Annotated in this window: 39 protein-coding genes (2 of these 39 running past the window's edge); 18 read left to right on the top strand and 21 right to left on the bottom strand. The window is 34.9% G+C overall.

What is annotated here, in order from left to right:
* From EZ428_RS19960 to EZ428_RS19940, 5 genes are all read right to left on the bottom strand, one after another.
* Positions 1-406 carry the start of an alpha-L-fucosidase gene (locus tag EZ428_RS19960; protein ID WP_131554975.1) on the bottom strand. Its footprint begins 917 nt before the window's first position, so 406 of the gene's 1,323 nt are visible here — the first part of the coding sequence; it begins with the start codon at positions 404-406; its stop codon lies off the left edge, out of view.
* Positions 407-519: 113 nt separating this feature from the next.
* A complete protein-coding gene (locus EZ428_RS19955; protein WP_131554974.1) occupies positions 520-1,503 on the bottom strand; it encodes a DUF5007 domain-containing protein in 984 nt (327 codons plus the stop codon).
* Positions 1,504-1,518: 15 nt separating this feature from the next.
* Complete coding sequence (locus tag EZ428_RS19950; protein ID WP_165501840.1) at positions 1,519-2,232, bottom strand: fasciclin domain-containing protein; 714 nt, start codon at positions 2,230-2,232, stop codon at positions 1,519-1,521.
* 17 nt (positions 2,233-2,249) lie between these two features.
* Positions 2,250-3,698: a RagB/SusD family nutrient uptake outer membrane protein gene (locus EZ428_RS19945; protein WP_131554972.1), complete on the bottom strand. Its 1,449-nt coding sequence runs from the start codon at positions 3,696-3,698 to the stop codon at positions 2,250-2,252.
* Positions 3,699-3,708: 10 nt separating this feature from the next.
* Positions 3,709-6,924 carry a SusC/RagA family TonB-linked outer membrane protein gene (locus tag EZ428_RS19940; RefSeq protein WP_131554971.1) on the bottom strand — a complete coding sequence of 1,072 codons (3,216 nt, stop codon included), beginning with the start codon at positions 6,922-6,924 and terminating at the stop codon, positions 3,709-3,711.
* A 526-nt stretch (positions 6,925-7,450) separates the two neighbouring features.
* Between EZ428_RS19940 and EZ428_RS19935 the strand changes: the two genes are divergently transcribed.
* From EZ428_RS19935 to EZ428_RS19915, 5 genes are all read left to right on the top strand, one after another.
* Positions 7,451-8,143, top strand: a complete 693-nt coding sequence (locus tag EZ428_RS19935; RefSeq protein ID WP_131554970.1) for an NUDIX hydrolase — start codon at positions 7,451-7,453, stop codon at positions 8,141-8,143.
* Positions 8,144-8,214: 71 nt separating this feature from the next.
* Positions 8,215-9,036 carry a ribose-phosphate diphosphokinase gene (gene prs, locus EZ428_RS19930; protein ID WP_131554969.1) on the top strand — a complete coding sequence of 274 codons (822 nt, stop codon included), beginning with the start codon at positions 8,215-8,217 and terminating at the stop codon, positions 9,034-9,036.
* Positions 9,037-9,041: 5 nt separating this feature from the next.
* Positions 9,042-9,587 (top strand): NADAR family protein, encoded by a 546-nt coding sequence (locus EZ428_RS19925; protein ID WP_131554968.1) that lies wholly within the window; start codon positions 9,042-9,044, stop codon positions 9,585-9,587.
* Complete coding sequence (locus tag EZ428_RS19920; protein ID WP_131554967.1) at positions 9,584-10,102, top strand: O-acetyl-ADP-ribose deacetylase; 519 nt, start codon at positions 9,584-9,586, stop codon at positions 10,100-10,102. The genes EZ428_RS19925 and EZ428_RS19920 overlap by 4 nt, the downstream gene beginning before the upstream one ends.
* Positions 10,099-11,547 (top strand): nicotinate phosphoribosyltransferase, encoded by a 1,449-nt coding sequence (locus EZ428_RS19915; protein WP_131554966.1) that lies wholly within the window; start codon positions 10,099-10,101, stop codon positions 11,545-11,547. The genes EZ428_RS19920 and EZ428_RS19915 overlap by 4 nt, the downstream gene beginning before the upstream one ends.
* 2 nt (positions 11,548-11,549) lie before the next feature.
* Here the strand turns inward: EZ428_RS19915 and EZ428_RS19910 are convergent, their stop codons facing one another.
* Both EZ428_RS19910 and EZ428_RS19905 read right to left on the bottom strand, forming a co-directional pair.
* Entirely contained in the window at positions 11,550-12,803 is a 1,254-nt protein-coding gene (locus EZ428_RS19910; protein ID WP_225871108.1) for an alkaline phosphatase family protein, read from the bottom strand.
* 10 nt (positions 12,804-12,813) lie between these two features.
* Entirely contained in the window at positions 12,814-14,715 is a 1,902-nt protein-coding gene (locus EZ428_RS19905; RefSeq protein WP_131554964.1) for an alpha-amylase family glycosyl hydrolase, read from the bottom strand.
* Positions 14,716-14,872: 157 nt separating this feature from the next.
* Here EZ428_RS19905 and EZ428_RS19900 point away from each other — a divergent pair, with 157 nt between their 5' ends.
* The 3 genes from EZ428_RS19900 to EZ428_RS19890 all read left to right on the top strand — a co-directional run bounded on the left by EZ428_RS19900 (position 14,873) and on the right by EZ428_RS19890 (position 18,815).
* The gene (locus EZ428_RS19900) at positions 14,873-16,798 is read left to right on the top strand and encodes a sensor histidine kinase (protein ID WP_131554963.1); all 1,926 of its coding nucleotides are present in this window, start codon (positions 14,873-14,875) and stop codon (positions 16,796-16,798) included.
* Positions 16,799-16,868: 70 nt separating this feature from the next.
* Positions 16,869-17,504 (top strand): response regulator, encoded by a 636-nt coding sequence (locus EZ428_RS19895; RefSeq protein ID WP_131554962.1) that lies wholly within the window; start codon positions 16,869-16,871, stop codon positions 17,502-17,504.
* Positions 17,505-17,657: 153 nt separating this feature from the next.
* Positions 17,658-18,815 carry a fatty acid desaturase family protein gene (locus tag EZ428_RS19890; protein WP_131554961.1) on the top strand — a complete coding sequence of 386 codons (1,158 nt, stop codon included), beginning with the start codon at positions 17,658-17,660 and terminating at the stop codon, positions 18,813-18,815.
* 67 nt (positions 18,816-18,882) lie between these two features.
* Here EZ428_RS19890 and fabF read toward each other — a convergent pair whose 3' ends face one another.
* The 7 genes from fabF to EZ428_RS19855 form a co-directional block, all read right to left on the bottom strand.
* On the bottom strand, positions 18,883-20,133 hold the full coding sequence (gene fabF, locus EZ428_RS19885) for a beta-ketoacyl-ACP synthase II (protein WP_131555299.1): 1,251 nt from the start codon (positions 20,131-20,133) through the stop codon (positions 18,883-18,885).
* A 12-nt stretch (positions 20,134-20,145) separates the two neighbouring features.
* Positions 20,146-20,364: a DUF2798 domain-containing protein gene (locus EZ428_RS19880; protein WP_131554960.1), complete on the bottom strand. Its 219-nt coding sequence runs from the start codon at positions 20,362-20,364 to the stop codon at positions 20,146-20,148.
* 1 nt (position 20,365) lies between these two features.
* Positions 20,366-21,136: an SDR family oxidoreductase gene (locus EZ428_RS19875; protein ID WP_131554959.1), complete on the bottom strand. Its 771-nt coding sequence runs from the start codon at positions 21,134-21,136 to the stop codon at positions 20,366-20,368.
* A gap of 52 nt (positions 21,137-21,188) precedes the next feature.
* The gene (locus tag EZ428_RS19870; RefSeq protein ID WP_131554958.1) at positions 21,189-21,776 is read right to left on the bottom strand and encodes a TetR/AcrR family transcriptional regulator; all 588 of its coding nucleotides are present in this window, start codon (positions 21,774-21,776) and stop codon (positions 21,189-21,191) included.
* 233 nt (positions 21,777-22,009) lie between these two features.
* Positions 22,010-23,287 (bottom strand): efflux RND transporter periplasmic adaptor subunit, encoded by a 1,278-nt coding sequence (locus tag EZ428_RS19865; protein WP_131554957.1) that lies wholly within the window; start codon positions 23,285-23,287, stop codon positions 22,010-22,012.
* A gap of 9 nt (positions 23,288-23,296) precedes the next feature.
* Complete coding sequence (locus tag EZ428_RS19860) at positions 23,297-27,670, bottom strand: CusA/CzcA family heavy metal efflux RND transporter (RefSeq protein WP_131554956.1); 4,374 nt, start codon at positions 27,668-27,670, stop codon at positions 23,297-23,299.
* Between the two features lie 151 nt (positions 27,671-27,821).
* The gene (locus EZ428_RS19855) at positions 27,822-28,142 is read right to left on the bottom strand and encodes a DUF6660 family protein (RefSeq protein WP_131554955.1); all 321 of its coding nucleotides are present in this window, start codon (positions 28,140-28,142) and stop codon (positions 27,822-27,824) included.
* A gap of 475 nt (positions 28,143-28,617) precedes the next feature.
* On the opposite strand from EZ428_RS19855, the gene EZ428_RS19850 reads away from it, so the two are divergent.
* Together EZ428_RS19850 and EZ428_RS19845 are read left to right on the top strand one after the other, a co-directional pair.
* Positions 28,618-29,682: a sensor histidine kinase gene (locus tag EZ428_RS19850; protein ID WP_131554954.1), complete on the top strand. Its 1,065-nt coding sequence runs from the start codon at positions 28,618-28,620 to the stop codon at positions 29,680-29,682.
* Positions 29,683-29,687: 5 nt separating this feature from the next.
* A complete protein-coding gene (locus tag EZ428_RS19845; RefSeq protein ID WP_131554953.1) occupies positions 29,688-30,431 on the top strand; it encodes a LytR/AlgR family response regulator transcription factor in 744 nt (247 codons plus the stop codon).
* Positions 30,432-30,518: 87 nt separating this feature from the next.
* Here the strand turns inward: EZ428_RS19845 and EZ428_RS19840 are convergent, their stop codons facing one another.
* Entirely contained in the window at positions 30,519-31,166 is a 648-nt protein-coding gene (locus tag EZ428_RS19840; RefSeq protein WP_131554952.1) for a GDSL-type esterase/lipase family protein, read from the bottom strand.
* A gap of 133 nt (positions 31,167-31,299) precedes the next feature.
* Positions 31,300-34,503, bottom strand: a complete 3,204-nt coding sequence (locus EZ428_RS19835) for a caspase family protein (RefSeq protein ID WP_165501839.1) — start codon at positions 34,501-34,503, stop codon at positions 31,300-31,302.
* A gap of 515 nt (positions 34,504-35,018) precedes the next feature.
* Between EZ428_RS19835 and EZ428_RS19830 the strand changes: the two genes are divergently transcribed.
* From EZ428_RS19830 to EZ428_RS19820, 3 genes are read left to right on the top strand one after another with little or no spacing between them, the layout of a single operon-like run.
* On the top strand, positions 35,019-38,102 hold the full coding sequence (locus tag EZ428_RS19830) for a SusC/RagA family TonB-linked outer membrane protein (RefSeq protein WP_131554950.1): 3,084 nt from the start codon (positions 35,019-35,021) through the stop codon (positions 38,100-38,102).
* Positions 38,103-38,119: 17 nt separating this feature from the next.
* Positions 38,120-39,928 carry a RagB/SusD family nutrient uptake outer membrane protein gene (locus EZ428_RS19825; RefSeq protein ID WP_131554949.1) on the top strand — a complete coding sequence of 603 codons (1,809 nt, stop codon included), beginning with the start codon at positions 38,120-38,122 and terminating at the stop codon, positions 39,926-39,928.
* A 22-nt stretch (positions 39,929-39,950) separates the two neighbouring features.
* Complete coding sequence (locus tag EZ428_RS19820) at positions 39,951-41,606, top strand: endo-1,4-beta-xylanase (RefSeq protein WP_131554948.1); 1,656 nt, start codon at positions 39,951-39,953, stop codon at positions 41,604-41,606.
* A gap of 578 nt (positions 41,607-42,184) precedes the next feature.
* Here the strand turns inward: EZ428_RS19820 and EZ428_RS19815 are convergent.
* The 4 genes from EZ428_RS19815 to EZ428_RS19800 are packed head-to-tail and all read right to left on the bottom strand — an operon-like array spanning position 42,185 to position 49,738.
* On the bottom strand, positions 42,185-44,104 hold the full coding sequence (locus EZ428_RS19815) for a sialate O-acetylesterase (RefSeq protein ID WP_131554947.1): 1,920 nt from the start codon (positions 44,102-44,104) through the stop codon (positions 42,185-42,187).
* A gap of 9 nt (positions 44,105-44,113) precedes the next feature.
* Positions 44,114-45,730, bottom strand: a complete 1,617-nt coding sequence (locus EZ428_RS19810; RefSeq protein WP_131554946.1) for a GH35 family beta-galactosidase — start codon at positions 45,728-45,730, stop codon at positions 44,114-44,116.
* Positions 45,731-45,751: 21 nt separating this feature from the next.
* Positions 45,752-46,846, bottom strand: a complete 1,095-nt coding sequence (locus EZ428_RS19805) for a glycoside hydrolase family 43 protein (RefSeq protein WP_225871107.1) — start codon at positions 46,844-46,846, stop codon at positions 45,752-45,754.
* Positions 46,847-46,867: 21 nt separating this feature from the next.
* Entirely contained in the window at positions 46,868-49,738 is a 2,871-nt protein-coding gene (locus EZ428_RS19800; protein WP_131554945.1) for a glycosyl hydrolase 115 family protein, read from the bottom strand.
* Between the two features lie 184 nt (positions 49,739-49,922).
* On the opposite strand from EZ428_RS19800, the gene EZ428_RS19795 reads away from it, so the two are divergent.
* The 5 genes from EZ428_RS19795 to EZ428_RS19775 all read left to right on the top strand — a co-directional run bounded on the left by EZ428_RS19795 (position 49,923) and on the right by EZ428_RS19775 (position 57,125).
* On the top strand, positions 49,923-50,942 hold the full coding sequence (locus tag EZ428_RS19795) for a LacI family DNA-binding transcriptional regulator (protein WP_131554944.1): 1,020 nt from the start codon (positions 49,923-49,925) through the stop codon (positions 50,940-50,942).
* Between the two features lie 168 nt (positions 50,943-51,110).
* The gene (locus EZ428_RS19790; protein WP_131554943.1) at positions 51,111-52,595 is read left to right on the top strand and encodes a xylulokinase; all 1,485 of its coding nucleotides are present in this window, start codon (positions 51,111-51,113) and stop codon (positions 52,593-52,595) included.
* A 95-nt stretch (positions 52,596-52,690) separates the two neighbouring features.
* Positions 52,691-54,022 carry a xylose isomerase gene (xylA, locus tag EZ428_RS19785; protein WP_131554942.1) on the top strand — a complete coding sequence of 444 codons (1,332 nt, stop codon included), beginning with the start codon at positions 52,691-52,693 and terminating at the stop codon, positions 54,020-54,022.
* 136 nt (positions 54,023-54,158) lie between these two features.
* The gene (locus EZ428_RS19780) at positions 54,159-55,841 is read left to right on the top strand and encodes a sodium:solute symporter family transporter (protein WP_131554941.1); all 1,683 of its coding nucleotides are present in this window, start codon (positions 54,159-54,161) and stop codon (positions 55,839-55,841) included.
* 105 nt (positions 55,842-55,946) lie between these two features.
* The gene (locus tag EZ428_RS19775; RefSeq protein ID WP_131554940.1) at positions 55,947-57,125 is read left to right on the top strand and encodes an MFS transporter; all 1,179 of its coding nucleotides are present in this window, start codon (positions 55,947-55,949) and stop codon (positions 57,123-57,125) included.
* On the opposite strand, the gene EZ428_RS24140 is transcribed toward EZ428_RS19775, so the two are convergent.
* On the bottom strand, positions 57,122-57,671 hold the 3' portion of the coding sequence (locus EZ428_RS24140) for a sulfatase/phosphatase domain-containing protein (protein WP_205945777.1). 152 nt of this gene lie beyond the right edge of the window; 550 of the gene's 702 nt are visible here — the last part of the coding sequence; its start codon lies off the right edge, out of view; the stop codon is at positions 57,122-57,124. The two genes, EZ428_RS19775 and EZ428_RS24140, sit on opposite strands and share 4 nt — an antisense overlap.

The raw sequence follows: 57,671 nt of genomic DNA, 5'->3' as shown, positions 1-57,671 counted from the left end.
CATCAGCAAACATTTTAACAATATCTTTTTTGTATGGCGTATTCATGATATTAAAATCAGAATACTTAGTGTCCCACATGCTAAAACCATCATGATGGCGGGTAATTAAAGTGATATACTTCATACCTGCATTTTTAGCCATACTTACATACTGCGCTGCATCAAAAGCGGTAGGGTTAAAAAAATCTTTTAGTCTTGAATAATTATTAACCGTTATTTTACGCTGATTCATTACCCATTCTCCACTACCTGGAATACTAAATGGGCCCCAGTGAATAAATAGTCCAAATCGAGCATCATTAAACCATTTTCTAGACTCGAGATTAGACGCTGTTGGTGTATAAGACTGTGCGTTGACTAGAATAACAGAAATGAAGAGGAAGGTGGTGAAGAGTATTTTTTTCATTGTATGAATTTTAGGATGAAGTTTCTCAAATCACTATAAACTTAAAATTAACTTATTAAAATAACAAAAGCCTCCCGAATATCGGGAGGCTCTTTAATTAATATTTCAATTGGCTACCTATGAGACATGTCAGGGAATTTTAGATCGATGTTATAAATTCCATCCTGAAATGATTGAAAAACAAATCGCGGATTAGAAGACCATTGATCCAAACCTAAAGTAGGATTATCAAACTTTACGAATTGAGTTGGAATACGGTAGTAATAATTAAAACCATTACCAAGTGATACTAAAGGAAATGGAACTGTTCCGAAAGTAAATTCCATTCTATCATTAAACATAACAGTTTTAATAGCATAATCTTTCATGGTTTGTAGCGCACCAGTAGTTAATCCAGCTAAAGGGCGTGTTACAATTTCTCCAGCCAGTGGATTAAATGCTACACCATTTTTATCAAGCATTCTCAGTATAACTTTTAATTCTGTACTTGGTGTACGAACTATAGTTACTGTTGGCACTCCAATGTTTTGCGACTGGGCCTCATTGCCCACTCTTCTTAGCTGATTGTATGGCGTACCTGGTAATTCATAAGCAACAGAAGGAGTTACATTAAAGTTCCCGATTTTTGGATACACTTTTTTCCCTGCTGGATTAGAAATCTCTAAATCAAACGTATAATTACCTACGGGAATATTGCTACTCGTATAATTCGCCTGAACTTGCCCACTTGCATCATTAATATGGATTGGGTTAACTAATGAATCTTTCTGTTTTTTAGCAATTAAAGCTTCAGTAACGTCTGTAGTTGGATCATAAATCCCTGTCCAAACTTTTATTTTGTAAGTTTTAAAGAACATTTCATCAACTATTTTACCCGTAGCTTTATCGTAAAAGTGAACTACTTTTATTTTCATTGGTTGAGTAGAGCCATCAACATTTAATGCCGTACTATTTAAGGCACGACCTTGTGGTATGGTAACAGGGTCTTCTTCATATCTAATGCCGTCACTTAAAAACCCATCTGGGAGCTTTTTACAAGCTATAATTAAAACCATTAAACTTAATAGTCCTAATGCATAATATTTATATAATTTCATCTTATTAGGTTTAAATTAATTTCTTTTTTGCGAAAAATAAAGGATGTGCCCAGTTCTATCTGGCTTACCATTTTCTAACACGTGCAACATACCTGTGGTTGTTTCAATACCCGAAGTTTGTACCCTATTACGAACGCCATCAGCTGAGCTTATCTCTGACGCAACAATTGGCGGTGTAAGTGTTTTTTTCAAAAAGGTATAGTACATGATTTGAGGTTTATTAGCACTATTTGGGTTATAGCCTAAATTAACATCGTCTGTATATTCATAAGACACTACGCTTTTTACTGTTGCTTTAGCTGTTTGAAATAAAGTACCTTTATCATTTAAAGCACTAGCCTCTACTTTGCTAGGTATAATATAAACGTTAATTGAATCTGTAAAGTGAGACAAATCATATTTAATTAATGTGTCTATGGTGTATCTTTTTGCGGGATCCTTTCTTTGGGCTTCTAATGTTTTATTTAACAAATATGCCTTAATCGAATAATCCGTGGGCGCAAAAAAAGTAACTCCAGATTGATTTATTTTATCTTTTGTACCCGTTTTATCAACTATTAGGAGTAATGTATCAAACAATTGATCTTTATTGCTCTTCAAGTAATCGTAAGTAGTCATGTTTACTTTTGGATTGTGTAAGGTACCACCCACAAAATAATCATCGTGCTTACAGGAAGTTATAGCTAATGCCAATATAAAAAAGGCATATAATATTTTAATATTTTTCATTTCTTTAAATTTAATTGTTAAAAATGACCTTTCCACCATTCATTTTGGGTTAGTAAAGCATTTTGCTTGCCTAAAACTCGCATGTTTAATGGCCAATAATATCCTTTCTGAGCAATTCTTTGTGGAGAATAAGAATCTGGGTATAAACGTTGAAGTTGCTCCATTCTAATTAAATCAAAGGCATTATAACCTTCGCCAATCAATTCTCTTCTGCGTTCGTCTACCAGCTCATTAAATAAGTTTATACCAGAACCAGCGTAATCAATTAATCCAGCACGTTGCCTAACGAAATTTAAATCGGTTAAACATCCCGGTTCATTTCCATTTTTAAATCTGGCTTCTGCTCTCAATAAATAGATGTCTGCTAAACGTTCTAGCACCAAATTATTACTAACCACATAAGCTGTTTTATTATTGGGATCGTAATAATTTACATTGATATATTTAGTAAGCAACAGCGAACCATTGTTGGCTAATTGAACTACCTTATCCTTACGATCTTCCGAATCAACGAAAATATCATCAAAGGTATCGCCACCAAACCAAGTACTATTTACATTTCTATCTGTAATAAATGGAGCAGCTAAGAAAACATTAAAAAAGCTACCACTTGACTCATTTTTACTAATGGCATCATAAAGCATGTTCAACTCGAAAATACTTTCCTGACTATTTCCAGCCCAAATATCATTGTAGTCTGCAACATCCTCTAAATGGTATTTATTTGAGTTGATTACACTATCACAATAAAGTTGAGTTTTAGGGTAATCGTGTTTCCAAGCATATATGTTTGCCGTTAAGCCTAACACGCTACCCTTACTTGCATGTGTTTTAGGTTCTTCATAACCTAAAAGTGATGTTGCTTTGCTTAAATCGTTTAAACAAAATGCCAATGTTTTAGCTTCTTCGCTACGTGGCAAAGGCGGTATGTTTAGTGGGTCCTTAAAGGATTCTGTTGTTAAAATCACATCTCCCCAAACACGTTGAATGTAGAAATAAGTATAAGCTCTTATGTAACGGGCTTCTCCTTCTAGCTTATCTTTTTCTGCTTTACCACCACTAAATTTAGCATCAGGAATATTCTTTACATTTTCAATAATCAAATGGCATTGATTAATCACTTTGTAAAACCTACTCCAATCTTGAACGCTTCCTTCTAAATATGGAACGTAGTTGAAGTTAAATTTTCCATTACTGATAATACTTGTATAGTTCCAATAATCTCCACCTAAGGCAAAATTATTTGCTGCTAAATCTCCGAATATAAAAAAGCTTCTGTCTGCTTTTAATGCATCTCTTAATAAAGAATAGGCGCCTGAAACTGCTTTATTTACGTTAGCTCCATTTACCCAAAAAACCTGGTCATATGTAGCATTTTCTGGCTCTAAATTAATTGCCTTCTTACATCCAAAAGAAAATAAGAGCGTAAAAACTACAGCAATATGTATATATAAATTCCTTTTCATGATCTATAAATTAAAATGTGAACTCTAAACCAAATGTGTATTTTTTTGGTATTGGATATCCCCCACCAGTATACTCACCTTGTGGGGTAATTAGTTCTGCATCTGGCACTGTGGCAGATTGAAAACCATAAACATTATCCATTGTACCATAAATACGAGCACTTTTAATTTTCGCTTTAGTAAGCCATTTTGGATTTAGCGTATAACCGAAAGTGATGGTTTTGATTTTAAAGTAATCTCCTTTTTCATTCCATAAAGTACTAAAAGGCAAGAACTGATAATAACTTGGACCAAATGGACTCACAGCTGGAAAACCTGCAGAATAATTAGGGTCTTTTGCTCTACCAGGAGTCCAATAATTTACACCCGTTAAATCTGGCAAGCGTTGACCAGCAAAAGTTGTTAAGTTTCCAAAATTAAAAATGTTGGCAAATTGATTAGACTTGTAAGTATTGATGATATCTCTACCCAATGTAAAAGTTCCCAAAATACTAAGTGAAAAGTTTTTATAGGTAAACTCGTTATAGATACCACCAGTTACTTTTGGATTTGGATCTCCTGTACGACGTAAATCTCCGTCTGCAGCACCTTTATCTTCATCGCTCCAAACATCATAATCGCCATTTACATCTGCCCAAATTGGAGCACCGGGTTTTACCACATAATTTCCTTTAAAGTAAGTAATGTATTTACCAGTAAGTGGATTAACAGGTATTTGACCCGTATTGTTATATACTCCTTTATAGATCATTTGTGCCCAACCATACACCGGCCCTCCTACAGTGAAATATAATTGCTGATTATATCCACGACTATCAGCATAAAAGCTTTTATTGCCATTAGGCAAAGACGCTAAACGGTTCTTGTTAAAACTAAAGTTAACATTGGTTAACCATTGCAACTTGCTTGTTTGTGGTAAATTTCTAGTTTGTAGGGAGATATCAATACCTTCATTTAGTATTTTTAAAGGTACATTATAAGAAACTTGGCTATATCCTGTATACGAAGGGAATGGGAAAGAAAGTATTGGATTTTTTGTTTGTTTGCGATAAAAATCTACCGTTAAGTTAACCCTGTTTTTGAACATGTAAATATCTGCTCCAATATTAGCCTGATCAGATTTATTCCAAGTTAAGTTTGGTTGTGTTAATGGATTTGAAAACGATGGGAATGCCGTTATTACACCATCATAACTTTGAGTACCTACATCCCAGGTATTAAAAGGGGCATAAAAGTTATCAGGTAAAGTGCCAGATAAACCATAACTTCCTCTAATTTTAAATAAATCTAACCAGGTGATTTTTTTAAGAAATGCTTCTTCTGATGCGACCCACGCTAATGATGCAGCTGGGAAATAACCCCATTTTGTATCTTTTCCAAACCTTGATGAAGCATCTGCTCTGTAAGATGCATTTAAAATATATTTTGATTTATAATCATAAGAAAATTGAGCGGCAACAGATAATAAGTTTGCTTTCTCAAAATTTGAATAACCAGATAAATCTTGCTGAGGGATTCCTTGTACTACTTTGATATCATCAGTAGGCACATTATAACCTTGCACAAAAGTTTTACGGCGTTGGTCACTTTGAAAAGATTGAATACCCACTAAATTAAAACTGTGATCTTTGTTTATGATTTTAGAAAAAGTTAAAACATTTGCCAGGTAATAGCTAAAGTAACTTGACTTATCACTTGAAGCAAATGAAACTCCATTAGCGTCTAATTCTGCTGGCTGAAAGCGATCTCTATTATCAAAATTACCAGATAATGAACCTTGTAATGAATATTGTAACCCCTTAACAATATCTACATTAGTTTGACTGTAGATACTAAGCTGATCTGTTTGATTGACATCTTTTAATTTATCATACTGACCATAATAAAAATCGTAATCCTGAGGTGTTAATTTAACAAAAGACGATGGCATTGAAGTTGCACTAACTGGAACCACTTCATCTCTACCTCTTCCCAAACCTCTTTTTCTAGCCGACCTTGACGCTGCCAAAATTATATTCGTATTAACGGCTGGAGATAATTTAAAATCAAAGTTACTCCTGAAGGAATATCTTTGGAATCCTGTATTTCTAACTATACCATCTTCATCATAATAATTTAATGATAGTCGGTAATTTAATAAATCGTTACCAGCAGATACGTTAACATCATAGTTACTTATTCTGCCAGACTTATAAAATAGATCTTGCCAATCTGTTGCATTATTAAAAGAGGTATTTAAACTGTCAGATAAAATTTGAGGGATGTTAGCCATCTGATCATAAGTTCCATAGGCTCTCATCAAATCTAATTTCTGCTGACGTTCTTGAGCACCAGCATAAGTGGTTTGCAATTCTGGCCTTTCTGTTACTCCAGTATAATACGATAACCTAACAACTGGCTTACCTGTTGCTCCTCTTTTGGTCTTAATTACAATTACTCCATTTGCACCTCTTGAGCCCCAAATAGCGGTAGCTGCAGCATCTTTTTGCACTACAATACTTTCTATATCGTTTGTATTTATACCCGCTAAATAATTAGAGCCTGTTGCCGACGAACCTTCTAAATCTGTAACCGATAATGGAATACCATCAATGATAAATAATGGTGTACTTAAAGTTCTTGCCAAATCTAAATTATCAGCATTTAAATCTCCTGAGATTGTAGAGTTCCCTCTTACAGTAAATGTGTTTCTAACGCCTGGCTCTCCGGAAAAGTTTTGAATGTTGATACCAGATACACGACCTTGCAATAGACCCTCAAAACTAGGAGCCGGTAAATTTTGAATTTGTGCAGCATCAATTACCTGAATTGCTCCTGTTGCCTTACGTAAACTTTGCTTTTGATATCCTACCACTACAACTTCATCTAGCTTTGATAAGTTATCATTTAAAATTACGTTCAGAACGGTGTTGTTACCGACAGTAACTTCTTTCTTTTCATATCCAATCATAGAAAATACAAGTACATCTGTAGGTTCTACGGAAATACTGAAGCTACCATCAGAAGCAGTAACTGTGCCTTGTGCCGTTTTGCCTTTTACCGATATGCTAACGCCGGGCAATGGCCCTTGTTTGTCCTTAACAGTACCACGTACTATTACGGGAGTTTTGGTGTTTTTGCTTGTTTGCTGTACTTTTGGAAAAGTATTTGCCAAGCCATTTATGCCTTGCGACAATAAAATCAACAAACATAACACACCTTTAAAAAGTGTAAAATTACATTTCATAAACAGTTTTTTTAATTAACGTTTGGTTAGTTGTGCCATCGTATTTCTACTACGGCAACCTAATCTATTAACAATAGCAGTAGTTAAAAAACACAAACGTTTGCGGAGATTAAAAGATAGGCATGGTTATTTAATTGCCTCTAAGCTTAGAAAGCCATATAACAGCGATATTTATCTTGAATTCAAATTATTAGCGTTAGCATAACGTAAACTTATGTAACAAACTCAACGCAAACGTTTGTTAGCCTAATGACATTGATTTAATGAGGGAATAAGAGCATTTGGAGGAAGGTCTTCTAAGTATATAAAGCCAATGCTTTACATAGCCAAATAAATAGCAGAAATTTATTTCAAAACCGGACTCAACACCTTCTCCTTGCCATCAATTTTTTGAGTATAAGTTAAGCCTAAAATTTTAAACAACCAATATCTATTAGCTCAAAATTGCTTGATTAATAAATCATCGTCGAATTAGATTTACCTATTGTAAATTATTATTTTTGCGTAAACTTTACGCATATTAAAAATGGAACTAGAACAAAATATAAAGATAGCTGTTGATGCTATAGTTTTTGGTTATAGCGAGAATAGTTTAAATGTGTTATTAATAAAGCAAAAATACGGCGTATTAAAAAACCAGTGGGCTTTAGTTGGTGGCTTTATTAAAGATAATGAAACGATAATAAATGCAGTAAATAGAGAGCTTAAAGAAGAAACAGGGATTAAAGTAAACTATCTTGAACAACTTTATACTTTTGGGGATGATTTAGATAGAGACCCAAGGTTTAGGGTAATTTCAGTAGCTTACTTTGCTTTAGTAAACTCTACAAAACTTATTTTAAAAGCTGATAGCGATGCAGAAGATGCTAAGTGGTTCTCCTTCGCAGAACTTCCCAAACTAGCTTTTGACCATGACATTATTCTAAAAACTGCCCACCAAAGGCTTCAAAATAAATTAACCTATCAACCAATTGGATTTGACTTGCTACCCAAGGAGTTTCTCTTTTCTGAATTAGAAAACCTTTATTGCACTATACTTGACAAAGAAATAGATAGGAGAAACTTTAGAAAAAAGATTTTAAGTTTTGGGATTGTAGAAGAAACTGAAAAATTTGGGAATAAAAAAAATGGAAGACCAGCTAAATTATTTAAATTTAACAAACTGAAATACAATAAATTAACAAAAGAAGGTTTCCTATTTGATATTAATTTTGCGTAATTTTTACGCAAAAATTTGGAGATTAAAATTATCCTTATAACTTTGTGTAAATATTACGCAAATAAAAGATTATGATACTTAATCTAGACCCAAATTTCAAACCTTTAAAAGGTGAAGAAATACGCTTTAAAAGCTTTACCTTTTCTGGGGGTGAACCACATATTAAAATATCGACAGACTTCAGTTTAGATGAAAAAGTCTCTATTACTCATCGATTAAATTCATTTAATGATTTAGGATTGCTTTGCCTAGCTGTAGATGCCTTGCAAAGAATGGGAGCCATAATTTCTGATTTATACATCCCATATTTCCCTTCCTCACGCCAAGATAGGGTTATGATTGCAGGAGAACCGTTATCAGTAAAAGTTTATGCTGATATCATCAATCATTTAAACTTTAAAAAAGTTATCATTTTTGATGCGCACTCTGAAGTTACACCAGCACTCTTAAACAACGGCGAGGTAATTACAAACCATCAATTTATAAAACATGTTGTCGATAAAATTAATGGTGACATTTTATTGATTTCACCAGATGGTGGAGCTTTAAAAAAAATATATAAAGTTTCGGAATATTTAGGAGGTGTTGGAGTAGTTGAGTGTAGCAAAAGCAGAGATGTTAAAACAGGAAAATTATCTGGATTTAAAGTGTATGCTGATGATTTACAGGGAAAGGATTGTTTAATTGTTGATGACATTTGTGATGGTGGCGGAACATTTATTGGCTTGGCTGAAGAACTTAAAAATAAAAATGCTGGAAAATTGTACTTAGCTGTAAGCCACGGCATTTTTAGTAAGGGCTTTTCAGAACTTGGCAATTGCTTCGAACAAATTTTTACGACTAATTCTGTTAAAGATATTATCAATGAAAAATTAACCACATTCAAATTGTAGAAACCATGAACTATAATCTTGAAAAATTTATACAGGAAAATAAAGCTCAGAAATTTCTTTTTTTCTGGGGAGATGGAAATCCAACAACTAGTAGGATTACCAAAACTTGTTTAAGTCAATGGTACCTGAGTCCTTTTACAGTTGACGAAATTACCTATCAAACCGCAGAACATTGGATGATGGCTAAAAAAGCAAGTTTATTTAACGATGAAGATACTTTAGCAAAAATCTTAAAAGCAAAATCCCCTGCAGAAGCTAAAAAATTAGGCAGAGAAGTAAAAAACTATAGTGATGAGCTTTGGTTGAGAAATCGTTATCAGATTGTAAAACAAGGCAATTATTATAAGTTTATTCAGCATCCTAAATTAAAAGAATTTTTACAACAAACACAAAAAAGAGTATTGGTTGAAGCAAGCCCCAATGATACAATTTGGGGAATTGGCTTGACCCATGACCATCCAAATGCCACAATTCCTGAAAAATGGAATGGACTTAACCTTTTGGGCTTTGCATTAATGGAAGTAAGAGATGAATTAATCAAAACGAAATGATTATAGAAGTAATTAAAACAGATATTACTGAATTTGAATTAGACGCTATAGTTAATGCGGCTAATACTTCTTTGCTCGGTGGTGGAGGTGTTGATGGCGCAATCCATAGAAAAGGAGGCAAGAAAATATTAGAAGAATGCATTACCATTCGTAATAGACAAGGTGGCTGTAAAGTTGGTGAAGCCGTCATTACAACTGCGGGGAATCTTCCTTGTAAATTTGTAATTCATACCGTTGGGCCAGTTTGGAATGGCGAAAATCCTAAAACTAATACCCTCTTGGCAAATTGTTATCAAAATAGTTTAGAAATAGCTTTTAACTATAATATTGAAACGATTGCATTCCCAAATATCAGTACTGGAATTTATCACTTCCCTAAATTAAAGGCTGCTGAAATAGCATTGAAAACGATTAAAAATTTTAAAAATATAGAATCATTTAAAAGAATCATACTTGTGTGTTTTGATGAAGAAAATCTAACAATATATAACAATCTTATAAAACAAAATATATGAACCCACTATTATTAACAGACGGTTATAAAGTTGACCATCGCAGACAATATCCAGAAGGAACAACTTTAGTATATTCTAACTGGACACCCAGAAAAAGCAGAATAGAAAATATTGAGGAGGTAGTATTTTTTGGCTTACAGTATTTCATAAAAAAATATATTCTAGAAGATTTTGATAACTACTTTTTTAAACAACCTAAAGAAAAAGTAATTAAAGAATATAATAGACGAATAAATAATTACTTAGGAGAAAACCAAGTTGGTACAGCGCACATAGAAGCACTACATGACCTAGGCTATATACCAATGGTTTTTAAAGCGCTACCAGAAGGGATTTCAGTTCCAATGAGGGTGCCTATGTTTACAATGTATAATACCAAAGCAGAGTTCTTTTGGCTTACCAACTATTTTGAAACATTGCTATCTGCCGTAATTTGGATGCCATGTACTTCTGCAACTATTGCTAAACAATATAGAAAAGTACTTGATAAATTTGCTATTGAAACTTCTTCAATACCTGAATTTGTAGATTGGCAAGGACATGATTTCTCGATGAGGGGTATGTCAGGAATTGAATCAGGAGTTTGCTCATCTAGCGGTCACTTACTTAGTTTTACTGGTACAGACACTATTCCAGCTATTGATTTTTTAGAAAAATACTATAATGCTAATTCAGATAACGAATTAATTGGTGGATCTGTGGCAGCTACCGAGCATTCGGTTATGTGTATGGGTACTACTGAAGGTGAATTAGAGACTTTTAGAAGACTAATTTGTGAAGTGTATCCAAAAGGAATATTATCCATTGTTTCAGACACTTGGGATTTATGGAAAGTATTGACAGATTATTTACCTAAACTAAAACAAGAAATAATAAATAGAGAGGGGAAAGTTGTAATTAGACCTGATAGCGGAGACCCTATAGATATTATTTGTGGTAATCCAAAAGGTAAAACAACAGAAGAAAAAAAGGGAGTAATTGAATTGTTATGGGACTGTTTTGGAGGTACAACAAATGCCAAAGGATTTAAAGAATTAATTCCTCAAATTGGTGCTATTTATGGAGATAGTATAACCATTGAAAGAGCAACCCAAATCTGCGAAAGATTAAAAGAAAAAGGAATTGCTTCAACAAATGTTGTATTAGGTATAGGGTCTTTTACTTATCAATATAATACTAGAGATACTTTTGGCTTTGCGATGAAAGCTACTTATGGAGAGGTTAATGGAGATGGCAGAGAGATTTTTAAAGACCCAATTACTGATGATGGAACAAAAAAATCTGCAAAAGGATTAATGAAAATTGAGATAGAAAATGGAAAATATAAACTTGTTGACCAAGTGAATTGGGATGATGAACAAAATGGAGAATTAGATGAGGTTTTTAGAGATGGAAAACTTTTAATTGACCAAACATTAGCAGAAATAAGAAAAAGAATTAAATAACTCTACTTCAAAATCGGCGCAAGAACCTTTTCCTTCCCGTCGATTTTTTGAGTGTAAGTTAAGCCTAAAATTTTAGCAATCAATGGGTAGATGTTTACATTTTCAAAAGCTGGAATTTTTAATCCTGATTTAAAGTTTGGTCCCCAAGCATAAAAGATTGCATGCATATCTGGGGTGGCTGGGTCGAAACCATGTTGCCCAATATCTGGCTTGATGCCATTTATATTGAAAACCTTAGGCAACTGTGGCACTAATAAAATATCTCCAACCCTGTTGTATTTGTCTTCTTTTTTATTGTAATGCCAAGCTTTTGGAATGTTTTTGCTTAAATAAACATCATAATCTTTAGCCTCTGCTTTTAAAGCTTTATATGTTGGCTTAATGTATTGCTTTTCATTTGCATAAATGTGCAAAAGTGAGTTGCCTGGTGGAACTTTAAAATGATTTAAGTCAATCGCCTTCGGCAGAGGAATCGTATTTTCTCTATCAATAGTTGCCATTCCGTGGTCTGAAAGGACGATGAAATTAACTTCCAATCCTGTTGTTTTTGCAACATCAACTATTTTGCCAATGGCATCATCTACCACCTGAACAGCAGCCCTGGTTTCCTCAGAATCAGGTTTATGGCTATGTGCGGCCTTATCTACCTGTGGAAAATATAGAGCTATAAAGTGTGGACGTTTTTCATCAGGCAGCTTTAACCAGTCTTGAACTACATTGATTCTCCTATCCATTGGGATAATTTCACTGTAGTTAAACAGATAAGTTGGCTTTATGCCATCCATAGAAATTTCTGAACCTGGCCAATAAAAAACAGCGCTTAGCATTTTCTGCTGTTCGGCAATTACCCAAAGTGGCTTACCGCCATACCATGAACTATCTGTAGCCATCTTTTTATCGGCTCTCCTAAAAACTACATCCGTTTTTTTGTCGTAAAAAATATTATCGACCACACCATGATGGGATGGATACAAACCTGTGGCAATGGTATAATGATTTGGAAAAGTTAACGAAGGATAAGATGGTTTTAAATAATCTGACTGCACACCATCTTCTCTTAATTTAATCAGGTTTTTAGCTTGATATTTATCAGCCAAATCCCACCTAAAAGCATCAAGTGAAATTAAAATTACATACGGTTTTTTCTGTTGCTCAATACTGTTATATCTATTTGCAACCACTTTCTGAGTGGTATCTTGAGCTTTCGCACTTAAAAAGAAAAATGAAAAAATTACCGCAAGTAATGATAATCTCATTGGCATAAAATTAATTTAAGGCTTGCTTGCTGTAAATATGATATTCACCAGGTGCAAGTGTTGCCCCAAATGTAGCACTTCCTAAACTAATATTTGCACCTCCAACCGCATCAATCCATGTTCCAGAAGCTCCAAAATCTATACTTGCAGTTTGACTGGTTACATCAAAATTACCAACAACAACAACAGTATTTGAGCCGTTAGTTAGCTTGATGTATTTAATACCGCCAGTTGTACTATAGGTATATGTTGGGCTAGAAAAAATAGTGTTGTTCTTTTTAAGTTTGATGAATTTTGCATAGGCATCGTATAAAGCTTTGCGACGGCTATCTGTAAAATAATCCCATTTAATAGGTTTATCTCCAGTTCTCCCATTAAAATCTATACTGATATCATAACCTAATTCTCCAAATTGCCAAATCATTTTAGGCCCTGGAATGGCGAACAAAAATGCTGCAGCCATTTCTTCACGTTTTAAAGCTGTGGTTAAATCTTTAACAGAATATCCGCCAGATGCATTACCATAATTAATGTTTTTATAATTCAAACGCTCTTCATCATGGCTCTCTATGTAGTTAACCAAATTTTCAGATTTTGCAAAATTGTGCTTGTTAAAAAATCCCCAAGAAAAATCAGATGTTGGTAGCCAACCCATTGTGGCTTCGTTCATGTTATAGTTTAAGTTATTCCATAGCATCATTCCATCATCTGCCAAAACTTTTTCTTCAGTTGCATCGGCAAAATGCTCTAAAATCACATAAAAATTATTTGGATCGATGCTTTTAATGTAGTTATTATACTCTTTCCAAATGGCAACCCTACTGGCATCATAAGCCGCAAATGGTGCATCACCTGTGGTATAATTTTGTGTAAATCCTTTCGATAAATCAAACCTGAAACCATCAATTTTATATTGCTGCATCCAGAATTTCATCACATTCTTCGAAAAATATTTAGTTGCCGGGCTTTCGTGGTTAAAATCATAACCAACATTGTAAGGGTGTTTGGCATCAATATTAAACCAAGGCGAATTTGAAGTTGGCTTACTGCCATCAAAATATAATTGCACCATAGGTGATTGTCCAAAAGAGTGGTTCAAAACCATATCCATAATTACGGCAATCCCCTTTCCATGACATTCGTCGATAAAACCTTGCAATGCTGTTTTTGTGCCATAATACTTATCAGGAGCGAAATAATAAGAAATGTTATAACCCCAACTTAAATTACCTTCAAACTCTGTAACCGGCATTAGTTCTATAGCGTTAATGCCCAGGTCTTTTAAATAATCTAATTTTTGCAAGGTAGATGCGTAGCTATGTTCAGTAGTGAAATCACGAATCAGCAACTCATAAACTACTAAATTATCTTTTGCTGGTCTAGTAAAGGTATTGTTTTTCCAGGTATAAACAGGTTGATTAGCTTGCATTGTGCTCACATTTCCAGTTGTTTTGCCTGTTGGATAAGCTTTTAAACTTGGGTAAGTTATTGCAGAAATATAACTATCATTATTTGGGTCTAATACCTTTTCGCAATACGGGTCTGCAACTTTTAAAGTTCCATCAACCAAAAACTGGTAAGCATATTCAGCATTAGGACTTAAATTATCGATTTGAACCCACCAAGTATTATTTTCGGGTGCTAACTTCATTTGATAATTTGCTGTAGCCTGCCAATCGTTAAAATCGCCTATTAAAGCTACCGAAGTTTTAGATGGTGCGTATAAAGTTACAATTGCCGAAGTGCCGCCATTAATAAACACTACCCCATCTTTAGCAGCAGTTGGCAAAGGATAAGAGGTAACTGGTGGTGTGGGTACAACTGGAGTAGGTTCAGGCGTCGGGAACGTTCCCGATTTTTTACAAGAAAAAAGAGCAGTTGCAATTAGTAAAGCATAAAATATTTTATTCATCTGATTTATATTTGGTTCCCAAAAATACTTAATATTAGGTATTTACATCTATAAAATTAACCGTAATTTTCATCTTCTTACTTTTTTTGCTCAAAAACACACGTAGCGATAACATTTGGCTATTTATGGCAAAATAAAAAAAATGAAAATTTAAAAAATGTATAAGCTACTATTGGTTTTTTTAATTACATTTTTTGTAAATACATCCATATTTGCACAGGATACCCCATCTCAAAACGTAGCACAAAACACTTCTTATTCAGCTCAGGATGTAGCTCGTTTTTACGAGTACATTAAATATTTTAATGATGCTTTAAAATTAAATATTAGAAAGACAGCAAAAGGCTATTTGTTTTTAGCAGAAGATCAATTAATGCTGATGAACGCATCCAATGAAGCTAGATTTTGTGCAGAAATGGCTTTGGGTTATGCAAGAGTTGGCGATAAGAAAAAAGCAGCTGCATTTCAGCAGAAAGCCACGGCAGTTTCAAGGGGGAAAACGGCTTCGGTTTCAGTTAAAAATTTAAACCAGCTTGCTCAAAGTTATGCATTAACAAATGATACCACAGGGTTGAAAAAGCTTTTTGAAAAGGCAATTTCTACTGCATCAAAAACTGAGAAAAAAACAGTTAAAATAGCTTATGTAAATGGTTTATTTGGTGTTGATGAGAATGTAAAGGCATCAACTTTGTTGAATGAATTATATACAGACACGCCTTTACCAGCAGCTGAAAGAGCAGAAATTTTAGGTTTACTGATTATCAACTCATTAAAACTAAACAAAACACAACATGTTGATAAATATTATCAAGAGTTAGAACAGTTAAAACCAACTAAAACTGCCAACTATCTTTTGGCAAAAGGAATGTATTTTGAGTTTAAAAATCAATATGCAAATGCAAGCAAAGCTTATCAACTTTTAGTAACCAATTTTAAAGCGGGTAAACGAGAAAATGTTTACCTAGAAAGCGTTTTGCAGTTGGCACAATTAACTAGCAAACAGCTTAAAAAAGACAGTGCAAATTACTACTTTGCCCTTGTTGAGCCAGTTTTGATTAAACCTTTTCAATCTACAGCAATTGGTATAAGATACCTGAAATTTATTAAGGTTCATCAAATTCGTTTCAAATCATCCAATTCAACTGCAATTGACAAAGCGATAATTATCAAGGATTCTCTTTATAAAAATGAATTAATTGCAGTTACTAAAGAACTACAGTACAAGCACAAAATTGAGGAAGACAAACAAAAAGCGGAATTATTAAAAAAACAGCGAGATATTGCCAAGCAACGCTCTTTCCTTATCATCGGTGGTTTATGTTTACTCTTAATTATTGGTAGTGCCACTATTTATATTTTATATCAACGCAGAAAGCAAGCTAACTTATTGCATTTAGCTGAGGTAGAACGTCTAAAACAGGTTCATAGAACAGATATTGTTAAAAAATTATCAGCGACACAAGAGGCCGAGCGTTGGCGTATTGCCGACCAATTACATGATGAAGTTGGCTCTATGATTTCTGTAGTGCGGTTGAACCTTTCTGAACATCCATTTAAAAACGAGCCAATAACTCCTCAAAAACTAGAAACCGCAAATAGAATTTTAGCCGATGTTGCAAACACAGTTAGAGAAATGAGCCATGAATTAATGCCTGTGGCTATTAGGCAATATGGATTAATTAATGCCATTGAGCAACTTATTAACGATATAAATACTTCTGGAAAGCTTTATATTGAACATTTAATTTATGGCTTTGATGACCTTTCTAAATATCCAGAAGATTTTCAGGTGAGTTTTTACAGAATTGTACAAGAGCTTTTCCAGAATATCGTTAAGCATGCAAAAGCTACAAATGCCATTTTTCAGTTAGTAGAACATCCTGATTCTATTAATCTTTATATTGAGGATAATGGAAGGGGAATTGAAAAAGAAAAGGCAGACAAAACAGGAAAAGGGATTGGTTTATTAGCTAATAGAATTGATTATTACGAAGGTAGAATAAGCATTGAAGGTCAGCCCGGAAAAGGAACTTTAATTGTAATTGATATACCAACCGAGCATATGTTGAAAGACCAAAGCTAAAAGAATAAAGGTGAAAGCAGAGGGACGAAAGACCAAAGACGATTAACGAAAAACGAGCAACGAAAGAGAAATGGCAGATTTAAAAATATTTATTGCAGATGACCATCAAATATTAATAGATGGAATTATCTCCTTTTTTAACGAATTAGATAGTTTTGAAGTTATCGGTTATGCCAATGATGGAATTAACTTATTGAGAGATATTGCTGTTAAAACTCCAGACATCATTCTATTGGATTTAAATATGCCAAAATTGGATGGAATATCTACCTTGAAGAAACTAAAGGAAAGTTATCCAAATATAAAAGTGATCATTTTATCAAATTACCATCAATCTCAATTAATTAAGGAAACAAAATCTTTAGGAGCAAGTGGATATGTTTTAAAAAATGGCTCTAAAAGTGATTTATTAACTGCCATAGAAACCGCACAAAGTGGAAAATTGTATTTCCCTGAAGCTGAAGAAGTCAATTTAAATACACAACTTGTTTTTACTGATGAGTTCATGAAAAAACATCAGCTCACTAAAAGAGAAGTAGAGATTATCAGGTTAGTATGTGAAGAATTAAGTAGCAAGGAAATTGGTGATAAGTTATTTATTGCCGAGTTTACTGTAACTACTCACAGGCGCAACATCTTAAGTAAACTAGGTTTAAAAAACACGCCAGGGCTTATCAATTTTGCAAAACAGAATGGAATAGCTTAAAAAAACATAAATTCTATACATCTTATTATTAGCAAATTACGTAAGTACAATTATAGTTTATGAAATTAAAATGACAATTGTGCGTTATACGACATTAATTAAACTACATTAGCTAAATTATAAGAACTGCCCATATACTACTCTACACATAATATGACACAAAAAGTCAAGTTTACAAACATCAACAAATCTACATTTTATGCTACCCTAAGAAAGCGAGTTGATGCGCATTTTGACGATCAAAATTTAAGTGTTCATGCTAATGGAGCCATGTGGTTTAAAGCAGTATTCTTTTTAGGAACTTTTATAGCTTTATATCTTTTAATTTTACTGGGTGATATCAGTCCGCTTTTGAAATTAGGGATGGCGATTGTATTGGGTATGTTTGGCGCATTTGTTGGTTTTAATATTTGTCATGACGCTATTCATAAAGCATTTTCAGCTAAACCTATCATCAATAAATCTTTTAGTTTTCTATTTAGTTTAATTGGAGCTAGTGCCTATGTTTGGAGCATTTGCCATAACATAGTTCACCATACCTATACCAATATATCTGGCCATGACGAAGATATAGATGTGGCGCCTGGCTTAATTCGCTTTTGCGAAAATGAACCAGTAAATAAGATTCAACGTTACCAGCATATTTACGCTTTTGGTTTATACAGTTTAGCCATGCTTTCATGGGTTTTTAGAAAGGATTATAAAAAATTCTTTCAAACTAAAATAGGTTGTCAAGTTGCCAATCACCCTAGAATAGAATATTTCAATTTATTCTTCTTTAAATTTTTATACTATTTCTTGTTCATCATTTTACCATTAATTGTCATGGACGTAACATGGTGGCAATTTATAATTGGCTTTTTAGCGATGCAATTTGCACAAGGTTTGGTATTGGGCTTGGTGTTTCAGCTAGCGCATGTTGTTGAAGGAACGAGTTTTCCTCACCCAAATGTTGATGGTAATATAGAAGAGGCTTGGGCAGCACACCAAATGATGACCACAGCAAATTTCGCTGTAAACAGTAAAATTGCAGGTTTTTTATGCGGTGGTTTAAACAGGCAGGTAGAACATCATTTATTTCCAAAAATTTGCCATATTCATTATCCTGCAATTGGCAAAATAGTTAAAGACACCGCTTTAGAATTTAATTTACCTTATATAGAAAGTCCTACTTTTTTAAGTGCTTTAGGTTCGCATTATCGCATGCTGCGTAAATTGGGTAAAGAAGCATACATTGCTAAAAAAGTAGCAGTTAAGGAACCTATTCCTTGTTTGCTAACTGCGAAAATTAATATTCCACAGGCTTTATAAAAAAAGCCCTACATAAATAATGCAAGGCTTTTAATAATAATTGTCAATATTAACGTAGTCGAAGAATTTATGCTGAATATTTCTTAAACAAACTTGTTGCCGTATGGCCACCAAATCCGAAAGTATTATTTAGGCAATAGTTTACTGTTTGACAAACTGGTTTCCCTAAAATAATATTCAATCCCTCTGGAATAGCAGAATCTAATTCAGTTGTATTTATAGTCCCTGGAATTACATCGTTTTTAACAGATAAAACAGATATAATACTCTCTATTGCTCCAGCTGCACCTAACAAGTGACCTGTCATGGATTTTGTTCCACTTATCGCCACTGGCAAATCTCCAAATACTTTTTTAATCGCCTTTAACTCACTGATATCACCAATACCAGTAGATGTTGCGTGTGCATTAATGTATTCAATATCTTTTGCTTCTATTCCGGCTTCTTCTAACGCTCTCTTCATTCCTAGAACAGCACCTAATCCTTCTGGATGAGTTCCTGTTAAATGATAAGCATCTGCAGCCATTCCTGTTCCAACTAGTTCAGCATATATGGTTGCTCCTCTTTCTAAAGCGTATTCTAAATCCTCTAAAACTAAAGCACCTGCACCCTCTCCCATTACAAATCCATCACGAGCAACATCAAATGGTCTTGATGCTTGTTCAGCATTTTCATTATTTTTAGAAAGTGCTTGGGCAGAGCTAAATCCACCAACCGAACCTTCAGTAACAGCAGCTTCAGAACCTCCAGCAATCATAACCTTTGCCTTTCCCAATCTAATGGTATCAAAAGCACTTATAATAGCTGTGTTTGACGATGCACAAGCAGAAACCGTACAATAGTTTGGCCCATGTAGTTGATGTTTGATTGAGATTGCACCTGCAGCAATGTCAACAATTAACTTAGGGATAAAAAACGGACTAAATCTCGGTGTACCATCTCCGCCATTATACTCTTTTAATTGTTGTTCGAAAGTAGAAATCCCACCGTTTCCACTAGCCCAAATTACACCTACATCGTATCTACCTACTTCATCCATTTGCTCAAAATCTAATCCTGAATCTTTAATGGCTTGGTCGGCGGCTGCAATTGCATATTGCGTAAACAAATCATATTTTTTTGTTTCCTTTTTATCGATGTATTCTTCGATATTGAAATCCTTTACTTCACAAGCAAAACGGGTTTTGAATTTACTAGCATCAAACTTTGTGATTGGACCAGCAGCACTTTTGCCAGCCAATATGTTTTCCCAAAGTTCATTTACAGAATTACCTAATGGTGTAATAGCACCCATTCCAGTAACAACTACTCTTTTCATCATATTTATTGTTTAAGACTTCTCCCTTATCAAATAATCTACCAATTTTTCTATTCGCGGTGCGATGATTAAAATGGCAGGAACGGCCACAAGATAAGCAATTGGCCACGATTTTAACCATATTGTTAAAAACTGGCTGATAAAACCAACGTTTACGGCAACAACGGTAAAGGTTACCAATCCAGTTGTTATGGCACTCATCAATAATGCAAAGGTTAATTTCTTTTTCATTTTATGGCTGAATAGATTCAATCCAAGCTGCTCTATTGGCATTCATTACATTTAATGCATCAACTGGTGATGAACGAAATAAATCATAGATTTTAGCTGTATCTCCAACGCGGATTTCAAATTCATCATTTTTTAAACCCTCCAATAATTCTTCTGCAACTTGTAAAGGTTCTATGCCATTATGCCCACCAATTGCTGCAGAAAATTCGGTATTAACCAGTGGTGGAAATAATTCGAAAACCTTAACGGAAGTATTTTCCAAGCTTAACCTTAATGAAGTGGTGTAAGAATGTACAGCCGCTTTACTTGCCGCATACGTTGGTAAAGTAATACCTGGAACGTAAGCCACAATTGAAGAAACATTAACAATTGCTGCTTCTTTCTGGTGCTTTAATAATGGCAAAAGTTGTTGGTTTAGTCTTATGATTGATAAATAGTTTGTCAACATTTCATCTTCTGCATTCGAATAGGCATTTTGACTTTCATCTGCTAAATTATAAAGCAAAGCTCTACCTGCATTATTAATAACAACGTTCAATTCTGGATATAATCTAGCAATTGTAGCAACCAATTCCTTTACATCTTCAGCTTTGCTTACATCAGCCTTGATAGCAGTTACGTTATTTAACTTGGCTTTAGCCTCATCTAATCTGTTTTGATCTCTACCAATAATAATAACGTTGTTTCCTTGTTCACTTAATAATTTTGCAGTTTCGAAACCAATACCAGCACTTCCGCCAGTAATTAGTATAGTGTTTTTTGTAGTTTTCATTATATAATCATTTAATTATATACCAATCGGTATATTTTAAGTTAAAAAATTTTTATGTTAAATCATTAATCAATTTTTTTAAGGATTGCATTACGGTGGCGATATATGCTGAACTTCCCAATAATTTTGAAATCATAATGGAACCCTCAATCATTGATATCATGGTTAAGGCAATTTGTTCTGCATTTATATTTGCATTGAATTCTCCATTTGCTTTACCTTGTTCTAAAATTTGGGTAAGTCTGGCCTTCCAAGAAAGCACAGCTTTTGCAACTTGATTTCGCAATTGCGGATGTGTATCATCAGCATCTATGGCAGTATTTAAAATCGGGCAACCCCCATCATCACAAGAAGAATTAAATATTTCTTCATAGTTATTTACGTAAACCATCAATTTGTCTTTGGCTGTTTTTTGCTTTGAAAATTGAGCCGCCACACAAGCATTTAATTTTTGTAAGTTATAGTCAAATACTGCAATCGCAACTTCATCCTTATTTGAAAAATTGCCATAAATACTGCCTTTTGTTAAACCAGTAGCTTCTGTCATGTCATTTAACGAAGTACCAGCAAAACCTTTCTTATTAAAGATAGGGGCTGTTTTTTCGATGATAAAAGATCTAGTTCTTTCTGCCTTAGACATTGCTGTAATTATTTGACAGAACAAATATATACCGATTGGTATTATTCTGCAAGTTTATTTTCAGAAGATGATTTTGGGAAGACAAATTGATTTTTCTTCCCAAAAAGATTTGTCATTCAGCGCAGCGAAGAATCTCTTTGAATAATTTTCTCCGAGATTTTTCGCAAGCTAACGATGTAAAATCGGCACAAGTTAGAATGACAAACAATGGGCAAGAATGACAATATTATAAATTAATGATGGTCTCCTTCGGTGTTGGTTAATTTAGCATTGATAAAAAAAGCTCCCTTAGTTACAATTCTTGCTCCTTTTGGTATTTCAATTACAAAAGTTATGGCAGTGTAACCCAAGTTAGACACACCCCTTATTACTTCTACCTTCTCAAAATTTATATTTCCAACCGGCTCTTTTTCATCCTTATGCTCTTGCTCACCTTCTTCGTGATGTTCCTCCGCTTTTTTATCCGTCACTACAAAAAGGAAAGTTTTACCTTCTGATTCAACAATTGCATCATTTGGCACAGCCGATGTTGTTACATTATTTATACTTACAAAACCGGTAATATTCATCCCATCAATTAAACCACTTTTATTTCCTTTTACCGTACAATGAACAGGTATCGTTTTACTCTCATTTTCAAAAGCAGAGCCAATACTAAAGACCAATGCATCATATTCTACAGTTGGATTATTTGTTAGTGTAAAATGTATAGTTTGCCCAACTTTAAGCATCGGCAAATCTTTTTCAAACACATTCAAATCTAAATGTAGTTGCCCATTATCTACAATCTCTGCCACAGGCGATGAAACATCAACATAACTGCCAATTTTAGAAAACACATCGCTCACTGTTCCACTTATTGGACTAACGACAACCAATGCAGCTTTCAAATTTCCATTACTAATACCACTTGGATTAATCCCCATCAATTGCAATTGCTGATGCAGAGATGCTTTTCTGGTACGCAAGGTATTGAGTTCGGCTGTAGCAATTTGTAAATTCTTTAGAGCACCAGCATTACCTGCATTTAACTCTTTTTGGCGTTGTACTTCTTGGTCGGCATAAGTTATCTTATTACCAATATTTAAGTATTCTTCTTGCAACTGTATAAACTGCGGATTTGTGATTGTAGCCACAACTTGTCCCTTTTTAACAAAACTACCCACTTGTATATTAATTGTTTTAACCACCCCACCATACAAAGATGTTGCATTGGCTTTGTTGTTATTTGGCACCCTTAAGTTTCCGTTAGCTTTAATGGTAGCGGTTAATTGTTTTTGTTCTACCGAGCCATAAGTTATACCTACCGTTTTTATTTGCTCCTCACTCAAAGTTGCAATTGTTGGGGCTTCTTCTTCGTGAGCTTCTTCATTTTTAGATTCTGTTCCTGTTTTTTCTGCAGCTGTTTCTTCTGTTTTTTTATCTCCGCCACAGGCGAAAAAAGTACTTACCAAAAGTATGGCCAAGCAACTACTAGCCAATCTTTTTATGTTTTTGATATCGAATTTCATTTTAATATTTTATTGATTAATTAAATAATTAACGAGCACAACTGATTGATTAACCTGCTGTATAACTTCTAAATACTTTAACTCTAAATCTGTTGCTGTTTGTAAAGCATACAGGTATTCTACATAATTAATATCTCCAGTACGATACCCCAATTTTGCTACTTGAACTATTTCTTTAGCATTTGGCAATGCCTTTTGCACATAATAATTATGCTCTTGCAAGTGCTGCTGATATTGCTGCACCGCATCATTAAACTGGGCAGTTAATTGTTGTTGTTGATATTGTGCATTAGCTTGTGCAGCTTGCTTTTGATAATTTAAAGATTGCACCCTCGCTTTATTTGCTCCAAAACCAATCGGTATGGCTAAGCCCACATTTACCGAACTAAATCTTTTATTGCCATTAAAATATTGCTCTTGACCATTTACCGTTTGAAAACCAATTAATGATTGATTATTGTATCCTATTTTAAAATCTGGCAAAGCCGATGCTTTTTCTAACTTAATTTGTTGTTCTACAACTAAAGCTTCCTGATACCATAGTTTTATAGTTGGGTGATTGGAAATGGTAGCACTATCTAACAATGTACTCACTTTTAAAGGCTCATAAAGCTTCGGATTTTCAATACCGAAATCTTCCTTAACATTCATTAAACCTTTTAAATTTTGATAAGCATTAATGAGGTAACTTTCATTTTGCTGCAATAACAATTTTATTTCCCCTTGTTTGGTTTCAGCTGTGCTTAATTCCAATTTTTTGGTCTCCCCAGTTTTAAAACGTAAAGCCGCAGCTTTTACAAAATCAATATATAAGGTATCTAAATATTGCAGCTTAACCTTATTGTACGTTAAATACACTACCTGATAATAATAGTTTCGAACCCTATTTTTTAAATCGTTTGCGGTAACGAGCTGTTGTATTTGTTTACTCTGTGTTTGGGCATTTATTAAAGATTTTTTAGCGCCAAATAATGTAGGGAAAGGGATGGTCTGTTCTACTTGAAAAGCATTGTCGAACTTGACACTATTGTATTGTCCCAATTGTGCGTTTAAATCTAATTTGGGCAATTCACTTGCCGTTCCTTTTAAACTTTGTGCAGCTGATACTTCGAGCGATTTGGCTTTTAGTTCATTGTTATTTTTTAAAGCGATAGCAATAGCTTCATCTACACCAATTACTGTTTTATCGTTAATTACTTGAGCATTGGCAGATTGACCAAACCCAAATAGTAACATCATTATGATTAGGCTAACTGTTTTCATTTGCAATTTTTTAGAGGATGGTTTTGAATTAAAAATGATGTACAGTAATGGCAAAACAAATAGCGTTAAAAAAGTAGCCGTAAATAAGCCACCAATAACAACTGTTGCTAAAGGTTTTTGAACCTCGGCACCTGCGCTACTACTTAAAGCCATTGGTAAAAATCCAAAACTTGCTACTATTGCTGTCATTAAAACAGGTCTTAATCTTATTTTAGTTCCTTCTATTACTCGTTTCACCACATCTGTCCAACCCTCTTTTTCCAATTGATTAAATGTTCCTATCAAAACAATTCCGTTTAAAACGGCTACTCCAAATAGTGCAATAAAACCAATACCTGCCGAAATACTGAAAGGCATACCACGCAACAATAGAGCAAAAACCCCACCAATTGCGCTCATCGGAATGGCGGTAAAAATTAGCCCAGCTTGTTTAAAAGAGTGAAAAGTAAAATACAACAACACAAAAATTAGCAATAAAGATAAAGGAACGGCAATCATTAACCTTTTAGATGCTTGTTGCAAATTTTCGAACGTACCACCATAGGTAAAGTAATATCCGGCAGGTAGCTTTACGTCTTTAGCTAATTTAGTTTGGATATCTTCTACCACACTTTGTACATCTCTACCATTCACATTAAATGAAACATAAACTCTTCTTTTTCCATCTTCCCTACTAATTTGAGCTGGACCTAATTTGTAGCTTACATTAGCAATTTGTGATAAAGGAATTTGGTTGCCGCTATTGGTTGGCACAAAAAGATTATTCACATCATCTAAAGAAGTACGATAAGCACTATCAAGCCTAACTACCAAATCAAATTTCCTTTCGTTTTCGTAAACTTGTCCAGCTACTTCTCCGGCAAATGCCGCAGTGATAATGTGATTAATATCCTCCACATTTAGCCCATAAGCTGCCATTCTGCTTCTATCATAATCAATACTTATTTGAGGCAAGCCAGATATTCTTTCTATTTGTGGTTGTGTAATTCCTTCTATTTTACTAATTGCTTTACTTACCTTATTGGCATAGTTAGCCAATGTATCTAGGTTTTCGCCGAATATTTTTACCGCAACATCTTGCCTAATACCTGTCATTAACTCATTAAAGCGCATTTGTATAGGCTGACTTGGCTCTGCAATTATACCTGGTATATTTTCTAGCTTTTCCTTCATCAAATCTGCTAGTTCATAAAAATCAGTAGATGTTGTCCATTCGCTCTTGTCTTTTAAAACAACAATTAAATCCGACGCTTGCATAGGCATTGGATCTGTGGCTACATCTGCGGCACCTGTTTTGCCAACCACCATTTTAACTTCTGGAAATTGTTTGATGATACGTTCGGCCTGCATTACCGTTTCAACCGTTTGGCTAAGTGATGCACCTTGTGGCAACACAAATTCTATGGCGTAATCGCCCTCTTCTAATGTCGGGATAAACTCTCCTCCCATTTTACTAAAAACAATAACGGTAATCAATAAAATGCCAACCGTAACACCCGTAACTATATATTTTATTTTAATTACCTTCGCTAACAGTGGCTGATAGATGCCTTGAAAAAAGTTCATCATCTTGTCGGAAAAGTTCTTTTTTAGTACTGCTTTTTTTGATAAGAATAAAGCAGACATCATTGGAATATAAGTAAGCGACAATATTAAGGCCCCAAAAATAGAAAAGCCTACTGTTTGAGCCATTGGTCTAAACATTTTCCCTTCAATACCCACCAAAGCTAAAATTGGAATGTATACGATAAGGATAATGATTTCTCCGAAAGCTGCACTACTACGTATTTTAGAGGCTGATAGAAAAACTTCTTCATCCATCTCTTTTTGGGTAAGCGTATTCATAGATTTCCTTAGCCCGAGATGGTGCAACGTAGCTTCTACTATAATTACTGCTCCATCTACAATCAAACCAAAATCTATCGCCCCTAAACTCATTAAGTTAGCGCTTACCCCAAATAAATTCATTAAGCCCATTGCAAAAAGCAATGCCAATGGTATGGCAGAGGCAACTATTAATCCTGCCCTAAAATTCCCCAAAAACACAATCAGAACAAAAATCACAATTAAGGCACCTTCAATTAAGTTCTTTTGAACTGTACCAATTGCTCTATCAACCAAATTTGTTCTATCTAAAAAAGGTTCAATAATTATATCATCTGGCAAAGAACTTTGTACTGTTTCCATTCTTTCTTTTACCAAAGAAACTACTTCAGAACTATTTGCACCTTTTAGCATCAGCACCAAACCACCAACAACTTCTTTCTCCCCATTATAGGTCATTGCGCCGTAACGAGCAGGTGTACCAAACTGTACTTTAGCAACATCTCTTATTAAAATGGGCGTGCCATTTTTTGGATTTTTAACAACAATATTTTCGATATCATCAAACGATTTTACTACACCAATCCCTCTTATGAAATAAGCGTTTGGTTTTTTATCGATATAAGCCCCACCTGTATTTTCATTATTTTTTTCTAATGCTGAAAATATTTCTGGAATACTTACGTCCATAGATTTTAATCTATCTGGATTTACAGCCACTTCGTACTGTTTGGTCACGCCACCAAAACCTGTTACTTCTGCCACACCAGCAATACCATTTAATTGCCTGGCAACTATCCAGTCTTGCATGGTACGCAAATCCATAGCAGAGTATTTGTTTTTACTGCTATCCTTTGGGTGAATTACATATTGATAAATCTCTCCTAAACCCGTAGTAACAGGAGCTAATTCGGGCCGCCCCATACTTTCTGGAATTTCTTTTTCTGCTTGTTTTAGCTTTTCGCTAATTAATTGCCGAGCAAAATAAACATCTACTTCATCCTTAAACACAACCGTGATTACACTTAATCCGAAACGCGAAAACGATCTCATTTCTGCAATATCAGGTAAATTGGCTAGGACTTTTTCTATAGGATAAGTTACATATTGCTCTACCTCTTGGGCGGCAAGTGTGGGAGATTGTGTAATAATTTGAACCTGATTATCTGTAATATCTGGCAAGGCATCAATAGGCAATTTTGATGCGCTCCAAACACCCCAAATAATGAGTAGCAACGTCATTAAGCCTATTGCCAGCTTATTTTGTATGCTGAATTTTATAATGTTATCTAACACGCTGTTAAATGATTAAAAAATTGAAAATAAAAAATTGAAATGAACTATGCAGAAAAGCATAATTAAGAGGTAAAAAATTACTCAACAATAGAATATTGCGTTAATAAAACAACATTGCAACAGCTGATGGCCATGCCAAGAAATTAATTTTTTAACCGTTAACAGCTAACTTCGGCGGTTGCCAAATGTGATAGGCTTGTTGAAGTAAAGAAAACTGATGTTGAGCCAATTCCTTTTCTAATTCTACGGTAGGAATTTTTAATTCAAAAACTACAAGTTGCGGTTCAACAACACTTTGTCCACAACAAGAGCACAAACATATTGGAGAACAGCTTTCTGCTTCTTGAGATTTTTTCTGTTCTATTTTAGAAATATGAGAAAATGCAGCATCTTGATTTTCAATTTCATCATTACATGGCAAAGCCGAAAGCAATACCATAAAGATTAAATAAATGATGCCGATATTTTTCACGTGGTAAAAGTAATAAAATTAAAATTAAAATCTTATGCAGTGTCACAACTACTATCTTCTGTACGCTTATCTAGCTTAGGGATTTTAACGATGCTATAGTACAACCTACATCAAGCTATTCTCAGTATATGTTGATGCAGGTTTTAGGTAGGTATCACATAGGCATCAAGTAGGCATTAAGTATCTCTTTAACCTACTTGATACCTAGGTAACACCTATGTAATACCTACTTGATGCCTATTTAATAATTACTAGCGCATACTAAAGCTCTCAACTCTTGTTAAAGATTTTTTTAGGCTTACCATTACTACTTCAGCAATAGAGCTCAACTGCGTTGCTTAAATAGTATTTGTTAGTTAAATTCTACCATTCATCCCAAATTTCTTGCTATTCATCTACAATAACTTTAATAGCTTACCACTGTTTTGCAAATTTGAACTAATAAAAAATCATTAAATTATGCCTGTTAAATATCATGATAGAAAAAAGATTATCATTTAAGGAAGGTGGCTGGCTAAAAACCAATATTAAATATGCCGTAATTGGAATTTCTGTTGGGCTTTTAATGAGCGCATTTATTCAAATCTTTAACCCAAATGGTATCCAAACTAGAAACGTGTTATTCAACATCCTTTTTAGTCTGTTCATCACCCTTAGCATAGCCAATGTAATCGCTTTAGTTCAATGCTATTTTACACCCGCCAAAATTGGATTCTGGAATTTTGTTTGGATTTATTACCTCTGCAATTTAGTGGGGCTTTTTATTGGTGTGGAGCTCTCTTACCTTATTGTTTCTCTTGCTTTTGATTTTAAATATGATTTTATTGGGCACATTAATGATTATAAGTTTAATGTATTAATAACCATAATTGTTGGCACTTTAATTCTACTCTATCATTTTCAAAGAATAAATGCAGAGGCTATATTAAAGTCGAAAGAAATGGATTTAGTGAAGTTAAATCAGTTAAAAACAGCTGCTGAATTGCAAGCGTTACAGTCCAAAATCAATCCTCATTTTTTATATAACGCCTTAAATTCCATTGCCAGTTTAATCCATGAAGATGCAGATAAGGCTGAAGATATGACGATGAAACTGTCTAAGTTATTTAGGTATAGCATTAACACCTTGCAAGAAAACCATGTTTCTATAAATGAGGAAGTAGAAATTTTAAATACTTATTTAGACATTGAAAAAGTACGTTTTGGCAACCGTATTAACTTCAAAATTGAAGTTTTGCCAGAATTAAATGATAAATTAATCCCACGCTTTTTATTGCAACCCTTGGTAGAAAACGCTTTAAAACACGGACTAAAGGATGTGCGTAACAATGGAGAAATGAGGGTTACCGTAGCTCAAAATGCAAGTAGGATTGAGATTTTTATTTATGATAACGGCACTCCTTTTCCGGCAGAATTAATAGCAGGTTATGGTTTGCAGAGTACGTTTGATAAACTGCAGTTATTGTATAAAGACGACCACGATATTCAAATTAACAATACACCAGAAAAGCATATTAAAATTTCAATACCATTTATTTAATCACCATGTGGAAAACCATAATTATAGATGATGAACAACTAGCTCGCCAACGCATTAAACGTTTGTTAATGCAATACGATGAAATTGAAATAATTGGAGAAGCAGAAAATGGAGCTGAAGGATTGGAGATAATTGAAAGCCTAAAACCCGATTTAATCTTTTTGGATATTGAAATGCCAGTGTTAAATGGTTTTGAAATGCTGGCTAAATTGAAACATCAACCTAAAGTTGTTTTTACTACGGCATACGACCAATACGCCATTAAAGCTTTTGAAGAAGGTTCAATTGACTACCTACTCAAACCAATTGAGATTGAAAGGTTAGACAAAACCGTTAAAAAATTAAAACAAAGCAACTTAGCTCCTGCTCAAGTTCCAATTGAAGACTTGATTCGCCAGATACAAGGCAAAAAATCGATTAAAACCTTAACTGTTAAACTTGGAGACAAAATTTTATTAATCAAGTTGGATGACATTGTACATATCCAAGCAGAAGACAAATATGTTTTTTTACACACGGTGGATGGTAAAAAACACTTAACAGATTTTACTTTATCTACACTTGAAGAAAAATTACCTGAAGAATTTTTAAGGATTCATCGCAGCGAAATGATCAATACTGAATACATCAAAGAGATTAGAAAAGGCTTTAATGGCGCACTCATTTTTGTGCTCAACAATGTTAATGAAACCCGAGTAACTTCTAGTCGCTCAAATAGTGAGGCTTTGAGGTTGAGGTTTGGGATATGAGAAATTTGTCATTCAGAACGAAGCGAAGAATCTAACTAGCTGAACTCCTTGTGATGGATTCCTCGTTCCTCGGAATGACAAATCTTACTATTTCAAATAAGGTTCCATTATTGGCGCCCAAATCGCATAACCTTTGGCATTCATGTGCAAGTTATCAGAAAGGAAAATATCTTTCATAATTGTTCCATCGGGATTAAACATTGCATCATAAGTATTAATGTAGTTCGCTCGTTTTGTTTTAGCAATTAGCTCCATTATCTTTTTGTTAGCATCAACCATTAATGGCCAATATTTTTCCCTTGATGGGCTTGGCTTGATAGATATAAATGTTAAATGAACTTTTGGATATTTTTCTCTAATCAGACCAAACAATTGTTTAACCCTATCCACTACAACATCTGCGGTGGCTCCTCCCATAAAATCATTTTCACCACAGTAAATCATCACTTGTTTTGGGTTATATGGGTAAACGATATCCTTTACAAAATAAATTAAATTAGGCAAAGACGAACCTCCAAAACCTCTATTGATTATAGTATGATTTGGAAAATAAGTTTGTACATCCGTCCATTTGGTAAAGGTTGAACTACCAATAAATAGCACTGCTTTTTTAGGAGGGAAATCTACACTATCCTTCTTTTTAAAGTTTTGTATATCTTTTGCAAAAGGTACTTCCTGAGCTTTTGAACTTACAAAAGCAATCAAAAATAAAATGATTAAACTTAATTTCTTCATTTGAATTTAAAAATATTAGCACAATGAAGATAATAAAGTTTTATTAAAATCCTTATTTAGCAAAACTTCTAGCCTATAAAATTGGTCTTACCAAAAGAAGAAGCAAAGAATAATCCTCTTTTCAGCATAACTCTTAATTTTTGGCTACTACAGTTACTTGTTTTGCCACTGGTGTAGTATTCGGAATTAATAAAAACTCGCTTCCAGGCTCATCATCTCCAAAGCTACCTAAAAGTGGCCCAGATGGCAATTTTTCCACAAACTGATATAAATTCTTAGCCGTTAGCATACTATTGGCTCCACCTCTTCCCTGTAAAGCCATAATTAACCTTTGAGCAAAGGGCGAGTGTTTGCCTGCATAACCATCTGGCACTTCCTTTTTGCCACCAGAAGTGATGTAGATTCTTGTTTTTTTGCCCAATTTACCATCTATGTATGCCGCAGCATTCATGTCATCGTACATTGTATCCCCACTTCTAGCAACGTTCCTTGCCACTCGTTCATCAAATGTCCCCCCGAAACAAACATCCATTAATAGCAAAATTTGATTGGGTGGCAATTTGTTTATCATTCTAGATAATTTAGAATATTGGATATATGAATTCCTGAAAGGATCATCTTTAGCTGTTTTTGAATCACTAGTTACAATCAATCCATCATCCAAAAGGTTATCATCAAAATCTCCGTGACCGGCAACAAAAATCACCAATTGATCACTTTCCTTTAACAATTTCGATAACTCTAAAACTTTATTATAAATACTATCTAATGGTTTATCAATTAATCGCATCACCTTATAATCGTAATTATTTTCTAGTTCATCTGCAATGGCTCTTGCATCAGGCGCTGGATTATTTAGATTTCCCCATTGCGCATTTGACTTGTATGTATTAGTGCCTATTACCAAGGCATAACGCTTAGAATTATCTCTGCCTAATTTCTCTTTTGTTTGATTTCTAACTTTTGCCCCACGCATTTGCATGGCCTGTTCAGGCATAAAATACTGTAAGTCGTTAATAAAATTCTTTTCAAAAAACACATCAAAATAACCACTTCTGATATAATCACAATCAGCTTCTGCTTTACCAATTGCATATTTTAAGGCGTTAATGTATAAATCGTTTTCAAACAAGCCATAAATATTTAAATCACTTGTTAAATTGGTGATGTAATAATTTAACGGTCCGTGTTGTATGTCTCTATTATTGCAAACCATATTATCTATACCAGCACCTTTTGGAACAACGAAAACACGATTTTTATTAGACAATGCCGCTAAAGTCGGGCTGCTTTCTATCAAATTCTTGATGAATTCTTTCTGAAAATTGGTTGTACTTCCCGCCTCGGTAATAAACAATTGGTTGTTAGCAGGAATCATTTGTAAGAGTTCTTTCAGTTGCACCAATGATATTCCATTCTTTTTAATCTCTGCTGTATCTGTTAAGGTTTTTAACCCATAGGGGATAAAATAAGTAAGTTGTTTACCCAATGAATCTCTTAGCGGAACCGTATATCCTGAAAAATTGAACACAAAATAATCTTCAGGTTTAGATGTCATTGTTTTATTAATGGCATCTAGTATATTCTTCTTGGTAGCTAAAGAGTCGGTTAGCAAATACGAACTCACACTTCCAGTTTCTGTTAATGATTTATACTGATCGGTAAAATACTGATTATAAGAAGTAGCATCTGCAACACAATTTAAAAAAGAGAGTTTGCCTGTTTTTGGATATTTGCTAATACCAACGGAAATAATATGCGCACTACCTTTAGGCTTAATTTCTACAAGCATTGCACCTTGCTCTGTTGTTGAGGATTGATTTTGCTCAAAAAGATATTGAGGGAAATTTGAATAATAGTTTGGATTTTGCTTAGTTACATTCGCTTTAACTTCATTAATCAAATCTTCGTCTGTTAAAGAATAAGGTAAAGCTAGCGCGTTTGCCAAGGCATAAGAATAATTACCATATATAAGTCCATTCTTCGACGATTCCATGCTCAATTCATCACCACTGGTACCAGATAATATAACAAATGGCACATTAGCATATTTTTTAGAAGAAAATAATAAGCCATTTGCTTCTCCTCTAAATTGCACATCATTCTTTTTTTCATCCTTTGCATTATCAGCAGATTGACCGCAAGCATCAAAAGAAACAATTAACTGCCCTTTACTACCTATTCTCTTTTTAATAGAATCAAATACTTGTTCTATTTCTTTCTTAGTAATCCAATAATTAGTAGTGGTATCGCTTTTACCCTTATAATAATCACTTGCTAAAATAAATACTTCGTTACCATCTTTTACTTTACTAGCATCATAACTTAAGGCACTAAAATGCAAAAAAGCAATATCTGAAGGCATAAGCTTAGCTGCGAAATTATTTAGCGCTTTTAAAATGCCAGCCTTTGTTGCCTGTTGATCTGTTAATAAGCCTACATTGTCTTTATTAAAACCTTGTCCAGAAATCAGTTTACTTTTAATAAAGTTAACATCGTTTACAGAACCAGCAATATTATATACTTCTATATACTTATCATTAATTTCTTTTGCCGTATACTCTATAGGTCTTGTATATTGATTAATACCAATTAATAGCGCCTTCTTATAATTTGATGCAGTAGAGCTTGTCATCCTAACTGGCTCTACCAATGTTTTAACCGCAAGGCCTTTGTTATAAATATATTGCCTTGATACAATACCTTCAGTATTATAAAATGTAAGCGTATCATTAATTAGCCCATCTTTATAATGGATGTTAGCTTTTTGACTTCCATTTTGATAATAAAGGCTTTGTCCAATTTTTTCTAATCCAGCTAAACTATACCATTTTGAATAAACCGTATCTACCTTGTTTAAAGTTTTAGAAAGTAATACGCCTTGTTGGGAGTATAATAAAATATCTACAAGGTTATCATTATTGGAAACCAACCTTATCTCTTTTAGTTTTTTTGTGAGATAATTAACGGTAATAGATCTATTTACTTTTCGCTTATTATTAAAATAAAGGAGCCCGATTTCCTTGAAATAACCAACTTTATTAAATGAGTCGATAAGGGTTTGAACCTCTATAGCATTTTCTAAAGAACCATTAAATCTGATTACTTTTTTATTGAGCGTGTAATAATAATATTTCTTTTTACTTATAGAATCTGTACCTACTGACGCTTGTTGATTCAAAAACAAAACACAAGAATCAGGGCTGTATATTGTAAGGTTAGCTGGCAAAAACTTAATTGGTATGGTGATGAATTTACCGCCAATTACAAGTGTTCCAAATATTGTTTTTTTACCATCAACATGATTCTTTTCATTCCCGAAGCTTATTGAACACATAAAAAATGAAAAAAGAATCAGCAAAAAAGCTTTATTAAGGTTGAGGGTCATTTTATTAAGGATTTAGTTGAGTTAATTTTCTAACTATCAAGCATTTAAAAACTCGAAAGACAATACAAGGTAACCTTTTAAATAGGTTTGACATATACCTATTAATGGGTATTTTTTAAGCTGCATGGCTTATGATATTTCATCGTAATAATTCAGGAATGCTAAAAGATGATTTACTAAATAGTTATTCTGGCTGAACTTAAACATTTAGCATCAAAATCAATATACTATTTCCACTCGATGCAATCGGTACACAACAATTAAACAGCATTTTTAACGAAATTAAACACATTATCAAATTAATTTAAAATATTTTATGCAATCGGTTGCAATTTAATTTTTTAATATCTACTTTTATCCTAACCAAATATACTTAAGCTATTTCTCCTTCTTAATTAGGCGAATAAAACTTAAGGTTTTGATAAGGCAGTTAAAGAAACATTGCGTATTAAATTAAACCTTGTATGAAAAAACCTAGACAAAAAATGCTGTTTAAGAGTTTAGCTATGCTAATACTTTTAATAGGCCTAACACCATCTTTGCTTTTTGCCCAAACCGTTTTAAAGGGAAAAGTAGTTGATGAGAAAAACCAGCCAATGCCCGGTGCAGGCATCAAGCTAAAACTTTCTGGAAAAGCGACAGTAACTGATGCCAGTGGCGATTTTACTATCAGCGCCAGTTCAGATGAAAAAACAATAATCATTTCTTACATTGGCTATCCATCTCAAGAAATCGAAATTAAGAGTGGCGTAAGCAATTACAATGTTAGCTTAACTCCCGACTCTAAAAACTTAAACGAGATTGTTGTTATCGGGTATGGTACACAAAAACGAAGAGATGTAACAGGCTCTATTGTATCTATGAGTGGTGCAGCTATTAAGGAAGTTCCTGTGGCAAACATCCAACAAGCACTACAAGGAAGATTAGCAGGGGTAGAGGTTCAATCTGTTGGCACCGCCCCAGGAGCTGGTGCACAGATCAGAATACGTGGAGAAAGATCCATCAATGCTTCTAACAACCCCTTATTTGTAGTTGATGGGATTCCATATAATGGAACATTAAATGATATTAACCCAGATGACATTGCCAGCTTAGATGTATTAAAAGATGCATCTGCAACTGCAATTTATGGTTCTCGTGGAGCAAATGGTGTAATCTTAATTACCACTAAACGTGGCATATCTGGAGATACAAGGGTTTCTTTTAACTCTTATTATGGTGTAACGAAAATTACAGACAAGTACAATGTATATAATGCTGACCAATATAGGGCCCTGCGTGATTATTCGATTTTCACACAAGACTATATGGCCGATGAAAAACAAGGAATAGCAACAGGTAGAAACACGGATTGGCAAGACTTGATGTATAAAGATGGTTATATTACTGATAACAACTTGAGCATTTCTGGGGGTAGTGACCAAAGCCAGTTCTCTGTTGGGGGTGGTTACTTTAAACAAACTTCAGTGTTGCCAAGTCAAAATTTCGCTCGTGCTTCTTTCAAGGCAACGGGTGATTTCAAAATTGGTAAACGTATTAAAGTAGGTTTTAATAACTTATCAAACTATAGCATAACAAATGGCTCTCAATTTGGACTAAACGTTTTCCCATTGCTTACACTAAGCCCGTTATCATCACCATACAATCCAGATGGCAGTGTTAACAAAAAACCTGCAGGAAATACTGATGATCAAAATACAACTTACAATCCACTAATGCTGTTAACTAATGATAATCAATGGGTTGATAGAGTTAGAAGATTTAGAACGTTTACTAGTTTATTTGGAGAAGTAAACATTTATGATGGCTTAAAATATCGTTTAAATGCCGGCTTAGACTTTAACCAACAAGAGGGCGCCCAATTTAGAGGAACAGATAGTTATTTTAGACCTGGCCAAACTAATATTGCAGCAGTTAATAACGGTACTGGAACGAAATATTCAATAGACAACCTATTAACTTACGATAAAACATTTGCACAAAAACATCGCGTTTCGGTTACAGCATTATTCGGCATAGAAGAAGAGCAATTTCACAACACATCCGTTAGCAAAGAGGGCATAACTGCAGATTTTGTACAGTTTTATAATTTAGGCTTATCGTCTGTAGATCCAGCTCCTGTTCTAGGTGGAAGTGAAGCATCTACTACCTTAATTTCTATGATGTTAAGAGCTAATTATGTTTACAATGATAAATACATGATTACGCTAACCGGACGTCGTGATGGCTCTTCTCGCTTAGGGGATGGCAATAAATGGAAACAATATCCAGCGATTTCTGGAGGATGGAGTATCACCAATGAAGAGTTCATGAAAGATGTAAAAGTTTTTTCTAACCTAAAACTACGTGCCGGTTATGGTGTTACTGCAAATCAATCAATTGACGCTTACAGCACATTAGGTGGTGTTGCTTCTAATGGGGTACGTTACAATTATGGAAATATTTCACAAACAGGCTATTACGTAAATAGAATTGTTGACCCAAAGTTAGATTGGGAATATACTCGTACCACTAACATTGGGTTAGATTTTGGAGTTCTTAACAATCGTATCACGGGTAGCATTGATTGGTACACTGCAAAAACCGATAAATTACTTTATGGCATTCCATTGCCACCAACATCTGGTATTTCAGAAAATTATTTAACCAACATTGGAAACGTAAGCAATAAAGGATTAGAAGTAGCATTATCTAGTCAGAATATTAAAACAGAAAGTGGCTTCTCTTGGAGCACAGATTTAAATTTCTCGTTGAACAGAAATAAATTAGTTGCTTTAAACGAGACAACAACGCAAGTTATTAATGCCCAATTATTTGTTGGTCAGCCTTTAACAGCTATTTACGATTATAAAAAAATAGGCATTTGGCAAACTAACGAAGCAGCTGAGGCAGCAAAATATGGTTTTGTACCTGGTCAATTAAAATTAGAAGATCACAATGGTGATGGAAAATTAACAGTTGATGATAAATATGTAATTGGCAATGGCCAAGCTGATGTTCAAGGTGGTATGACTAACCGTTTTAGTTATAAAGGTTTCGACTTCTCATTTGTAGTTTATGCTCGTTTTGGCGGTACGCTAATTAGCCAGATACACCAACCTTTAGGAGGATATTTAACAATAAATGATGGCAGAAGAAACCAATTAGCTGTTGATTATTGGACACCTACCAACCCTACCAATACCTATCCCTCTCCAAATGTAGCAGGAGGCTTGTTAAGCTCGCCATTAACTAGCGATGCCGCTACAACACTTGGTTATTTTGATGCAAGTTTTGTGAAAGTAAGAAGCATTAATTTCGGATACTCATTTGATAGCAAGCTTGCCAAAAAAATAGGTGCACAAAAACTAAAAATATACGTTACTGCACAAAATCCATTCATTGTTTATTCACCTTATGTTAAAGCTGGTGGATTAGATCCCGAACCTACAGGTACAGGAAATCAAGGGGTTCAAAACCCAGGAAATATTTCTAGTAGAGCACTAACTATTGGAGCTACTACACCTCCAACAAGATCATTCCTTGCAGGTTTAAACGTTACTTTTTAACATTTAATTTTAAGAAAATGAAAACAAGATATTTTATCCAAGCAATGGTACTCTCAGCTATAGTTATGCTTGGGAGCTGCAAAAAAGCTTTAGAAGAAAAACCATATACAGCTTTTACAACAGATTACTTTAAAACTCCAGATGGTATTCAAGCCGCTATTAACTCAGCTTACTCTGGAATGAGATATGATTATGGGCCAATTGGAGCAGTTTTATTAGCGAATATGGGAACCGATGAATTTACTTATGGTGATCAAGGTGCCTCAGGGCAAACATTAGAACTTGGGACTTATCAAATACCACCCACAAATGGCTCTATTTTAACACCTTGGAATAGAAACTATTCTAACATTAACCTTTGTAATGCCATTTTAAAATTTGCTCCAGAAGTAAAAATGAGTGATGCAGCAAGAAATGCAATTATGGGAGAAGCCAGGTATTTGAGAGCCCACTATTATATGTTATTGGTAGAACAGTTTGGTGCAGTGCCACTAGATTTAGGTTCTGGAGATTTAGTATTTACTGATGTTGCTTACTTCGGTTTCAATCGTCTTCCTTTTAACGATGTTTTGAAAAAGAACTACGCAGCAATGATTAATGATCTAATCTTCGCAAGCCAAAACCTACCTGTTACAAGACCAGCAACAGCTTTTAAACTCTCTCAATCTGCTGCATTGCACCTATTGGCTAAGATCTATTTATTTCGTGGTTATTCCGATGTAAAAGAACCTACGGATTTTAATAATGCCTACAAAACCGCAATGGAATTGATCAATAACAAAGCTAAATACGGAACTGATTTACTTCAAGATTATAGCTTGATACATAAACAAGGAAACGACTACAATCAAGAGGTTTTATACTCGGTTGAACGTTTGTCCCTAAACAACGCCAACAACGAGGTGCCAAATCCGGAAACAGAATTTGCAAATAAAGCAAACATTGCAGCTAACCTATTTACTTGTAATTATCAAAATGCCGCTACGGTAAGTGGTGTTTCATTAATTGACGATAGGCCTTTCCAATATAACCGTCCGTTAAGGCAAGTAGCCCCAACACCTTACATTTTCAATAAAGTTTTTGCTGACAAAGTAAACGATGCAAGATATGATGCAAGTTTTAGAACACTATGGACTGTTGCTACCTTACGCACAGGTGCCGATTTAGAAACCTTTAAAACCAAACTAGCTGGTGTTGGTGTTGCACTTGGTGATACGGCAATTTACCTAGCCCCAACCGATGCAAGAGCTGCCCAATTAAAAGCTGCCGGAAAAAAATACAAAGTAATAGGGCCATCTGAATATTGGTCTAACCAAAATAAAACAAACCAAATATACCCTAGCTTGAAAAAGTATAACGATAGTATCAGGGCTACTTTCCAAGATGCATCTGGAAGACCATTTATTGTAGCTAAATTATCTGAGGTTTATTTAATGGCTGCTGAGGCAGCTTTGCAAGATGGTCGCCCTGGAGATGCCGTCCCATTGATTAACACTTTAAGAGAAAGAGCAGCATATCGCTCGGGGCTTAATGCTACTGACTTAGCTGCTAGAAAAGCGATCATGCGTATTGATGTTTCTCAAATTAATTTAGATTTCATATTAGATGAACGTTCAAGAGAGTTATGTGGGGAAAGCTTAAGATGGGCAGATTTAGCGGTTCGTAAAAAACTTGTAGAAAGGGTTAAGCTCTACAATCCTGATGGCGCACCCAATATTAAGGATTTCCATAATTTAAGACCAATTCCTCAGGCTCAGATTTTTGCAGTAGTAGATCCAGCTGGCGACCCTAACAGAAACAAGTATCAAAACCCAGGTTATTATTAATCAATAATTAAAGAAATTAAAAATGAAACATAAATTAATTATTCCTGGCTTATTGTTACTTGCAGTAACAGGAATGTATTCTTGTAAAAAGGAAATATATAATGGCGCAGACAGCCTTGCTGAAGTTCAATTTACAGATAGCATAGGCACATTAAAAGGTAATGCTTCTTTCCCTATCGGCTTAGCTGTTGAATATCCGCTGTCTACAACCAGCAATGGTAAATATTGGTCTATCGTAAAAAGAGAAGCCACTTGGGTTACATTTGGTAACGAACTAAAAAACAGTTCCGTAGTAAAAGCAGATGGATCTTACGATTTCACAACGGCTGATAACTTTTACTCCTTAGCAACCAATTCTGGTTTAAAAGTTTTCGGACACACCTTAGTTTGGCACTCCCAACAAAGAGCAACTTACTACAACAGTTTAATTGGCGGCACTGGCGGTGGTACAGTTACCAACTTAGCTGTTAATCCAAGTTTTGAAACGACAACTGTTGGTACAACTGGCGAACCTGCAGATGGTTGGCAAGTATTAAATGGTACTGGGCAATTTGTGAGCACAACTACTAATACAAATACTGGCTCAAAGGCATTACAAATAAATGTTCCAGCAGGTGGTCAAAACTACAATACGCAGCTGGTTACTAAAGCTCAAATCCCTGTCACGGCGGGTAAAACTTATACCATTTCTTATTACATTAAAGGTGCTAGTGCCCAAAATATTCAGTTCGAAATCAGGCCATATTCTGGCGCAACCGCTGGCGGAGTTAATTACCAAGGTGGCAAACCAGTGACAACTAGTTATGCAAAGGTTTCATACGATTACGTAGTTCCTGCAGGAGTTACCGCTTTTCAATTAGCATTCGATTTAGGTGGCACACTTAATACTTTATATATCGATGATGTGAGCATTACAGATGCTTCTGTTGTGGCGCCACCAACTGGAGGTGCATTGGCAACCATTGTAGACAATGCAATGAAAAAACACATTCAAACTGTTGTTGCTCGTTATGCTGGCAAAATTACCGCTTGGGATGTTATCAATGAACCGTTTAGCGATGCTGCAGAATTAAGAAACAATACAAACACACCTGCTGGCACAAGAACAGACATCTTTGTTTGGCAAAGCTATTTGGGCAGAGATTATGCCGCAAAAGCGTTTACCTACGCAAGAGCATCAGATGCTACGGCTGATTTGTATATGAATGATTACAACCTAGAATCGAGCACAGCAAAACTAGACGCATTTGTAACTTTAGCAAAAGAACTAAAAGCTGCAAATACTGGTATTAGCGGAGTAGGCACACAGATGCATTGCAACATTAATACTGCATACAGCAAAATTGATGATATGTTTATAAAACTTGCAGCAACTGGCTTAAAAGTTAGAATTTCTGAGTTAGATGTAAGGTTAAATCCTTCAGAAAAAGTGGGTGATGTTAGCGCTTCAATTGCCTTGCAAAACCTACAAGCGGCAATGTATAAATATGTAATACAATCTTATTTGAAATACGTACCAGCAGCACAGAGAGGTGGTGTTTTAGTATGGGGTGTAAGTGATTCTGATAGTTGGATCACTACAAGCTTAGCAAAGAACGATGCTCCTTTATTGTTCGACAAAAACTATGTTAAAAAACCAGCATTCTCTGGAATTTTACAAGGATTGAAAGGTAATTAATAAGAATTCAATTTGGTTAGTATGGCGGCAGGTTATTATAACTTGCCGCTTTTTTTATGCTCAAATTGCTAAGCAATAGAAGTTAAACAAGAGCTTTTAGGAATAACCTGAAAAGCAAGTTCAGCAAATAATAGGATGGGTCCTGTCCTTCTTTCCGCTTTACTTCACCCAATGCTTTCAATATCGATTTTAGGCTGCGCATTGGGTTCGTGTTCGCTGCTCCAAAGGACCCCTTTGGGGCAATAACTCTGTCTGCCAGACAGGCAGGGTCTATTAAAATTAGGCTGTACAACTATTATAGGTTGCAGTGCTGCAAATCAAGCCAAGCACCACCACCTTTGTTAAATAAACCTGATAGGAGTAAAATACTGCTCTTCGCAGTATTACGGATAGCAGGACGGCATAAGCCAAAGATTACTGGTATTCGTTTTCAAATTAAGCTCAAAATAAATTACGCTAGAGTGCACATTTGCCATTAGCAAGCAACAACCTTTTTATCGCATTAGGATACCCAATCACTTGTCCCGAATTTACTTCGGGAAGTTGGGCATGACGCATAACTTAAAAAGTATATAGACTTACAAACCTACCTTCGCTTCAAACGGCGAGGCTGGCAAATTTGCTTTATTGTACAAATTAGCTCCCTCTGGATTATCTGCCCAAGCATAACGAACAGAAACTGGATTTTGAACTTTGTTGCTCCATACCACAACTTTATTTTTAATGATTTGAGCATTTGCCCAGTAATATTTTTTGTCTGCCCCAGCAATGGCGAAGTACTTTAACTCCTTTGCCCCCTTTGAGATTAAACCGCCACCAATATGATTAAAGCTGATGGTAATTTTATCCTTATCTAATTTGGCTTCTTTAAATATCGGGCCAGAATTTACAGTTTTAACATCGCCATAAACCAAATGCTGCGCTTGTAAGGCCAAGCGTTTTCCTACATCTTGTTTGTTTAGCGGGTGAATATCATTCCATTCGCCTAAATCTATACCAACTGCCATTGCAGTATTTGGCACAGTTAATAAGTCTAACTGCTGTTGCCTTAATTTTGCCCAGCTACTTTCAGACGGATTGCTTTTAGCATCCATAAAACCTGGCAATTGCACGTATAAAAATGGGAAATTACCTTGATTCCATTTACTTCTCCAATCTTCAATTAAAGTTTGCATTAAACTTTTATACTCTTCTGGCTTGTTGGCATTTGCCTCTCCTTGATACCACAAAGCACCTTTAATGACATAATTAGTCAATGGACTAATCATTGCATTATATAAGCCAACAGGTTTCCATCTCACAAAAGTTTGTGAAGGAGCAGGTTCCATCTTGGCACCCAACTTGTAATTCCAAGCTCCTTTTAAATCAATTGTTTGATCACCAACAATTAACTCATAAGGTTTATCTAAGGCAAAACCTCCCCTGCCAGAATTGTTAACTACCCTTACCACTATTGTATTTTTTCCTTCTTTTAAAATAGTGTTAGGCAAAATATATCTCCTTGGTGGGTACTGATAACTTGTTGTACCAGCAAATTGCCCATTGATGAAAACTGAATCTGCATCTATAATTCTGCCTAACATTAACTTGGCCGGTTTACCAAGCATATCTTTTGTGATATTGATATCTTTTTTAAACCACACCACTCCGTTTACATAACCTAAATCACCATCGGCCCAATAACCTGGGATATTCATTTCAGGCCAATCTTTACCATCTGTTTTTTTCCAGTTATTAATTAAACCGTCATCTGCAGCATTTAGCTTTTTATACCAATTGATTGATGCTTGTTGGTCTGCCTTTTCTATGTTTTTGATTAAATTATCATCTTTAAACTTTTGTAATTCTTCATGGTAAGCAGGAAATCTTTTTATGGCACTTTCGCTTATCCAATCTTGCGCAGGAGAACCACCTAATGCACTGTTAATAAAACCAATTGGGATATGATTTCTCTTATTAATCTCTAAAGCAAAAAAGTAAGCCACACCAGAAAAATCCAATACGTTTTTAGGACTAGCACTTACCCATGAACCATTAGAAAAATCTTTGCGTTCTTGCTTAAAATCAAATTCATCAGGAACTTGAAACTGCCTAATCTGATTGTTATTGGCATTTGCAATTACATCAGGGTATTTATCAATTAATCTACTCATTGGCAGTTCCATATTCGATTGCCCACTGCATACCCAAACATCACCAAATAGAATATCCTTAAGTATAATTTTGTTGCTTGCCGTAAAAACCATTTGGTAAGGTCCACCAGCTTTTTGAGCAGGCAATTTTATTTGCCACTCACCTTTCTCATTAGCTTTGGCAGTATATTCTGCTTTATTAAAATTAAGCTTAACAATTTCATTTGGAGCAGCCCAGCCCCACAACTTTACCGGAATTGCCCTTTGCAAAACCATTCCATCGCTAATCAACCTAGGCAGTTTTATTTGGGCAGAGCTGGTTAAACTTGCTAAAAGTAAAATAACATATAATGATATCTTCCTCATTGGAATTAATTATTTATAAGTGTATAACTTGATCTTTTGGATGCTATAATCTCCCTCAGGAATTCTTAAATGCCTACCTTGATGACTTTGGTCGCCATTCATCCTTAAACCAGGAACAAATTTGCCATCTTTAAAAACACCTTCATCTATGTAACCAATTCCAGCTCTTGAGTTGGCGGCTATTGGCTTAAAAGTCACCACAACTCCTGTTCCGGCTACAATAAACTCATCCACAGCAAGCTGTATAACCAATGCACCTGTAATTGGCCATTTTTCGTCTTTTGATTTTGGTGACCAACCTAAACTTAAATCATGTGAAAAGGTTAAGATATAATCGCCCATTTTGAGTTCTTTTTTGGCATCAATTTTATCAAATAAAACACCATTTATAGTCCCCTTCCCCTGATGTTGAAGAATGATAGGTTTTAATTGATCGAGCAGTTTATAAGTTGCCGTTACTTCAGCGGTTTCTTCTTTGGATCCATTTTCTATTGAAAATGGCGAAAATCCCATTGCGCTATGATGCCCAATTGCATAAAATGTCTTTCCACCCACACCTTGTTCAAAACGAATTTCAGGAATGAAGAGTGTATTTCCTCCTCTCACATATAAATCATTCCAATATTTAAAATCTGGATTATAAAAGTCTGGCGATAATAAATCTATTTTTGGTGCTGCAGATTTCCAAACATCCATTACATGAGGCAATGGTCCTGCGCTCGGGTATTCGCCAGGCTTCGCTTCCTTCTTATAGTTTAAAGCTGTGTTCAAAAACATTGGTAAGTTATATTCAGACTTTCCGGCATCCGTTAATTTATTAATGAAATCGGCATAATACCAAGCCATAAAAATTTCATCAGTTGTCAAACTTTTACCAAATACCTCTTCCCAATTACCAGCAGTTTTAAAACCATTCTTTTCCCAAACTGCTTTAAATTCTGGCATCAAACTGTCTTTATTCTTTTTCAGGTAAGTAAAAAATGCTGCTGGAATTGGCTTTTTATATACTGCTGTAGCTAAAGGGCTGTGGTCTCTCGCTTCTGGCAACATTCCAATTTCATTTTCTACTTGAATCATTACAACAGTTTGGTCTTTGCTGTCAATTGCCTTAATGTGTTTCATTAATTCTTTAAAAACCTTCACATCAGCATTTAGATTGTTCTCATAAAACGGGCTTAAAATTTCTTGACCAACGCCATTTTTATCAGTAGCTCTTGGAAATCTTTGTTGGTCTTTTTTAACCCAATATGGCGCATAACATGACATGCTATTTTTCCAAACCCCGAACCATAAAAACACAAGTTTTAAATCGTTCTTTTTTGCAACTGCAATCAAACTATCTACCAAATCAAAATTGAATTTCCCTTCTTCTGGCTCAATCAAATCCCAATATACAGGAGCAAGAATGGTATTCACATTCATTGCCTTCATTTTTGGCCAAATGTTTCTCATGTACTCATTATCTGATGCACTTGAATTACCAAGTTCTCCTCCTAAAATCAAGAAGGGCTTGTCTTTAACAAATAACTGTTTAACCGTCCCTTGTTGTTTTAAATAGGTTTGTGCAATGGATGGTTTAGCAAAAACAAGAAGGAACATACAACCAAAAAAGAAACTCTTTATCATAATACCACTTAATTAAATATGTTATTTATTCATCGGTTCTATCAAAGCGATAGTTCCATCTGCATTGTGTTTTAATGCTGTAACCTTGATGTTTCTTAAATGAGTTTTATTAGAAAGCTCTGTATCGTGGTAAAAAATATACCATTTACCTTTTATCTCAAGAATAGAATGATGGGTTGTCCAGCCTTGAACAGGGTTCATAAAAGTCCCTTGATAAGTAAATGGACCCATCGGGCTATCGCCAATTGCTGAAGCTAAATAGTGAGTATCTCCAGTAGAGTAAGTAAAATAATATTTACCATTGAATTTGTGCATCCATGCACCTTCAAAAAATCTTCTATCGTGGTCTTTAGTCAGTAATTCTTTCCCGTTTGCATCTACAATTTTAACATCCTTAACGGCACCATCAAAGCTTAACATATCCTTACTTAGTTTAGCAACTTTTGCAGAAATAGCAGGCTCATTTTCTTTACCAGAATCTGTTTTCGAACCATTGGCATCGTATTTTCCATTGTTCCACCTTTGCAACTGCCCACCCCAAATACCGCCAAAATACATGTAAGAATTACCGTCAGTATCTGTAAAAACAGCTGGATCTATACTTAAACTTCCCTCCATTGGTTTAGGCTCTGCTTTAAACGGACCAGCAGGGTTTTTAGCCGTAGCTACACCTATCCTAAACACATCGTTTTTATCCTTAACTGGAAAATACAAATAGTACGTTCCATTTTTAAACGCTGCATCTGGTGCCCAAAGCTGTCTGCCCGCCCAAGGAATATCCTTAACGCTTAAACCAACACCATGATCAGTAACCTTACCTGTAACACTATCCATACTTAAGATATGGTAATCACGCATATCAAAATGGTCGCCATTGTCATTTTCTGGAGTTCCAGCTTCTATATCATGAGATGGATAAATATAAATTTTTCCTTCAAAAAGATGCGCAGAAGGGTCTGCGGTATAAATATCCTTAATTAATGGAGGAGATAAATATTTAGATTTTTTAGTTGTATCTGCAGTTTCATTACTTGCCGATTTTTGGTTCTGCTGGCAAGCACTCGCCGCCAAGGCCATCATTACAAATAGGCCAGAAAGTTTTAAATTATTGCTCATATTTTCAATTTATAAATGGTTTTACTTTTCTTGTTTGCTTACAAAAGTTTCGGGCGGGCCTAAGTAACTTGGCTTCAATCCACCTAAATCTATTACTAGTTTTTGCAACACCACACCAGGACTTATCATCCAATACTTTAAAGTGTGTTTGCCTACTGCATCAATTTTCAAAGCAGTTTTAAAAATTTTGATGTTATCAGCAACTGATTTTCGCCAAGCTGCCTCAGTTCTATAATCGGCGCTAATGTTGACAATAATTGGAGGTTGATTATCTACAGAAACTGCAAATTTTAATCCATCGGTATTTGTAAAATCAATTGTTGGAGAGATGTAACTATGCAAATTGAATGCAACTGTTTCGTTTGTATAGAAATCATATTCAAGATGTGGAGTATTTGCATCTAATTTTTGAACTGATGAAGTAACCGGAACAGGCATTACGCCTCCTGTTGTTTTACCGTAATTTGGTATGGTTTTCCAAAAAATTGGACGGCTATTTACGGCTCTACTATAACTTGGAGCTTCCATAGAAATGTACCCATCTTGCGGAACAAATGCATTAATTTTTTGATCTGAAAATCTTCTGTTATCTAAAGTAATTGGCAAGCTTATTTTCGAACCTTCACTTCCAGTAATTGTAACAATTGCTGTGGTTTTTCCAGCTGGCGCTTTGTCCCAGTCGATATTTAAATAAACTCTTTGCTCAGTTTTTACTTCACCCGTTGGGGCATTTACATTTACAAAAACTGGAACTTCAATTTCATATTTAAAAGAACCCTTTTTACCATTAAATAGTTCGATGTAGTGGGCTTTATTGCTGTAATAATCAAATGTTGGAAAAGCCATATCCACCTTTGTTTTACCTGTCCATGATGAATCACTACCTTCAATTGCAAGTCCTAGTTGAGCTTTAGATAGATCTCCTGTAAAAGCAAGCACAACAGTTTCTGGCATTGCATTTTTTTCAGGCTGTTGCCAATAAGTATAACCAATATGAGTTTGATCCATCATGTGATCCCACTTTCCATTTGCCATTACCTTATTGTAATAATTAGTTATTTCTTCATCTTTTTTATACAATTCTGCTGCTTTATCAGCCATTGCATTTGCGGTAAAACGACCCTGATTAGCGTATAATTTATTTTTGGCAACTGAGAGATACAATTCATTTAGATTGGCACTCGCTTCTACAGGATGTAAAACCAATTGATAAAATGCATCTTTTTGGTTAGCGGGAATTCTATCATAAATAAATTTGCTGCGATCTTTTAATGAATTATAATCGGCAACAACATTTTCAAACTCGTTATAATTAGCTAAGCTGTAAGTTTTATCATTCAGTAATTCTGGTTTGATGCGCCCATTGTACTTGCTGTATAAATCTAAAATATCTGCTATGTCATTTGCATATTCTTGTCCAAATTGTTTACCAGACCAGTTAATCATATAATCCTTCAATTTTTCTGCAGGAATGGCATCTGGTGCCCAAGCATAATCTAAAAAGAACTCAATTGGAAACTCCATTGGTTTTAAATCGCCAACATTTACAATCCAAATCTGATTGGCGTTATACTCGTAAGCTAAATTCATTTGCTCCCAAACTTTCTGAATAGGATTGGTATTTACCCATTTGTAGTTTCTTGGATCTCCCACATAGTCAAAGTGATAATAAATTCCATAACCACCACTTCTTGGCGCTTCATTTAACTTAGGCAGTTTCCTGATGTTACCCCAATTATCATCGGCCAATAGCAAAGTCACATCATCTGGCACACGCATTCCCTTATCGTAGTAATCTTGTACTTCCTTGTATAAAGCCCAAATTTGTGGTGTAGCCGAAGCTGGTTTTTTGGTTACTTTCTCTATAATTTCTCGCTGATCCTTAACAATTTTCTCTAACAAAGCAGTGGCAGTGCCAGTAGACATGGGTTCATCTCCATCTCCTCGCATACCAATGGTAATGATTTGCTCTTTATCTGCCACACGCTTTAAACCACTTTCCCAAAATTCCCTTAACTGTTGTGGATTTTGATCATAATTCCATTTACCACCTTTATATCTTTTCCATTCGTCATGTGCACGAGTTAATGGTTCATGGTGCGACGTACCAATGACCACACCATATTCATCAGCAAGTATCGGGTTCATTTTATCATCGTCGTTAAAAGCATTACCCCACATTGCAGGCCACAAATAGTTACCTTTTAAACGTAAAATCAATTCAAAAACCTTCTCGTATAATTTAGAATTAAAGCCTCCAAATTCCTTATGTGTCCAGCCAGATAATGCCGGCGCTTCATCATTTAAGAAAATTCCTCTATATTTTACTGCAGGCGATGAAATAACATACCTTCCAGGTTTAACAAATAAACTTTCGCTCTTTTTTACTGGAACATCTGCCCAATAATACCAAGGTGAAACACCTATTTGGTAAGACAATTCATAAACGCCATAAATTGTTCCACGTTTATCACTCCCAGCAATTACCAAGGCACTATCTATACCTGGCAATGGATTTTTCACAACTTCAATTAATGTACTTTCCCATTTTCCTGCAATACCTGCAACATTAATTTTATTGTTTTTTACTAACTGATCGATGATTTTACTATTGCCAATGGTTCCAATAATAATGGCTAACCCTGTTGCCTTTTCTGTAAAAAATGAAGGATTTAAACCTGTTACTTTTTGCAGATCGCTTTGCAGGTTTTTTGCAGCTCTTGTTACGCCAGCAAATTCATTGTCGCTTAATAAAATAGAGTTAACCTTTCCTTTATGGGCAATTACAAAACTCCCAGGAACATACGATTTAATAACAAAAGGATCTGACCCAGCGGCAAAGACAAATCCTCGCAACAAAACCAAAACAACTATAATAAGTAATTTTTTCATAACGCTCGTGATCAAATAATCTAATAATTATTCACCCTTATATTTGGTACGCCTAAATTAACTTTATTTTTGTAAAAATGCAATCGGTTGCATTATTTTTGTTCAATCTATTGGTATAGATTTTTAGAATGATTTATTTTTTACTAGTTTGCAGTCGAATTGGAGCCTTAACATAAAATAATAATTGAAAAAGAAAACCACCATATACGACATTGCGAAGGAGCTGAACATCACGGTATCAACGGTTTCTAGGGCATTAAGTGGTTTTCCAGCTATTAGTGAAGCTACAAGAGAGGCAGTAATTGCTACCGCAAAAAAGCTTAACTATAGTCCGAACAGATTAGCTTCTGCGTTAAAATCAGGCAAAACGTATATAATTGGTGTAATTGTACCAAGTGTACAAGCACATTTTTTTGCCTCTATTATACATAGTATAGAAGAAGGGCTAAAGGACAGTGGTTATAGAGTTATTCTATATCAATCTAACGAGTCTGTTGAGAATGAGATAAATGGGGTTAAAACATTACTAGAGGCTCAAGTTGACGGCATAATTGCCTCCATGTCTTTAGAAACTGAAGATGTATCTCATTTCGCAGAAATAATTAAACAGAACAAACCCCTCGTTATTTTCGATAGGGTGAATATTAACTTAAATGTACCAACTGTAACACTTAATGATTTTAAAGCTGGCTACATGGCTACGCAGTATTTAATTGAAAAAGGCTACAAGAATATTGCATTTATAACAACAATCCATCAAATAAAGATTTTTAGCGATAGGTTAGAAGGTTATAAAAAAGCATTAAGAGACAATAATTTAGCTGTTTTAGAAGAAAATATTATTCTTGGGGGCTTATCTATTAAGGATGGAAGATTTGGGGCCAGTAAATTAATGCGACTACAAAACAAACCTGATGCAATTATTGCTGGAGACGATTTTACGGCGCTTGGCGTAATTAAAAAGCTAAAGGAAATTGATGAAACTCCTCCTAAAATTGGCGTAATTGGGTTCGCAAACGAGGGCTTTTCAGCTTACATCACCCCTAACCTTTCAACAATAGATCAACACCCAAACCAAATGGGCAGTGAATGTGCTAAAATGTTTCTAAAAATGATTCAACAAGAAAACCCATATCAAAACATTCAACATATTGTATTGGACCCAACTTTGGTCGAAAGGCAATCTACAGGAAGTTCTATTTAAAACATCCTTCTCTATCCTAATGGAAGTTAAGCAACTAGAAAAAACAACAAGTTGCATAAATTCTTAAAAAAAATCGAAAAAAAATTGCGAAATATTTGACTTTTATAATTTTACATCTATCTTTATGCAACCGTTTGCATAAAACAGAATTTATAAATTACAAACCGAATGTATTTACTAGGTATTGACGTAGGCACATCGTCTATTAAAGTTGCAGTTGTTGATATACAAACTCAAAAGAGTGTGGCTACTGTACAGTATCCAGAAGAAGAGACAGCTATTAAATCAATTCAACCGGGCTGGGCAGAGCAAAGCCCAATGGATTGGTGGCATAATGTTCAGCAAGCTATCTTAAAAGTAAATGCTTTAGATTTATTTGATCCAAAAGCTATAAAGGCCATCGGTATTGCATACCAAATGCATGGTTTGGTTACTGTAGATAAAGACCAAGAAGTTTTAAGAGATAGCATTATCTGGTGTGACAGCCGAGCTGTAGAATTGGGCGAAAAAGCCTTTGATGCAATTGGTCACGAAAAATCACTTCAAAACCTTTTAAACTCTCCAGGAAACTTTACAGCTTCTAAACTAGCTTGGGTAAAAAGTAACGAGCCTGCTGTTTATGAAAAAATAGACAAGGTAATGCTACCTGGCGATTTCATTGCGATGAAACTTACAGGGCAAATCACAACTAGTATCCCTGCCTTATCCGAAGGTATTTTTTGGGATTTCAAAAAAGATGAGATCTCTAAAGATGTAATGAATCATTATGGACTAGATGAAAATCATATTCCAAAAATTCAAGCACTATTTTCAGAACACGGTTATCTAAAAGAAGGTATGGCTAAGCTTTTAGGTTTAACTGAAGGCATACCTGTTTCTTATAAAGCTGGCGACCAACCCAACAATGCCTTATCATTAAACGTGCTAAAACCTGGTGAGGTTGCTGCAACAGCAGGGACATCGGGGGTTATTTATGGGGTTAGCGATGAGTTAACTTATGATAAACAATCTAGAGTTAACACTTTTGCACACGTAACCTACACACCAGAAAAAAAGCACACAGGAGTTTTATTATGCATTAACGGAACAGGAAGCATGTATCGTTGGGCAAAACACAATTTCGCTCCCTACCTTTCTTATCCAGAGTTAAATCACATCTCAGCTCAATCGCCAATTGGTAGCAAAGGTTTAAAAGTTTTGCCTTTTGGCAATGGTGCAGAACGGATGTTAAACAACAAATTTACCGGAGCACAATTATTGGGTATTGATTTAAACACACATAACCAAGCAGATATTTTTAGGGCTGTACAAGAAAGCATTGTTTTTTCATTTAGATATGGGTTAGATATCATGAGAGAAAACGGAATGCAGCCAAAAGTAATTAGAGCTGGAAAAGCAAACTTATTCTTAAGTGATGTATTCGCCCAAACTTTTGTAGATGTTACAGGTATACCAGTAGAATTATATGAAAACGATGGTAGTGTTGGAGCAGCTTTAGGAGCAGGAATTGGTGCAGGCATTTTTGCCGATGCAGCGGATGCTTTCTCTCAACATCAAATACTTAAATACATAGAACCAAAAAACACAATAACATACGAACCAATTTATCAAGATTGGAAAGAAATATTAGAGCAAAAGTTGGTTGGTTCATAAATCATAGCGAATGGTTAATGGCGTAACTCCCTAGACCAGCTATCAACCATTGACCAATAACCAACAATTATCAACCCAAAATTAACAAAGAAACGATGACAAAAGTAGTAACAGGAGCAAAGGAATTTTTTAAAGGCATTGAGCAAGTAAAATTTGAAGGTTTACAAAGTGATAATCCCCTGGCATTTAGATGGTACGATGCAAACAAAGTAGTTGCCGGAAAAACCATGAACGAACACTTTAAATTTGCTTGCGCTTACTGGCATTCATTTAATGGCAATGGTGCAGACCCATTTGGTGGCGCAACTCACATTTTCCCATGGGATGAAAAGAAAGATGCAGTTGAACGTGCAAAAGATAAAATGGACGCGGCATTTGAATTCATCACTAAAATGCAATTACCTTACTACTGTTTCCACGATGTGGATGTTGTTGATTATACGGATGATGTTGCAGATAACGAACGCAGGTTACAAGCTTTAGTAGAATATGCTAAACAAAAACAAGCAGATAGTGGTGTAAAACTGCTTTGGGGTACTGCTAACTTATTCAGTCACAGACGTTACATGAATGGCGCTTCAACCAATCCAGATTTCCATGTATTGGCTCACGGAGCAGCACAGGTAAAAGCAGCTTTAGACGCAACAATAGCACTTGGCGGAGAAAACTACGTGTTTTGGGGAGGTAGAGAAGGTTACATGAGCTTGCTAAACACTAACATGAAACGTGAACAAGAGCATCTGGCTAAATTTTTACATACCGCTAAAGACTATGCTCGTAAACAAGGGTTCAAAGGAACATTTTTTATTGAGCCAAAACCTTGTGAACCATCTAAACATCAATATGACTATGATGCCGCAACTGTAAAAAGTTTCTTACAAGAGCATGATTTATTAGCTGATTTTAAATTGAATTTAGAGGTTAACCATGCAACTTTAGCTGGCCATACTTTCCAACATGAATTACAAGTTGCAGTAGATAATGGTTTATTGGGTTCTATCGATGCTAACCGTGGAGATTACCAGAATGGTTGGGATACAGACCAATTCCCTAATGATATTAATGAGTTAACAGAAGCCATGTTGATCATACTTGAAGGCGGTGGCTTACAAGGTGGTGGTGTAAACTTCGATGCTAAAATTCGTCGTAATTCTACCGACCAAAAAGATTTATTCTATGCTCACGTTGGCGGAATGGACTTATTTGCTCGTGCTTTGGTAACTGCTGATGCTGTATTACAAAAATCAGATTACAAAAAAGTTCGTGCAGATCGTTATGCTTCTTTTGATAGCGGTAAAGGTGCAGAATTTGAACAAGGCAAATTGACTTTAGAAGATTTGAGAAATTATGCGGCAGAAAATGGTGAACCAGCTACTTTAAGCGGCAGACAGGAATATCTAGAGAACATCATTAATAGACATATCTAACTGATGGGTTAATTGTTTAAAATGTTGAATTGGTTAATCGTAATGGTTAACCAATTTTGCAATTAACCAGTTCAAACAATTAACCATTTTACCTAAATTTTACTACATTTAGACCCTAACCAACCAAACACATAAAATGAATAGTTTAGACCTTAAAGATTACATTGTTTTCCTCGTTTATTTCGTCATCGTAGCCGTATATGGCTGGTGGATATACAGAAAAAAGAAGAAAGCAGTTTCTGCATCACATGATTACTTTTTAGCCGAGGGTTCATTAACCTGGTGGGCAATTGGAACATCATTAATCGCATCCAATATTTCCTCAGAACAATTTATTGCCATGAGTGGTAATGGATTTAAAATGGGTCTAGCTATTGCTACCTATGAGTGGATGGCAGCAGCTACATTAATTATCGTAGCCGTGTTTTTTATCCCTGTATATCTTAAGAACAAGATATATACCATGCCGCAATTTTTGCAGCAACGTTACAATGAAACCGTAGCCATGATCATGGCCGTTTTCTGGTTATTACTTTATGTAGTAGTTAACTTAACATCAATCCTATACCTTGGGGCATTAGCTATTAATGGTATTTCTGGCATTGATACTAATTTATGTATGTACGCCCTAGCTGTATTCGCTATCATTATCGCATTAGGCGGGATGAAAGTAATTGGCTACACAGACGTTATACAGGTATTGTTCTTGATTTTAGGAGGCTTAGTAACCACTTATCTTGCTTTAGATAGAGTTGCTGAACTTAACGGACAACAAGGTGTAATGAATGGTTTTAACTACATGATGAGCCAATCAAATGACCACTTCCACATGATCTTGAAGAAAGAAAACACCAACTTCCCAAGCTTACCAGGCTTAACTGTATTACTTGGAGGTATGTGGATCGTGAACTTAAACTATTGGGGCTGCAATCAATACATTACACAAAGAGCATTAGGTGCTGATTTAAAAACTGCTCGTAGTGGTATTTTATTCGCTGCATTTTTAAAATTATTAATGCCTGTAATTGTAGTATTGCCTGGTATTGCAGCATACGTAATACACATGAAAGGTGGTTTACAAACCGAAATGTTGCAGAACGGAGAATTAAATCCAGATAAAGCATATCCTGTATTGTTAAATCTTTTACCTGCCGGATTAAAAGGACTATCATTCGCTGCGCTTACTGCTGCAATTGTAGCTTCATTAGCTGGTAAGGTTAACAGTATAGCAACCATCTTTACATTAGACATTTTCAAGAAAAAAATAGACAAAGATGCTAGTGAGCAAAAATTAGTTAGCGTTGGTAAAATTGTTGTAGTTGTTGCCATGGTAGCGGCTGTTGCGCTTGCTCCTTTCTTAGGAATTGACAAAAAAGGTGGTTTTGAGTTTATTCAAGAATATACTGGTTTCGTTAGTCCAGGTATTTTTGCCATGTTCATACTGGGTTTCTTCTGGAAAAAAACCAGCTCAAATGCTGCAATGTTTGCAACAGTTGGAGGTTTCGCCTTATCGGTATTCTTTAAATTCTTACCAAGATTTGCAGATTTAAGCTTCTTAAGCTCATCTGGTTTCTCTTCGTTAGTAGCACAAAAAGACGGAACATCATTATATGAAATACCATTTTTAGATAGAATGGGTTTTGTATTTTTAATTGCCGTTATAGGTATGGTAATTATCAGCTTAATAGATTCTAAACGCGGAAAAGAATCTAAAGGTTTAGAAATAGATAGTAGCATGTTTAAAGTAAGCAATAGTTTCGCCCTTGGCGCAGGAGCTGTAATTGTTATTTTAACAGCACTTTACGTTTACTTCTGGTAACATAAAAAACTTGATATTTAAAGTCCCGATAACTCGGGACTTTTTTGTTTTATAGCAATGTACAGGGCATAACTAAAACAAAAAATTTATCTTGTGGCTTCTATTATGTCATCTACCATTTTGCAACCAAAAAACTACATTCTCCCCATAATTGTTATAGCGCAATTCTTTTGCACCTCATTATGGTTTGCAGGTAATGCCATTATCAGCGATTTGGTTAATGAATTACATTTTCCTTCTTCTTATTTGTCTCACCTCACCAGTGCAGTTCAATTTGGGTTCATCATTGGCACTTTAGTATTTGCCTTATTAAGTATTTCAGACCGTTTTTCACCTTCTAAAATTTTCTTTATTTGTGCCGTTATTGCCGCATTAACTAACCTTTGTGTAAATATTAACAACCTAAATGTTGTTCTTCTATTGCTTATTAGATTTACAACAGGCTTCTTTTTAGCAGGTATTTATCCAGTGGGAATGAAAATTGCGGCAGACCATTTTCAAGAAGGTTTGGGGAAATCATTGGGATTTTTAATAGGTGCGTTAGTTTTTGGAACCGCTTTTCCTCATTTCTTAAAAAGTATAAATGGAATACCTTGGCATTATATTGTGCTTTGTACGTCCTTGCTTTCCCTAATTGGAGGATTAATCGTATTCATTTTTGTTCCAGACGGACCATATAGAAAAATAGGCCAGCAATTAAGTTTGAAAGCATTTATAAAAGGCTTTAGCAACAAGAAATTTAGAGGTTTTGCTTTTGGCTATTTCGGGCACATGTGGGAGCTTTATGCTTTTTGGTCGTTTGTTCCTATTATTTTGTTAACCTACAACAATCAGCACCCAAATCATATTTTTAACATCCCTCTTTTTTCTTTTTTAATAATTGCCGTAGGAAGTATTGCTTGCGTAATTGGCGGAATAATTTCGAAGCGATTTGGCGTAAAAAAAATCGCAACACTTTCTTTAGGTTTATCTGGTGCTTGTTGTTTGGCCTCTCCCCTGTTTATATTTAACAGCTCGGCAACAGTTTTTATTACATTTATGTTTGTTTGGGGAATGGTAGTTATTGCAGATTCTCCTTTATTTGCAACACTAGTGGCTCAAAATGCTGTAGCAGAATACAAGGGATCCTCCTTAACCATTGTAAATTGTATTGGCTTTTCCATCACAATTATCAGCATACAGCTGATAGGGGCTTTAAAAACCGAAACAAACGAACAATACATTTATATGTTATTGGCGTTGGGTCCAATTTTAGGGTTAATCGCCCTGCGAAAAAACGATTAATTATCTTCTACCAACAGCCTTAAAGCAACATTATCTTTATTCTCACTTACCAAATCCTTTAATTTTCTTTTTAATTCGGCTGTCAAGGTTACATTTTTTTGCTGTCCATAAATATTGTTCATTTCATTAGGGTCGTTTTTCAAATCGTACAACTCCCAAAAATTGGCTGCGCCGTAGAACCGAATAAGTTTATAGCGATCAGTTCTTATACCAAAATGCCTCATTACACTGTGCTCTCCCGGAAACTCATAATAATGATAATAAACAGACTCCCTAAATTTAGCTTTTGGGCTTTTCAATAAATTATCAAACGATTTCCCTTGAATTTCTGCCGGAATAGGAACATTAGCCAACTTTAAAAAGGTTGGTGCAAAATCTACATTAGAAACTAACTGCGGCATCATGGTTCCAGGTTTAATTACACCAGGGTAACGCATGATAAAAGGAGCATGCATCGATTCTTCATACATAAAGCGCTTATCGAACCAACCGTGTTCGCCCATGTAAAAACCTTGATCTGAAGTATAAATTACGATTGTGTTTTCA

The organism is Pedobacter frigiditerrae, assembly GCF_004331645.1.
GTDB lineage: Bacteria > Bacteroidota > Bacteroidia > Sphingobacteriales > Sphingobacteriaceae > Pedobacter > Pedobacter frigiditerrae.
This window is presented reverse-complemented; position numbering and strand designations above follow the sequence as displayed.

Bases quoted from the DNA above. Each gene is read 5' to 3' on its own strand.
- EZ428_RS19935 (WP_131554970.1), top strand. From the start codon at position 7,451: ATGGAACTAGAACAAAATATAAAGATAGCTGTTGATGCTATAGTTTTT.
- EZ428_RS19920 (WP_131554967.1), top strand. From the start codon at position 9,584: ATGATTATAGAAGTAATTAAAACAGATATTACTGAATTTGAATTAGAC.
- EZ428_RS19945 (WP_131554972.1), bottom strand. From the start codon at position 3,698: ATGAAAAGGAATTTATATATACATATTGCTGTAGTTTTTACGCTCTTA.
- EZ428_RS19790 (WP_131554943.1), top strand. From the start codon at position 51,111: ATGTATTTACTAGGTATTGACGTAGGCACATCGTCTATTAAAGTTGCA.
- EZ428_RS19845 (WP_131554953.1), top strand. From the start codon at position 29,688: ATGTGGAAAACCATAATTATAGATGATGAACAACTAGCTCGCCAACGC.
- prs (WP_131554969.1), top strand. From the start codon at position 8,215: ATGATACTTAATCTAGACCCAAATTTCAAACCTTTAAAAGGTGAAGAA.
- EZ428_RS19865 (WP_131554957.1), bottom strand. From the start codon at position 23,287: ATGAAATTCGATATCAAAAACATAAAAAGATTGGCTAGTAGTTGCTTG.
- EZ428_RS19875 (WP_131554959.1), bottom strand. From the start codon at position 21,136: ATGAAAACTACAAAAAACACTATACTAATTACTGGCGGAAGTGCTGGT.
- EZ428_RS19880 (WP_131554960.1), bottom strand. From the start codon at position 20,364: ATGAAAAAGAAATTAACCTTTGCATTATTGATGAGTGCCATAACAACT.
- EZ428_RS19870 (WP_131554958.1), bottom strand. From the start codon at position 21,776: ATGTCTAAGGCAGAAAGAACTAGATCTTTTATCATCGAAAAAACAGCC.
- EZ428_RS19815 (WP_131554947.1), bottom strand. From the start codon at position 44,104: ATGAGGAAGATATCATTATATGTTATTTTACTTTTAGCAAGTTTAACC.
- EZ428_RS19840 (WP_131554952.1), bottom strand. From the start codon at position 31,166: ATGAAGAAATTAAGTTTAATCATTTTATTTTTGATTGCTTTTGTAAGT.
- EZ428_RS19890 (WP_131554961.1), top strand. From the start codon at position 17,658: ATGACACAAAAAGTCAAGTTTACAAACATCAACAAATCTACATTTTAT.
- EZ428_RS19925 (WP_131554968.1), top strand. From the start codon at position 9,042: ATGAACTATAATCTTGAAAAATTTATACAGGAAAATAAAGCTCAGAAA.
- EZ428_RS19900 (WP_131554963.1), top strand. From the start codon at position 14,873: ATGTATAAGCTACTATTGGTTTTTTTAATTACATTTTTTGTAAATACA.
- EZ428_RS19955 (WP_131554974.1), bottom strand. From the start codon at position 1,503: ATGAAATTATATAAATATTATGCATTAGGACTATTAAGTTTAATGGTT.
- EZ428_RS19830 (WP_131554950.1), top strand. From the start codon at position 35,019: ATGAAAAAACCTAGACAAAAAATGCTGTTTAAGAGTTTAGCTATGCTA.
- EZ428_RS19910 (WP_225871108.1), bottom strand. From the start codon at position 12,803: ATGAGATTATCATTACTTGCGGTAATTTTTTCATTTTTCTTTTTAAGT.
- EZ428_RS19800 (WP_131554945.1), bottom strand. From the start codon at position 49,738: ATGAAAAAATTACTTATTATAGTTGTTTTGGTTTTGTTGCGAGGATTT.
- EZ428_RS19775 (WP_131554940.1), top strand. From the start codon at position 55,947: ATGTCATCTACCATTTTGCAACCAAAAAACTACATTCTCCCCATAATT.
- EZ428_RS19820 (WP_131554948.1), top strand. From the start codon at position 39,951: ATGAAACATAAATTAATTATTCCTGGCTTATTGTTACTTGCAGTAACA.
- EZ428_RS19950 (WP_165501840.1), bottom strand. From the start codon at position 2,232: ATGAAAAATATTAAAATATTATATGCCTTTTTTATATTGGCATTAGCT.
- EZ428_RS19895 (WP_131554962.1), top strand. From the start codon at position 16,869: ATGGCAGATTTAAAAATATTTATTGCAGATGACCATCAAATATTAATA.
- EZ428_RS19805 (WP_225871107.1), bottom strand. From the start codon at position 46,846: ATGAGCAATAATTTAAAACTTTCTGGCCTATTTGTAATGATGGCCTTG.
- EZ428_RS19780 (WP_131554941.1), top strand. From the start codon at position 54,159: ATGAATAGTTTAGACCTTAAAGATTACATTGTTTTCCTCGTTTATTTC.
- EZ428_RS19915 (WP_131554966.1), top strand. From the start codon at position 10,099: ATGAACCCACTATTATTAACAGACGGTTATAAAGTTGACCATCGCAGA.
- EZ428_RS19905 (WP_131554964.1), bottom strand. From the start codon at position 14,715: ATGAATAAAATATTTTATGCTTTACTAATTGCAACTGCTCTTTTTTCT.
- EZ428_RS19850 (WP_131554954.1), top strand. From the start codon at position 28,618: ATGATAGAAAAAAGATTATCATTTAAGGAAGGTGGCTGGCTAAAAACC.
- fabF (WP_131555299.1), bottom strand. From the start codon at position 20,133: ATGAAAAGAGTAGTTGTTACTGGAATGGGTGCTATTACACCATTAGGT.
- EZ428_RS19940 (WP_131554971.1), bottom strand. From the start codon at position 6,924: ATGAAATGTAATTTTACACTTTTTAAAGGTGTGTTATGTTTGTTGATT.
- xylA (WP_131554942.1), top strand. From the start codon at position 52,691: ATGACAAAAGTAGTAACAGGAGCAAAGGAATTTTTTAAAGGCATTGAG.
- EZ428_RS19825 (WP_131554949.1), top strand. From the start codon at position 38,120: ATGAAAACAAGATATTTTATCCAAGCAATGGTACTCTCAGCTATAGTT.
- EZ428_RS19835 (WP_165501839.1), bottom strand. From the start codon at position 34,503: ATGTGTTCAATAAGCTTCGGGAATGAAAAGAATCATGTTGATGGTAAA.
- EZ428_RS19810 (WP_131554946.1), bottom strand. From the start codon at position 45,730: ATGATAAAGAGTTTCTTTTTTGGTTGTATGTTCCTTCTTGTTTTTGCT.